This window comes from Nocardioides sp. YJ-D4 (genome assembly GCF_054031495.1).
This window is the reverse complement of record NZ_CM132932.1, coordinates 617290-671986: the sequence shown is the minus strand read 5'-3', so window position 1 is coordinate 671986 and position 54697 is coordinate 617290. Positions and strand designations below refer to the sequence as shown.

Below are 54697 nucleotides of genomic sequence, written 5' to 3'. Positions count from 1 at the left end.
GGCTTCTTCGGTGACCCTGTCCGCGAGGCGACGGTCGCCCTCGGCATCCTCGTCCTGCTGGTCCCGTGGCCGCCCCTGCTGCCCTGGCCGCTGGCCCGGCTGGCCGCCGTGCTCGCCGCGTCGTCGCTGTGGATCTACCTCGTCCACTGGCAGATCTACCCCGGCCTCGAGGCCGCCGGGCTCGGCTGGCTGGGCGTCCTCGCCTCCGTCGCGGCCGGTGTGGTCGCCGCCCTCGGCCCGGCGGCCTGGGCGGCCCGAGCCCGGGTGGCTAGATTGACGGCGTGAGAATCACGGTCGTACGCGGGGACATCACCGACCAGCCTGTTGACGCGGTCGTAAACGCCGCCAACTCCTCGCTGCTGGGCGGGGGAGGGGTGGACGGGGCGATCCACCGGCGCGGCGGCCCGGCGATCCTCGAGGAGTGCCGGGCGCTGCGGGCCGGACGTCTCGACGGCGGTCTGCCGACCGGGCAGGCGGTCGCGACCACGGGCGGCGATCTTCCGGCGAGGTGGGTGATCCACACGGTCGGCCCGGTCTACACCGACGGCCAGGACAACGTCGCCCTGCTGACCTCGTGTTTCCGTGAGTCGCTCCGGGTGGCCGACGAGCTCGGGGCGCGCACGGTGGCGTTCCCGGCGATCTCGACCGGCGTCTACCGCTACCCGCTCGACGAGGCCGCGTACGTCTCCCTGTGGACCCTCGCCCGGACCCCGACCTCTGTCGAGGAGGTGCGTGTCGTGCTCTTCGACCAGAAGGCGTACGACACCTTCGACCGCGCCCGCGAGGCCCTCGATCCCTCCGATGCCCAGGTCGAGGCTGAGCTGCGGAGCGTCCCGGACGCGACGTGGCTCGAGGCCTTCTCGGCCGCTGATGCGCTGACGGCTGAGGACCGTGACGTCGCCTGGGGTGGCGGGCAGAAGACCGAGAGCGGCGCGATCCTGGCGCCGTATCCCGCCTACAGCCCTCGGGTCCGGCAGCTCTATCGCACGCTTCCGGGGGCGTCCATCGACTGGATGAAGTGGATGCGCGGCAATCCGCTCCTCTCCAACCCTTCGCTGCTTGCTACCGCGCCGGTCGCGGACGCTGCTCGGCTCGCCACGGTCTATAGCCGGGGTGAACGGTTCAACGACGGGGTCTTCGGGCGTGCGCTTCAGGATGGGTCCATCGACGCGATCGTCGCTCGGTTGCGTACGTGGTTCGAGAGCGAGCGCTGAGCAGCAATGATTCATGTCTCGGGACCGAAGGAAGCATTGTGAGCACTCGCACGGTCGTCATGGCGCTCGCGATCGTGCTGATGGCGTCGTCGTGTGCGGCCAACCGGGGCGACCAGCTGGCCGATGAGCTGAGCGAGCGGCTCGAGGGCGTCGATGGCATCGAGCGGGTGGAGGTCGGGGGCAACAACGTCCTGCCGTTTGCGGGTGACGCCAGCGGAACCATCGTCCTGGAGGACGGGATCAGCACGGCGCGGGCCGCTGAGATCACCGCGATCCTGGCGCCTTACGTGTCCGGGGAGAGTCCCGACTACGAGCTCACTCTCGAGATGGACCACGTCGATCTTCAGGTGAGCTCATCCGAGGAGAGCAACGCGAGCGGGTTGCGATTGCTCGACGAAGTGCGGCAGCGCACCGATCTGGACAGCGCGACGATCGCCTACGGTGCCGGGTCACAGGCCTGTGTCGTCGAGGCGGAGGCGAGCGCGGATCCGTTGGCGGCCTATGACGGCTTGGTCGCGCTCCGGGCCGCGACGCCGGGATGTGAGCGCGCCGGTGTGCTGGTGACCTACGGAGAAGATCAGAGCGTCACCGATGCGGCCGACCACTGGGAGCACGTCGACACGTTGCCTGAAGCGGTTCCGATGACCGAGCCGATCGCCGGCCTCCGCGAGATCCGGGATCGGCTCGAGGTCGTGGGGTATGCGATCAGGCCGGGCGCGCTGACGCTGGAGATGAGTCGCGGCGAGGACGTGGTTGCGGCCGCCGAGCTCGCGCGTAAGACGCCCGGTCAACAGGTCAGCGTCAGCGGCGGCAAGATCAGTGCCTGGAACCAGGACGTCCCCGCTGCTCAGCTCGTCCTCGATCTCGCTGCGCTCTCATCGGTCGGGTCGGTCAGCAGCGATGATCGCGGCCTCCAGATCAGTGGCGTCGACGTGAACGATGTCGTCGCCGTCTATCGGGAGGTCGAACAGGAGCCCGAGGCCGCCGGTCTCAGGCGGATGTCGATCTCCGGCACCGTCGCCGGGGATGAGAGATACCAGGTTGCCGGGCCGCCGGATGTGGTCGCTGAGCGAGTTGCTGCGGCACCGCGGCTGGCTGCGTATGCGCCGTTCACGTTCACCGATGACGACCTCTCGGTGCACGTGACCATCGACGAGGTTTCGGACATGGTGGAAGTGATCAAGCCTCTCGCTGGGTTCGGGAGGGTGGTCACTGTCCGTGACGACCAGGGGCGGGTCGTCACTTTTCGCAGTGCGGGGGACGAGATCGAGGTGTCCGAATCCGGGCGGCGCGAGGAGGTTCGGGCTTTGCTTGACGCGATCTGGAGGGCGTGGCAGGGGTGACCGTTCTTCGGGGTTGGGGTGGGCCGCCGACCCGTTCTTGGAGGGTCTTCTCGATCTGGTCCGGCGTCAAGGACGCCCTTCGGGCGCCGGCTTCGCCGGCCGCCTTCGGCGGTCCTGGACTCCGGACCAGATCGAGAAAAAGATTTGGCTGGCTATCGGGGCGGCGGCCCGGGTGTGGCGCAGCGGAATCTTGCTTGAGACAGGTGAGGTTGATGGGGCGCAAGGGTGGCCCTTCGGGCCACTTACCATCCACAGATTCTAGGTCGTTCGCTCACCGCGAAAACAGCGGTTGAACTGGGAAAATAGATAGTCAGAACGGCGTGTGAAGCGTAGAATCAGACCCATCACAGCACACCTCCGAGGAGAGGACAGCGATGAGTCTCGGCCGCTCGATCGACCACTGGGGCACCAACCCCGGCGATGCGATCGACGCTGCCCTGGCCGCCATCGAGACCGCCCTCCAAGAGTTGCTGACCACCGACCCGGCCTACTGGCGCACCGGGCAGAAGAAGGACCTGCTGGAACGGCTGGAGAAACTCCAAGCCCAACAAGCCGCACTGAAGCTGCGGGTGCTCGCCACGGCCGGTGACATCGCCGAGGAGACCGGCGCGAAGGACGCCTCCGGATGGATGCGGACCGACCTGCTCGTCGACAAAGCCGTGGCTCGCTCCCAGGTGAAGCTCGCAGCCGCGGTCACCAAGTACGGCCTCGTTGCTGATGGCCTCGCTGAGGGTGTGGTGTCCCAGGACAAGGCACGGGTGATCACCCACGCCCTCGACAAGATCGAGACGGACCCCGTCGCCAGCGGCGAGGATCTGGTCCTGGCGGAGAAGCTTCTCGTTGACTACGCCGGCCGGTTGACCGCGAACGAGCTCCGCATCGTCGGACGACGGATCCTGGCCGAGATCGACCCGGCCCGGTTCGAGGACGCCGAAGCCAAAGCATTGTTGGCTGAAGAGGAGCGTGCTCAGCAGAAGACCGCGCTACGGGTCTGGGATAACCACGACGGCACCATCGGGTTCGACGGGGTCCTGCCGACCTCGATGGGGATGCGGTTCAAGCGGCTGGTGGAGGCCTGGGCCCAGCCCCGCAAACAACAGCTCGTCGCCAAGGGTGCTCCGTTGCCGCCGTGGGAACGACTCATGGGTCAGGGCTTCACCCGGCTCCTCGAGACCGTCGACCCGGCCGCGCTACCTAGGCATGGCGGGGATGCGACCACCATCAACGTGGTGATCTCCCTGGAGGAGCTCCGCAAGGACCTCGGCATCGCCACGTTGGGCTATGACGAGACCAACGGGGCCACCATCTCCGCGGCGGAGGCCCGCCGGATGGCGTGCAACGCCACCATCATCCCCTGGGTCCTCGGTGGTGACAGCGAGGTCCTCGACGTCGGCCGGGGCAGCAGGTTCTTCCAACCGATCCAACGCAAGGCGATGCGGTTGCAGCACAAGTGTTGCCAGGCCGAAGGCTGCGACATGCCACCGGAATGGTGCGATGCCCACCATCTAGAACCCTGGGCCGCCGGCGGCAAGACAGATCTCAAGGACGGGGCGCTGCTCTGTCCCCACCATCACCGCCTCGCCCACAACGCGGCGTACGTTCATGAGCGACTACCCGACGGCACGATCCGGTTCACCCGTCGTCCGTGACTGCGCCGTCGGATACCCGCCGGAAGTCGACGGTGAGGCGCCCTAGTTTCGAGGCATGGGTACGCATGTCGACATCGATCCGGCCATCCTCTACTTCGGCACGCCGGTGGTGTTGCTCGCTACGGTCAACGAGGACGGCACCACGAACCTGATGCCGATGTCGTCGGTCTTCTGGCTGGGACGTACGGCGGTTCTCGGGATCGGTGCTTCGTCGCAGACGGCGCGGAATCTGAGGGAGCGGCCGGAGATCGTGCTCAACCTTCCCAGCGTCGACCTCGTGACCCAGGTCGATCGGCTGGCGCTGACCACGGGCAACGCGGCGATGTCGGCGGCGAAGGCCGAGCGTGGGTATGTGTATGTGTCCGACAAGTACGCGCATGCCGGGCTGACGGCGTACGGATCGGACACGGTGCTGCCGACGTCGGTCGCGGAGTGCCCGGTGCACATCGAGGGGACGGTCGCGGCGCTCCACGAGCTCGGTGAACCGAAACTGCTCGCCGTCGAGGTCGCGGTGACTGCGGTGCGGGTCGCACCGGAGCTGCGTCTGGATGGTCACGACCACCGGATCGATCCTGATCGCTGGCGGCCGCTGGTGATGAGCTTCCAGCAGTTCTACGGGCTGGGGGAGCGGGTCCATCCGTCGCGGCTGGCGAGCATCGACGAGGAGCTCTACCGGTGAGCGGCGCCGGATCGACACGTCCGGGCATCGGATTGTGGTCCGCGGCGACATAGACCTGTGGCGGGCGTCACATCTACGGTCGGTCTGCCTGCCGGGTGGCGGCGGGCGCTCTTGCTCAGGAGGATCGGTCATGGGTCTCGGGTCTCGAATCTCGTCCAGGCTTCGGCGGCAACGGATCGGCGCCGCGCTCGCGGGCCTCGGCCTGGTGATGGCCGGGGGAGCAGCGGTCGCGGTCCTACCCGCCGAGACGTCCACGGCTGCCGCGGGTACGTGGTCGGCGAGGACGGCGGGCGGGATGACCACCCAGCTGTACGTCCCCAGCACCGCTCCGACGCTCGGCACCGGGCGTGCCCTCATGGTCAACCTGCACGGCTGCGTCCAGACCTCGGCCGCCCTGCGCGACGGCGGCAACTGGACCGCGACGGCGGATGCGCGCGGGATGGTCGTGGCGATCCCGGCGGCCCCGAACGGCGGCGTGCTCCTCGGCTGCTGGGACTACTACGACAGCAATCACTCCCGGACCTCGCTGGGGCGCCACGACGACAACCTCCTCCAGCTGGTCAGCGACCTGCTCGCCGATCCGGCCCTGGACATCGACCCCGACCAGGTCTATCTGTCCGGGCTGTCATCGGGCGGCGGCGAGACGATGGTGATGGGCTGCCTCGCGCCCGACGTCTTCGCCGGGATCGGGATCAACGCCGGTCCTTCGGTCGGGACGACCTCGGGGCAGATCGGGTCGGTGGCGGTGACCCAGTCGCAGGTCACCAACACCTGCCGTACGTTCGCGGGCTCCGCCGCGTCGGGGTTCGGCAGCCAGCTCACCTCGGTGATCTACGGTTCCAACGACACCACTGTCGCGCCCGGATACAACACCCTGAACGCGCAGGTCATGGCCGGGATCTATGGTGCCGGGTCGCAGTCGTCGTTCTCCCTGGCGGGCCTCGCCGGCAACAACACCGCGGGCTCCGGCACGCTGTGGTCGGACGGCACCGGCCCGCGCGTGTCCCTGATCCAGAACACCGGCATGGGACACAACTGGCCGGCCGGCGGTGGCCCCGGTGGCTCGTACGTCACGACGAACTCGATCGACTACCCGGCGTACGTTACGGACTTCTTCTTCGACAACAACCGCCGGGTCGAGCGGGGCGCCGAGCCGACCGACCCGCCGACGGAGGAGCCCACCGACCCGCCGACCGAGCCCGGCCTCTACTGCGGCGCTGCGACCAACGCCCAGCACGAGGCCGCCGGGCGCGCGCACTCCTACGGCACCAACCCCTACAACCCGTTCTACGCGAACGTCTCGGAGGACTACCTGGGGCAGGGCGACGCCACCGTGACGACCCTGCAGGAGTCGGCGGGCGGCCGCTTCGACGTGGTGACGACCTGCTGACGTAGACCTCGTCCCCGGGTATGCATGCCGTCGACGGATACGAGTCAGAGGGCGAGCGTCGACGCGATAGCTGCACTACCCGCGGCGTCGGAGCGAGCGGTCGGTGATCTCGATGTCGACCCAATCTCGGACGGGCCCGGCGTTCAGTGATCGGGGTAGGACTCTCCGAACGACTGGGCGACGGGTCGTGCTCCTTAACTTTCAGGGCGACTGGGTTTATGCTGCCTAGAGAATCAGTGCGGTAAGTCGCGTCCTCGACGCAACCATCCGAGCGCGGCTGCCGCGGTGCCAGACGACTGTTGTCGTCAGGTCGCTCGAAGGCCTGGAGGTGCTCCGCGCGATCCGGCTGCTGCGGTCCCAACTGAAACCAGGTCCCCGATCGGGCGGTAGTACTGGACGTTCGCCAGTTCGGACTCAGAGAGCAGAGCAAGATGCTCCAGCCAACCAACCGGGGTCGTCGCGACGGACGCTAAGGAGGGCGGCACACGTGCGGCGCCAGAACACTCCGGGCGAGGACTCACGGGTCAGGCACACCCCACCGCGGGGAACGCTCACCCCAGGCGGATGCCAAGTCGATGCTCCCGGTGAGGTTTGCATCTCCACCCAGATCGGGCGCTCAGAGAACACGACGTCAGCTGCCGCGGCGCGCGCGGCAGCCATGGCGACCGCGCTGGTGGTCATGGTCGTTGCGACACTCCTGGGAACACTCGGCTGGGGAGCGTGGAGCCCGGCTGCGGCGGCTCCAGATGTGTGCAGCCCGCTGACCTCGGGCAAGGTCGACACGACCGGTGATCCACAGTCGGTGACCGTGACCGCACCCGCCGGGTACAAGATCCGCCAGTACTGCGTGAAGGCCGGCGCGGCCCCGGCTGGCGGCGGGCCGGTGTATGTCACCGTCGACCCACCCCGGCAGTCCGTGACCATTACGCACCCGACGGGCAAGGCGGTCAGCCACTGGTCGATCGAGTATGCGTCCTGCACGACCACCCCCGTCGAGCCAGCTGAAAGCCCCGAGCCGGAGCCGACGGAGACCGGTCCGACAGAGACCGGTCCGACAGAGACCGGTCCGACAGAGACCGATCCGACTCCGGACGCATCACCCGACACCCCCGACGAGACAGGCGATACCGACGACCCGGAGAGCCCCGGCGAAACCGGCACTGGGGGCATGGAGAGCCCCGGCGGCGCCGGCGGCGGCGGCGGTACAGGGGACCCGGGCGCCAGTGACCGCCAGGCGACGGCTCCCGACGCCGAGGGTGCGGAGTCGGCGGGACCTGGTGGGGTACCGGTCCCAGCTCCGGAGGTGTCCCCGCCGAGCGCCGCCACCGATCTGCCGGCGCGGACGCTGTGCCGCGTCGACGCCGGCCTGGTGGAGGCGGCCTCGCTGGGAGGTTCGCGCCCCGATGGCGCAGGGTGGGTCCTCGGAAGCGCCGGCATGCTCGCGGGTGCACTGCTCCTCGGCGCCGTTCTGGTCGGGTTTGCGGTGCGCCGTCCGAGTCGCGTCGGCTCCGCTCCCGAGTCGCCGGAGACGAGGCACGCCCCCCGGCTGCCGCGACGACCACCACGAGGCAAGACAGTCGCATCGCTGGTGATGTTGACCATCCTGCTGGCCGCCGCTGGCGCGGACTCGCTGGCCTGGAGACTGACCGAGGGCGCCACGTCAGATGGCGGGGCGCGCGAGGGGGGACTGGCGTCAGCCGAGGAGCCCTTCGGTGGAAGCGTGCGGACACACGCCGCGGCGAACGCGCGGGGCCAGGCGGGGGCGAACACCGATGCTCGACCGGGCCGCCGGCAGCAAGGTGCAATTCCGTTGCAGGTCATGGCACCTTCGATCGGGATGGACGCCCCGGTGGTTCCGGTGGGTCTGGTCGAGAACACCCTGACCCCGCCGTCCGAGGCGTCGGCGGTCGGCTGGTGGAGCGGAGGGGCCCGCCCGGGCGCAGCGCACGGAGCGATGGTGCTGGTCGGGCACACCGTGCTCGACGGAATGGGTGTCTTCGACGACCTGCCCGAGCTGACAGAGGGCGCGACGCTGATCGTGTCGACGCAGGACCGCGCCGTGAGGTACACGGTGACCACCGTGCGAACCCTCTCCCGCGCAGCATTCGCTCGCTGGGCGCCGGCGCTGTCAGATAGCGGTGGCGCGGCGCGGCTGGTCTTGGTGACATGCACCGATTGGGACGGGTCGCGCTACCTCTCGAACGCCGTGGTCGTCGCTCGCCCGAGCCGGGATCCCTCGGTGGGGTGAGCCCGGTGTCGAAGGAACGCGTCGTCGGTGGTCGCCAGCCCTCCTTGATCGATCCGCTCCTGCCGTTGGCGGCCCTGGCGCTCCTGATCGGCGGAGCCCTTACGCTGTTCGGCCTCGACGCCCTTGACGGGCCAATCCAGGTGGCGCTGCTGCTCTGTTGCGCGATGGCCGCGTTGATCGCGATGAAGAACGGACACGACTTCGCCGCCGTCCAGGAGACCGGCCGAGGCGCACTGGCCTCGGTGACCAGCGCGATCTTCATCCTGCTGGCGGTGGGCGCCCTGATCGGTGTGTGGAACCTCAGCGGCACCATCCCGACGCTGGTCTACTACGGGATCCAGATCCTCTCCCCGGGCTGGTACTACGTCGCCACCGCCGTCATCTGCGGGGTGGTGGCGCTGAGCATCGGCAGCTCGTGGACCACCGCGGCCACGATCGGCGTCGGACTGGTCGGCATTGCCGGCCTGATCGGAGTGTTCCCGGAGATCGCCGCCGGCGCGGTGATCTCCGGCGCCTACCTCGGCGACAAGACCTCACCGCTCTCGGAGACGACGATCCTGACCGCGCAGATCGCGGGTGTCGACGTGTACGAGCACATCCGCCGCCAGGTCTGGACGTCGGTGCCGGCATTCCTCCTCGCGCTCGTCGTGTTCGCGGTTCTCGGTGTCACCGGATCAGACACGGTCAGCCAGGCCGAGACCGACTCCGACCTGTCCCGCCTCGACGAGGTCTTCTGGATCACGCCGCTCGCGCTGCTGCCGCTGGTGCTGCTGGGGTATCTGTCGATCCGGAAGGTACCGGCCTCGATGGCCCTGCTCGTGTCCACCCTGTTCGCCGGAGTGCTCGGCGCCTTCCTCCAGCCCGACGTGTACGCCGACTTCGTTGCCGGCGCCGGGAACGTTGTCGTGGAGTCGGTCAAGGCGGTCTGGCTGGCGATGGCAAACGGCTTTTCGATCGCCACCGGCATTCCCGACGTCGACCGGCTGCTCTCGCGCGGCGGCATGGACAGCATGCTGCTGACGATCTGGCTGATTCTCGGGGCGGTCACGTTCGGGGCGTTGCTGGAGGAGTTCGGACTGATCGACCGACTGGTGCAGCCCATGATCCGGGCCGCGCGGTCGACCGGGCGCCTGTTCCTCACCGTGTTCGCCTGCGCCTTCGGGCTGAACGTGGTCGCCGGTGACCAGTACATCGCGCTGGTGTTGCCCAGCCGGATCTTCCGTGCCGAGTTCGCCCGCCGTGGGCTCGCGCCGACGAACCTGTCCCGGCTCGCCGCGGACAGCGGCACCGTCACCTCTCCACTCGTCCCGTGGAACTCCTGCGGCGCATTCATGGGCGCAACTCTCGGCGTCTCCACGTTGCTGTACCTCCCTTACGCCGTCTTCTGTTACGCCAGCCCCGCGCTGAGCGTGCTGTACGGCGTTACCGGCTTCCGCGTCGAGAAGACCGAGCCGACAAGACTCGAGGAGAAGGAATGAGCACGCAGACTGAGACGGCGCCGACGGCCGTCGCGAAGATGAGCCTGCCCACGCTGACCGCGATGGTGGTGGGGTCGATGGTCGGCGCCGGGGTGTTCTCGCTGCCGGCCCGGTTCGGAGTCGCCACGGGAATCCTCGGTTCCCTGATCGCCTGGGCGATCGCCGGCGCGGGGATGCTGATGCTGGCGTTCGTCTTCCAGAACCTGGCGATCCGCAAGCCCGAGCTCGACTCGGGTGTGTTCATCTACGCCAAGGCCGGGTTCGGCGACTACGCCGGCTTCAACTCCGCGATCGGGTTCTGGGCCAGCGCGGTGGCAGGCAACACCTTCTATTGGGTCTTCATCACCGCGACCCTGGGCGGGTTCTTCGGGGCCTTCGGCGACGGAGACACCGTCTTGGCGGCCGCAGTGTCGACGGTTGCCATCTGGCTGTTTCACTATCTGATCGCCCGAGGGATCCGTGACGCGGCGATCATCAACCGGATCGTGACGGTCTTCAAGATCCTGCCGATCATGGTGTTCATCGTGGTGCTGTTCGTCTTCTTCGACGCAGGGGTGTTCGCTGACAACTGGACCGCCTACGGGTACGGCCTGGGCAACATGGACGAGCAGGTCCGCAACACGATGCTGATCACGACGTTCGTCTTCCTCGGGATCGAGGGGGCCAGCGTCTACTCGCGCTACGCCAAGAAGCGCTCGGACGTCGGCAAGGCCACCGTGCTCGGGTTCCTGAGCGTGCTGGCGATCTTCTCGCTGGTCACCCTGTCCAGCTACTCGGTCATGCCGCAACCGGAGCTTGCCGACACCCGTCAACCGTCGATGATCGGAGTGTTCGAGTCTGTGGTCGGGGACTGGGGCGAGGTCTTCATCAGCGTGGCCGTGATCGTCTCGGTGCTGGGCGCCTACCTGGCGTGGACCTTGATGGCGGCCGAGGTCATGTACATCCCCGCCCGCAACGACGACTTCCCAGAGTTCCTCGGGCGTGAGAACGCCCAGGGGACGCCGATCACCGCGCTGGTCGTGTCCTCGCTCGCCGTCCAGGCACTGCTCGCGCTCACCCTGGTGGTCACCGACGCGCTGAACTTCATGCTCGACCTGTGCACGAGCCTGGCGCTGCTGCCGTACTTCCTCGCGGCGGCGTACGCACTCAAGCTCGGCCTGACCGGGGAGGCCTATGACGACGTGGCGCCGCGAACGCGTCTCATGGAGACGATCGTCGCGGGGATCGCCACGGCGTACACGCTGTTCCTATTCGACGCCGCGGGACTGAAGTTCATTCTTCTGATGACGGTCATCCTTGCCCCGGCGACCCTCCTCTACGTCAAGGCCCGCAGCGAGCACGGCCGACGACTGTTCAGCCCGACCGAGCTCGGGCTGTTCGTGCTGATCGCGATCGGCGGTGTCAGTGGCGCCATCGGTCTGTGGACCGGCCGCATCACCCTCTGAGGTCGCGGACCGGACCCGAACCATCCGAAGACAAAGGAACCGAAATGACCGAGCAAACCACAGGGTCTTCCACCCCGACGTACGGCGTCCACTCCGAGGTCGGGGTGCTCCGGAAGGTGCTCGTGTGTCGGCCGGGGTTGGCGCATCGCCGGCTCACGCCCAGCAACAGTGACGAACTGCTGTTCGACGATGTGATGTGGGTCGAGGCCGCCCAGCGCGATCACGCCGACTTCGTGAACAAGCTGACCCAGCGGGGGGTGGAGGTGGTCGAGCTCCACGACCTGCTGGCGCAGACGATGGACGTGCCCGGGGCGCGGGACTGGCTGCTGGACCGCAAGATCGTCCCGAACCGGGTCGGCCTCGGGCTCGTCGACGTCACCCGCGCCGTCCTCGACTCCCTGCCCGGGCAGCAACTTGCAGAGTTCCTCATCGGCGGGCTCGCCACCCAGGACCTGCCTGACGGGCACGGTATCGGCTATATCGCCCTCGCCCGCGAGTCGACGGGCGCCCGGGAGTACCTCCTGCCGCCACTCCCGAACACCCTCTACACGCGGGACACCACCTGCTGGCTGTACGGCGGACTGACCATGAATCCGCTCTACTGGCCGGCCCGCAAGGAGGAGACGCTCCTCTACAAGGCCATCTACCAGTTCCACCCGGACTTCGTCGGCTCCCCAGTCTGGTGGGGCGACCCCGAGCAGGACTGGGGCCAAGCCACGTTCGAGGGCGGCGACATCATGCCGGTCGGCAACGGCGTGGTCCTGATGGGGATGAGCGAGCGGACCTCGCGGCAGGCGATCACCCAGGTCGCGGCGTCACTGTTCGCGAAGGGTGCGGCCGAAAAGGTCATCGTCGCGGGCATGCCGAAGCTGCGTGCCGCGATGCACCTCGACACCGTGTTCACCTTCGCCGACCGCGACATCGTCACGCTGTACCCGCAGATCGTCGACGGCGTGCACGCGTTCACTCTGCTGCCCTCCGATACCGCGCCCGGCGTCGACGTCGTCGACGAAGGCTCGACCCCGTTCGTCGACGTGGTCGCCAAAGCCCTGAGCCTGGACTCGCTGCGGGTGATCGAGACCGGGGGCGACGTGTACCAGTCCGAGCGGCAGCAGTGGGACAGCGGCAACAACGCGGTCGCCCTCGAACCCGGAGTGGTGTTCACCTATGACCGCAACACGCTGACCAATACTCTGCTGCGCAAAGCCGGGGTCGAGGTGATCACCATCGTCGGGGCCGAGCTCGGCCGGGGCCGCGGTGGGGGACACTGCATGACCTGCCCGATCGTCCGCGACCCGGTGACGTTCTGATGGCCGGCCAGCGGAGCATCGATGCCCTGGCGCTCGGGGCCGTCCTCGTCCTCGTCCTCGGCGTGCTCACCGGCTGCGGGGGCTCCGATGACACGTCGGTCGACGAGCCGACCACGACCGCGGGCGAGTCGCCGGCGGCCGTGGACGCAGCGGCACTCGAGGGGGCGACATACGAGTCCACTTCGGTAGAGGGCCACGACTTGGTCGAAGGGTCGACCATCCACCTGGCGTTCGAGGACGACACGATGTCGGTTTCGGCCGGGTGCAACACCCTGTTCGGCCCGTACGCCGTGACCGACGAGACGCTGGCCTGGACCGAGGCACCGGCCAGCTCGATGATGGCCTGTTCACCGGAGCTTGACGAGCAGGATCGGTGGCTGACCGACCTGTTCACCAACGGTATGCAGGGCACGGGCGACGGGCCCACCCTGACCCTGACCGACGGAACCGTCACGATCCAGCTCGCCAGCACCTCCGCCCCATCTCTCGACACCCTGCTCGGCAGGGTCTGGACGGTCGTCGGCACGATCGCCGACGGTGCCACCGCGCGGCTCCCGGTGAACACGCGCCGCCCGTGGCTGACCGTCGGTCAGGATGGGCTCTCCCGCCTCTTCACCGGCTGCAACAGCGGACGCACGACCGTACGGGTCGTGGACGACCAGATCGCCTTCGGCCCCGCCACCGTGACACGCGGCAGGTGCCAAGGGGCCGCGCGCCTCAACGAGGAGGCTGTCCTCGCGATCGTCGACGACCAGACCACCGACCACGTCGAGTTCATCGGGGAGGTGCTGATCGTGACCGTCGGCGACAAGGGACTCGTCTTCCAGCTCCGCTGACGCGGCGGGCCGGAGCCCATGAACAACCCGACGTACGGAGGCACGACCCCTGACAACCCGTTCTACGCGAACGTCTCGGAGGACTACTTGGGACAGGGAGCCGCCACCATGACGATCGTCCAGGAGTCGGCTGGCGGCCGCTTCGACGTGGTCACCTCCTGCTGATCGGGTCACGATTCGCGGAGCCTGAGGCGGCCGAAGATGCGGTTCAGCCAGGGCGGCAGGTACCAGTTGGCGCTGCCGCCCAGCCGCATGGCTGCCGGGACGAGGACACCACGGATGATCGTGGCGTCGAGGAGGATGGCGATGGCCGTTCCGATGCCGATCATCTTCAGATACATGACTTCGCCGGAGGCGTAGACGGCGAAGGAGGCCGCGAGGGTGACGGCGGCTGCCGTGATCAGCGGCGCGGAGCGTTGCAGGCCGACGAGCACGGCTTGCCGATTGTCGCCGGTTCGGTCGTACTCCTCGCGGATGCGGGAGACCATGAATACCTCGTAGTCCATCGACAGCCCGTAGACGACGCAGAACATGAGTATCGGGAACGCGGGGTCGAGGGTGCCGATGGGGGTGAAGCCGAGGAGGTCGGCGAACATCCCGTTCTGGAAGACGACGGTGAGCACCGCGAACATCACGGCGATGCTCACCATGTTCAGGAGCACCGCCTTCAGCGGGATCAGCAGGCTGCCGCTGAACAGGAAGAGCAGCACGAAGGTGACCATCAGGATCAGGGCGCCGACCAGCGGGAGCCGCTCCATCAGTGCGTCGCGGAAGTCGACCAGCTCCGCCGGGTCACCCCCGACCACCTGTTTGCTGAAGGGGCTGTCCAGGGAACGCACCTGGTGGACGAGCTCGGTCGGGACGCCGGCGTCGAGCGCAGCGCGTGACGGGACCGCCTCGAGGCGTTGCCCGTCGGCTCGGTCGAGGCGGTCGGGTGCCGGGGCGATGCGGGTGCCGTCGGCGAAGACCCCGGTGGGGGAGTTGACCTGCACGATCCCGTCCACGGTGGAGAGGTCGGTCGCGTACTCGGCAATGTCCTGGGGAGCCACGGCGGGGCCGGTGTTGACGACCTGAAGGGCGTCGTTGGGCTCGGCCGAGAAGCCTGTGCGCAGCTCGTCGTAGGTGTCGCGCACGGAATGTCCTGGAGGAAGTACGCGGTCGTCGGGGACTCCGATCTGAACGCCGGCCGCGGGCGCGGCGAGAGCGATCAGGCTGATCAGCGTGATCCCGCCCCAGGCGAGCGGACGATCCATCACCCGTCGCCCCAGCCGGTACCAGCGCCCGGTCTCGATCGGCTTCGAGGCCGGGAGAGTGCGACCGCGCCGGGTCATTCGTGCGCCGATGACGGCGAGTGCGGCCGGAAGAACGACGATGGCGCCGATGCCCGCCGCGAGGACCGTGAGGACGCCGGCCCATGCGAAGGAGCGCAGGAAGTCGTATGGCAGGAGGAACAGCATCGACATCGCCGCCGCGACCGTCAGACCACTGAAGATCACCGTACGTCCGGCCGTGTCCAGGGTCTCGGCCAGCGCGTCCGGCACCGATCGACCTGCACCGAGGGCCTCACGGAATCGGGAGATCACGAACAGGCTGTAGTCGACGCCCAGGCCGATGCCCATCACCAGGGTGATGTTCGCGGCGAACGAGGCTATCTCGGTCACACCGGTCAGGACGCGCAGTCCGGCCAGCGTGCTGACCACCGCGAAGACACCGACGCCGAGGGTCAGCAGAGCGAAGCTGAGCCGCCGGTAGATGATCAGCAGCAGCACGAACATCAGCGGAAGGATGATCAGCTCGGCGCGCACGAAGTCGAGCGCTGCCTGCTCGCTGATCTGAGTCGAGGCCGCCTCTCCGCCGGCCACGCGTACCTCGATCGCCTCGCCGTGGATCGTGTAAGCAGGAATCAGGCCCGCGATCACCTCACGCGCACTCGTGGCATCACCGGCGACGTGGGCGAGAACAACCGCGGAGCCGGCGTCGTCGCTGCGCATGGAAGGGTCCCGACCGGTCGACCAGTAGGACCAGACCTCCGCCACCCGCGCCTCATCGTCGAGGTCGGCGGAGACTGCCATGGCCTCCCGCTCGACAGAGGGGTCATCGACCGATCCGCCGGTCGCCTCGACGAGCAGGATGACGTTCGCGGTGCCGGTGCCGAAACGCTCGGTGAGCTCGTCCTGTGCTGCCACCGACTCGGTGCCCGGCACCTCCCAGCGAGACAGTACGAACGATGACATCGCCCCGGAGGCGACGAACCCGAGAACGAGCAACGCGCTGATCGCGATGCCGAGGATCCATCCGGGACGACGGGCGACGAGACGGGCCAGCTTCGCCAGCCAGGTCGAGCGGAAGGCCGGAGCGGTGGCGGTGGTGGGGGCGGTGTTGGGGGCGGAGGTGGGGGTCAGTTCGCGGATCGGCTCGACCATGGTCGCGCTCTCCCTGCTAGTTTTACGAGTAGATGCTCGCGATAAATATACGAGCATTTACTCGCATATTTCAAGGAAGGCCGACGATGACCGATCCTGCGACTCCGATCCGGCCGCGCCGCAAGCGGCAGGCGCGTGGGGAAGAGCGAATGCGCGAGATCGTGCGTGCGGCCGCGGTGGTCTTCGCCGAACGCGGACCGGATGCTGCGACGACCAACGCGATCGCGGCCGAGGCCGGGATCTCGCCGGGCTCGCTCTATCAGTTCTTCAGCAGCAAGGCCGACATCGCCCGCGCGCTCAGCGAGCACTATGCAGCTGAGCTTTCCGGTGTGCGCCGAACGATCATGGACGTCGGCCAGGAGGCGTCGATCGAGGCCTCGATCGACGCAGTGGTCGGTCCGCTGGTCGAGTTCAACCTCGCTCACCCCGGGTTCAAGGCTCTCTTCGCGCGATCTGACCTGCCGGCCGACATGCGCGATGCCGTCGCCCCGGTTCAGCAGGCCATGCACCAGACGGTCGCGACGTTGATCGGACGGTTCATGACCGGGTGCGAGCCGGCAGACGTCGATCGCGTCGCCACCGTCGCCATCCAGATCGTTCGCGGCATGATGCCGCTGATCACCGAGGCTCCCGACCCGGCAACCCGTGATGCACTCACGGCCGAGCTCCGCGCTGCGTTGGTCGGCTATCTCACTCGCGCTTGAACCTCGCGTCGCACTGACTCCGAGGCGAACTGTCCGGTGTGGCTGACGTAGGCTTCGTCTCCCGATCAGAACGAGGTGCAGCATGACAGCGAGCAGGTCCGCTCGTGAGCGGAAGGCAGCCTCGCAGGCCGGGCCCCTGGCCACGGTGAGGATCGACCTCGACGCGCAGGAGCAGTTCGTCTACAAGATCACCTGCACGGAGTGCGTCGTCAGGGACAGGATCAAGTGGGCGACCTACCGCGCTGGTGAGGACAACGGCTTCATGGCGGCGATGGACCGATGGATCTTCCACCTGACGCAGAAGCATCCCGAGTCGGACGCACCGTGCCTGAAGTTCCTGCCCGAGGCACAGCAGCGGCTCGAGGAGCGGCGGCAGGGGCGACCCGTCGACTGACCGCCTCAGCCGCGCATGGCGGCGGCCTTGATCTCCTCGAACTGCTCGCCCATCCGGGCGGCGAGGGCCTCGGCGGCGCGCAGGGGCCGGACCATCACCTTGAAGTCGACGATCCGGCCGTCGGCGTCGTAGGTGAGGAAGTCGCAGCCGTTGAGATCGAGGCCGTCGACCGTGGCGGTGAACTCGTATGCGTGGTGGACGCCGTCGTGGATCTCGCGCACGTAGGTGAAGTCCTCGAACACCTTCACCACGGCGCGCAGGATCGCGGCGGTGATCGCCCGGCCGGGGTAGGGCTTGAACGCGACCGGGCTGGTGAACACGACGTCCTCGGCGAGCATCGCCTCCACGGCGTCCATGTCCTTGGCCTCGATCGCCTCGCGGAAGGTGGTCATCTTGGCTCCTCTGGGTCGACTGCTGGGAGGTCGGTTGCTGGGGAGAGCCTAGAGGGACGGGTGGTGCGGCGTGCTCCGCGCGATCCTCCGGCCGCCGTTGAGGGCGTAGCCGATGCCGATCCCGACCGCCGCGGGAGCGAGGACGAGGCCGGCGAGGAACGGGGTCAGGTTCCACAAGTCGCTCCACAGCACGTCGACGTCGCGACCCTCCTCGAACCAGATCCGGACCGGGCCGCTGAGTCCGACCACGCCGGCGATCAGCGCCCAGCGTACGAAGACGGGCGGAAGGGCATCCGCATGGCGGCCGTCCCACAGCCCCCAGATCCCCGAGACGGTGAGCAGCAGCGCGAAGTAGATCAGGCCGGCGCCGATGTTCGCGTCCTCGGTCGGGAAGAGGTTGGTCATCACGGTCGAGAACAGGAGGCTGCCGCCGAGGATCACGGCGAGGCGTACGAGAAGCTTCATGTCTCCAGCCTCGCTGATCGGGCTACGGCGCGCATGAGTGTGAGTACTCAGACTTGTGGGAACGACTCGGTCCTTGACACGGATCAGCTGCGCCTCGATCGTGTTCGACAACGATGTCGAAGGAGTCTGCCATGACTGTCTGGAGCACGAGCAGCGACTGGCAGGCCAGCCCGGACCCGGGGTTCGTGCCGGGAGGCGCGGTCAGTCCGACCTCGACGCCGCTCGCCGCCGCCAGGGGCACGGGCAAAGTTGCCGCTCTCACCTTCGACGACGGCCCGAACCCCGGCGAGACGGATCGCTTGCTGGAGATCCTGGCCGCTCACGAGATCACCGCGGTGTTCTGTGTCATCGGCCAGAACATCACCGCGCCCGGCGGCAGCGAGATCCTGGGACGCATCGTCGCCGCGGGCCACACGCTGTGCAACCACTCCACGTCCTACGCCGACATGGGCAGCTGGTCGCACGCCCAGGTCGAGCGGGATCTCAAGGCCAACCTGGCCACGATCCGCGAGGTGCTGGGAGACCCGGCTCAGCAGGTGCCGTACTTCCGGGCTCCCAACGGCAGCTGGGGCAACACCGCAGAGGTCGCCGCATCCCTCGGCATGCAGCCGCTCGGGCTGGGCAACGTCATCTTCGACTGGGACGGCAACGACCTGTCCGCGGAGACGCTGGCGAGCAACCTCAGGGCGGCGATCCGCCCCGGCGCGGTGGCCCTCGCCCACGACGGCGGTGGCAACCGCGAGAACACCGTCGACGCGGTCGAGACGGTGCTCCCGGAGAAGGTGGCCGAGGGATACACCTTCACCCTGCCGCAGGGCGGCATCCCGGGCGCGGACTGGACGCCCAGGGCGTGACCGCCTCGACCGACGGGTGCGAGAGCAGGGTGGTCGTGACGTACGAGCTCGTCGGCCCGGGCCGAGGTCGACGTCGGCTAGATTGCGCGTCGTGAGTGGATCGACGAGCAGCCGGAGTGCCCTGGTGGTCGGCGCGGGGATCGGAGGGCTCACGACGGCGCTCGCGCTGTCCCGGGTGGGCTGGCAGGTGACCGTGCTGGAGCGCGCGCCGGAGCTGGGCGAGGTCGGGGCCGGCCTCTCGATCTGGCCGCGGGCGTGGAAGATCCTTGCCGATCTCGGGGTTGCGGATCGGCTCGTGGACGGGACCCGGCCGGCGATCCAGGCGGGGTTGCGGCGGCCCGACGGGCGCTGGCTGGCGAAGGTGGGCGCCGACGCCGCCGAGCGGACCCCGGTGATGGTGCACCGGGCCCGGTTGCACGAGGCGCTGGTGAGCGAGCTGGAGACGCGCGACGGGATCGACGTACGCACCGGAGTGACTGTCACCAGCCTGGCTGAGCTCGACGACGCCGACGTGGTGGTCGCCGCCGACGGGATCCGCAGCACGATCCGGAAGGAGCTGCACCAGCGTGAGGACGTACGTTATGCCGGCTACACCGCCTACCGCGGTGTCACCGCGGAGCCGGTGCCGGGTGACGCGTCGACCACGGGAGGCGAGACCTGGGGGACCGGGGTGCGCGTCGGCTACGCCCCGCTGGTGGATGGCCGGACGTACTGGTTCGTGACCGCCAACCGGCCGGCGGGGGAGACCGGCGGGGACCACCATGCCGACGTCACCGCGCTGGTCGGCGACTGGCACGACCCGATCCCGCAGCTGCTGGCGGCGACGCCTCCGAGCGCTGTCCTCCGCGGAGACATCTGTGATCTGCGGCTGCCGCTGAAGCGGTTCGACCACGGGCGGGTCGTCCTCCTCGGCGACGCCGCGCACGCGACGACCCCCAACCTCGGGCAGGGTGCCTGCGCCGCTATCGAGGACGCCGCCGTCCTGGCCGCGCAGCTCGCCGGTCACGCCCGCGTCGAGAGTGCGCTGGTGGCCTACGACCGCACCCGGCGGCCGGCTACATCTCGGCTGATTCGGGCTTCTCGGCTGGTCGGGGTGATCGGCCAGGTCGACAACGCCCCTGTGGTGGCGGTCCGTGACGCCAGCCTCGCGGGGCTCGGCGCGATCGCGGGGCTGCTGAGCAGGTAGATCCGCGTCACAGCCTCACGGCCGCTGGTGTCTGGATGACCATGACGGCTACCTATCTCACCCTGACGCTCATCGCCTCGATCGCCGCGCTCGGCGCGGCAGTGCTCAACCTGACCGGTCATCGGATACCGGTGACCGAGGCCCAACGGCTCTCGGTGCCGCTGGAATGGCTGAGGTTCCCGATCGGGGCGTCCTACGCGCTGGGCTTCCTGGGCCTGCTGGTCGGTCTGGCGGTCCCGGCTGTCGGGATCGTCGCAGCCGCCGGGTTCGTGGCCTTCTTCGTGCTCGCGATCGGGGCGCACCTGCGGGTGGGGGATCAGAGCCTGGGCCGTGCCGGGGTCGGCCTCGTGCTGTCGCTGGCCACGCTCGTCGTCACCGGGATGTACGCGGCGGCACAGGAGGATCTCGGTGGGGTCGTCGCGGCGTACGTCAATGAGCGTCCGGACCCGTGGTGGCCGGTCGTGGTGCTCGCGGTGATCCAGATCGGCGATGCGGCGATGTGCTTCAAGCCGGTCGGCTTCATTGCCCAGTGCTTCACCGACGTCGGGCTGCCGCGGGCGCTGTGGCCGGTGATGCCGTGGGTCAAGGTCGCCGCCACGGCCGGCCTCGTCGCCGGGTTGTGGGTGCCGTACGTCGGGGCGCTGACCAGCGCGGCGCTGGTGGTCTACTTCGTGTGTGCCGTCTCGGCACACATCCGGGCCCGCGATTTCGGCCGCAACCTCGCCCTCAACGCCACGCTGTCGCTGGTCCTGTGCGTGGCCGTCTTCGTCTTCTGCTTCCTGCACTGAGCCGGTCTACGCCGCGCCGAACAGGGGCAGGCACGGCTCCAGGCCGCCGACCTCGATCTCGCTGCGGTCGTTGCGCTCCCACCGTTCCCGGCCGAGCCGGAGGCGGTGGGAGACGAGCACCTCACCGTCGCGTACGTCGCGGGAGATGCCGTCGGGCTCGTAGCCGAGCTTCGTCGAGACCCCCACGGAGGCGGCGTTGTCGGGGAACGCCTCGGAGGTGGCGTAGGCGCCGCCGAGGTGGTCGAAGACCAGGGTGAGGGCGCCGAGGCGGGCCTCGGTGCCCAAGCCGCGGCGGTGGTGTCGCAGGCCGAGCCAGGACGCGGTGCTGACCTCGCGTCGGGTGGCGAACTCGCTCGCCGAGACCCACACGACCCCGATGGGATCGCCGTCGAGGAAAGCGGCCAGCCCCAGGCTCCAGTCCTCGGGCTTCCAGTCGCCCCGGCTGGACCAGGCGCCGCGCATCACGTGGCGGGCTCGCTCCAGCGGCGGCCGCTCCGCCCACGGGGTCAGGAACGGCCGCTGGGCCGGCTCGTGCACGCCGTCGGCCGCCACCTGCGCCAAGCGCGCGAGCTCGACGTCGGTCGGGAGCCGCAGCTCCAGGCGCGGGGTCCGGATCACCAGGCCGAACAGCGGCCACACCTCGGTCGGAGTCATCCGGCCATCATTCGAGAACGCGTACGCCGTGGGCAACCGGATATCACCCCGCGGAGTGACTCCGCACGTGGTCGAGCAGGTCGGCTGCGGCCGAGGTGTAGCGGTCGACCTCCTCGCCGCTGTCACAGGTGCACAGCACGATGGTCACCTCACCGTCGCGCGGCCAGATCGCCTCCCAGGTCGCGCCGGCCTCCTCCCAGCGGAGCAGTCGCTCGAGATCGTCTGTCATCGTGCGGTGACCGGGCGCTCAGCCGAGGACGGCGTCGACGGACTGGGCCCAGAGGCCGGCGGCCTCGTCGATGGCCGCGGAGTCGACGACGAGGGCCGGGATGAACCGCACGACCTGTCCCCAGGCGCCGCAGGTGAGCAGCAGCAGACCGCGCCGGGCAGCCTCCTGCTGGGCCGCGGCGGCGGTGGCGCCGTCGGGCTCGCCGTCCGGGGTGCGGAACTCGTTGCCGAGCATGAGCCCGAGGCCGCGTACGTCGGTGATCGCCTCGTGCTTGCTCGCGACCTGCTCCAGGGCGGAGCGGAGCTCGGCGCCGCGCTCGGCGGCGTTCTTCACCAGGCCCTCCTCCTCGATGACGTCGAGGGTCGCCAGGGCCGCGGCGCAGGCGACGGCGTTGGCGCCGTAGGTGCCGCCCTGCGAGCCGGGCCAGGCCTTCGACATCAGTGCCTCGCTGGCCGCGATCGCGGACAGCGGGAACCCCGAGGCCAGGCCCTTGGCGGTCATGATGATGTCGGGACGCGAGCCGAAGTGGTCGTGGCCCCAGAACTCGCCGGTGCGGCCGAAGCCGGTCTGGACCTCGTCGATGATGAGCAGGATGCCGTGCCGGTCGGCGCGCTCGCGCAGGCCGTCGAGGAAGGCCCGATCGGCAGGCACGTAGCCGCCCTCGCCGAGGACCGGTTCGACGAGGAATGCGGCCGTGTCGGCCGGCGCGCTCTGGGTCTGCAGCGTGTAGTCGAGCTGGCGCAGCGCGAACTCGGTCGCCTGCTCCTGCGGCCAGCCGAAGTGAGGTGCGTCGGGGAAGGGGGAGACCACGACGCCCGCCATCAGCGGGCTGAAGCCGGCACGGAACTTGGTGCCCGAGGTGGTCATCGAGGCGGCCGCGACGGTCCGCCCGTGGAAGCCACCGTGGAAGACGACGATGTTGGGGCGGCCGGTCGCCTGACGGGCCAGCCGGATCGCCGCCTCCGCGGCCTCCGAGCCGGAGTTGGCGAAGAAGAGACTGTCGAGGCCGGCGGGGAGGACGGGGCCGAGGCGGTCGACCAGGTCGAGGAGCGGGCGGTGCCTGACCGTCGTGTACTGCCCGTGGACCAGGTTGGCGATCTGGCGCTGGGTGGCCTCGACGACCTTGGGGTGGCTGTGTCCGGTGCTGGTCACGCCGATGCCGGCGGTGAAGTCGAGATAGCGGCGATCGTCTTCGTCGAAGAGCTGAACGCCTTCGCCGCGAGCCGCTACGACCGGGGTTGCCTGCTTGAGGATGGGGGAGAGCTTGGCCACCATGAACTCCTGTCGATTGTTGACAATCCGACCCGCTACTACACTAGGCCAGCGTTGGCCGGCTGTCAGCCGGACGGCCGGATGCTGACCTTGGAGGCAGATGCGTGATGGGCGGAGAACCGAACGAGGCACGGGTCGTGGCAGAGGTCCCGAAGGGGCTTCTTGTCGCAGGTCAGTGGGTGGATGCCGGCGACGGAGCGACTTTCGACGTGCTCGACCCGTCGACGGCGGAGGTGCTCTGTGCGGTCGCCGACGCGACCCCCGAGGACGGTAGCCGTGCGCTCGACGCCGCCGCGGGCGCGCAGAAGGAGTTCGCCGCGACGGCTCCCCGCGCCCGCGCCGACATGCTGATGGCCGCCTTCGACCTCCTGCACGAGCGGATCGACGACCTCGCGCTGCTGATGACGCTCGAGATGGGCAAGCCGCTGGCCGAGGCGCGAGGCGAGATCGCGTACGCCGCGGAGTTCTTCCGTCACTTCGCCGAGGAGGCGGTGCGGATCGAGGGTGGTTACCAGACCGCGCCGGCCGGCGGCTCCCGGTTCCTCATCACGAAGCAGCCGGTCGGGCCGGCGCTGCTGATCACGCCGTGGAACTTCCCGATGGCGATGGGGACCCGCAAGCTCGGGCCGGCGATCGCGGCCGGCTGCACCAGCATCGTCAAGCCCGCCCAGCAGACGCCGCTCTCGATGCTGGCGCTGGGGGAGATCCTGCGCGAGGCCGGGGTTCCCGACGGGGTTGTCAACATTCTGCCGACGACTCGGCCAGGTGAGCTGACCGAGCCGCTGCTGCGCTCCGGCGTGATCCGCAAGCTCTCGTTCACCGGATCCACGGCCGTCGGTCGGGTGCTGCTCGCCCAGAGCGCGGAGCAGGTGCTGCGTACGTCCATGGAGCTCGGCGGCAACGCCGGCTTCGTCGTCTTCGAGGACGCCGACATCGACGAGGCGGTCGCCGGTGCGATGGCCGCCAAGATGCGCAACACGGGGGAGGCGTGCACGGCCGCCAACCGGATCTACGTGCAGCGCTCGGTCATCGAGGAGTTCGGCGACCGGCTCGCCAAGGCCATGTCCGAGCTGCCTGTCGGCCGTGGCGTCGAGGAGGGCGTACGCGTCGGGCCGCTCATCGACGAAGCGGCCCGGGAGAAGGTGCAGACCCTCGTCGACGATGCGGTCGCCGGAGGTGCCCGCGTGCTGACCGGCGGCACCGCCCCCGATGGCCCCGGCTACTTCTACCCGCCGACCGTGCTCACCGGCGTCCCCGCCTCCGCGAAGATGGGCAGCGAGGAGATCTTCGGGCCGGTCGCGCCGCTGACGCCGTTCGACACCGAGGACGAGGTGGTCGAGGCCGTCAACGACACCGAGTACGGCCTGGTCAACTACGTCTTCACCAACGACCTGCGCCGTGGCCTGCGGGTCGCCGAGGCGCTCGAGTCCGGGATGGTCGGGCTGAACCAGGGCGTGGTCTCCAACCCCGCCGCGCCCTTCGGTGGCGTCAAGGCCTCGGGACTGGGGCGGGAGGGCGGGCGTACCGGGATCGAGGAGTTCCTCGAGACCAAGTACGTCGGGATCGCGATGTGATCCCACGACCTGCGCCGTGCCTGCGCCCCCGGGACTGGGGGCGCAGGCACGGCCTCGTCAGAGCAGGATCGCCTTCAGCTCGGTGAACTCCTCGATCCCTGCCTTGCCCATCTCTCGGCCGGTCCCGGACTGCTTGCGCCCGCCGAAAGGCGCCAGCGGCGTGAACGCCCCACCGTTGACGTGGACCTGGCCGACCTCGAGCCGCCGCGCGACCGAGAGGGCTCGGTCGGGACTCCCGAACACGGCCGCGGTGAGGCCGTACGGCGTGCCGTTCGCGATCCGCACCGCATCGTCGTCGTCGGTGTAGGCGATAACGCTGAGCACCGGCCCGAAGATCTCCTCCTGGGCGATCGTCGAGTCCGGGTCGACGTTCGCGAAGATCGTCGGGCGGATGAACGCGCCGCCCTCGAGGCCGGGCACCCGTCCGGGTCCGCCGACGACCAGCTCGGCTCCCTCCGCGAGTCCCTTCTCGATGTAGCCGTTCACCCGTTGCCACTGCGCCTCGGAGGCGACCGGTCCGAGCCGGGTCGTCTCATCGGCAGGATCGCCCACCGTGTACTCGCCGGCGGCCTCGCGCAGCTTCGCCACGATCTCGTCGTGTCGTGCGGCGGGGACGAGCAGCCGTGTCCAGGCGCCGCAGGCCTGACCGCTGTTGCTCCAGGCGTACTGCAGGGTCTCCGCGACCACCTCGTCGAGGTCGGCGTCGTCGAGCGCGATGCTGGCGCTCTTGCCACCGAGCTCGAGCCCCACCCGCTTGACCGTGTCGGCCGCGACCGCTGCGACACGCCTGCCAGCGGCCGTCGAGCCCGTGAACGACACCATGTCGATGCCCGGGTGCGCCGCGATGGCCTCGCCCACGACGCTTCCGGTGCCGTAGACGATGTTCAGCACGCCGGCCGGGATCCCGGCGGCCGCTGCCGCCTCGGCCAGGATCGGTCCGGTCAGCGGAGCGGTCTCGGCAGGCTTGAGGATCACCGTGTTGCCGGCCAGCAGCGCCGGGACGACCTTCGTCACGACCTGCTGGAGCGGGAAGTTCCAGGGGGTGATGGCACCGACGACCCCGACGGGTTCACGCACGAGGATGGCGTTGCCGGCCCGCTCCTCCCACGAGACCTCGGCGGCCAGGTCGGCGACCGCGGTGGTCACCAACGGTGGGAACGCCGCCTGCGCGAGCCGGGAGAACCCGATCGGCACGCCGATCTCGGTCGAGATGGTCTGAGCGATCCGTTCGCCGCGAGCCGTCAGCTCGGCCGCGAGGGCTCGCAGCACATCGGCTCGGGCGGCGGGGCCGATGCCGGCCCAACCCGGAAGTGCCGTACGAGCGGCCTCGACCGCCCGGTCGACGTCGGCGGCGGTGCCGAGCGGAGCGGTGGCGACCACTCGCCCGTCAACGGGGCTGACGATCTCCATCGTGGTGGTCGCGGGGACGACGCTGCCGGCCACCCAATGGCCGGGGACGTCATGGGTCAGGTCGATGCTTGTCATGCCACTAAGGTGCTTCGCCCGACGGACCCCATCCATGCCCGGTCATGACAAGGCTGGAGGGGAGTAAGAGATCGCCTGCCGTTGTTGGGAAGACGTGAATCGCGTACGACTCGCAGAGTTTCTGCGCACGCGCCGCGAGGCGCTCCAACCGGAGGACGTCGGACTTCCCAGGGGAAGTCACCGCCGGACGCCGGGACTCCGGCGCGACGAGGTCGCAGAGCTCAGTGGCATCTCCACGCACTACTACACCCGCATCGAACAACCGCGTGGCCCGGTGCCGTCAGCACAGGTGCTCGCGGCCATCGCCCGTGGGCTGCGGCTCAGCTCCGACGAGCTCGATCACCTTCTGCGCCTGGCGGGCCATCCAGCCGTACGTCCGGCCGACCCGCGACACGGGATCAGCCCGGGCCTGCGGCGGATCTTCGACCGGCTCCAGGACGAGACGGCCCTCATCGTCGACGAGGTCGGTGAGACCCTCCTGCAGACCCCCGCGGCGGTCGCTCTGCTCGGGGACGAGACCCGGTACTCCGGGATGATGCGCAGCCGCATCTATCGGTGGTTCACCGACCCGACGTCGCGCCGGCGCACGCCCACCGAGGATCACCCCGCGCACAGCCGTGCGCTGGTCGCCCAGCTCGCGCACGCGGCCGCGTCCACCAGGAATCCCCGCGCCGACGCGATGATCGCCGCGCTGCGGCGCTCGAGCCCCGAGTTCGAGGAGCTGTGGAGCCGACACCCGGTGGCTGGGCCCTACTGCGACGCGAAACGCCTGATCCACGACGAGGTCGGCGAGATCGAGCTGCACGGCCAGACTCTCCACGACCCCGAGCGACCACAGGCTCTGACGGTGTTCACGGCAGAGCCCGGCAGTGAGAGCGAGCGTCGACTCAGGATGCTGTCTCGCGTCTAGACGTAGCCCTCGTCGTTGTCCTCGGCGTGGATGAGGCGCCGTAGCGCCTCGTCCATGTGCAGCTCGACGCGTTTCAGGGTCAGCTTCACGTCGCCCGCCTCGATGGCGTCGACGATCTGGATGTGCTCCTCGACCAGCTCGAGCGGCTGTTGGTAGGTGCCCTCCAGCGCGGTCAGGCACATCCGCGTCTCGACGATCAGGGTCTGGTGCATGCGGGCCAGGCGCCGGCTCCCGGAGCACTGCACGAGCACGTCGTGGAAGCGGAAGTCGGCATCGCTCAGCTTCGCCGGGTCGCCGAGCTCGAGCGACTTGGTCATCGCGTCGCAGGCGGCGCGGAGCTCGCGCAGCGCCGCCGGGACCCGTGCCTTGGCGATCATCGTCGCGGCGGCGCCCTCGACGGCTGCCCTGGCCACGTAGATGTCTCGGATGTCGGCCTCGTCGAGCTCGATCACGAAGAGCCCGCGGTTGGGCTCGCTGCGGAGCAGGCCCTCCTGGACCAGGCGCTGCATCGCCTCGCGCAGCGGGCCGCGGCTGACGCCGAACTGGGCCGAGAGCGCGGTCTCGCTCAGCTGTGCACCGGGCTGCAGGGTGCGCTCCATGATCGCCGTACGCAGCTGGCGAGCGATGACCGAGGCCGTCGACTCCCTGTGCACGGGTTCGAAGCTCGATGTCACTGTCAACGTGGTCTCCGATGGACTACCGAGAAGAGTTTGATTGTTGACAATCATTGCATGTGGCCGGTCCGGCGGTGAGCGGATCGACCGAGCGTGCCGGGTACGCGGATCGCACCCGGCACGCTCGTTCGCAGACGTCGGTCAGACCGTCTTGTCGAGACTGTCGAGCTCGGCGAGCTCCGCCTCGGACTCCGGCGTACCCGGGATCTCAGTGCCTCGGATCGACTTGCCGGCCGTCTCGACGACGAAGAACAGCGCGATCAGGCCGACCACGGATCCGGCGATCATGTAGTACGCCGGCATCAGCACGTCACCGGTGGCGCCGATCAGTGCGTTGTTGACGTACAGCGCCGTGCCGCCGAAGGCGGCGGTGGAGATGTTGTAGCCGATCGCCATGCCGCCGTAGCGCACCTGCGAGGGGAACATCGCCGGGAAGGTCGCCGAGATCGTCGCGAGCTGGGCGACGTAGACGATGCCCAGCACGGTGAACCCGAGGACCGCCGGCCAGAAGCCCTGACCGATCAGCAGGAACATCGGGACCGACAGCACGATCAGCCCGATGAACGAGCCGCCCCACATCGGCTTGCGGCCGACCTTGTCCGAGAGCGATCCGGCGATCGGCAGGAAGACCAGCATCGCGACCTGTCCGAAGATGACCAGCAGGTCGGCGTCGGAGCTGCTGAAGCCGGCCTCCTCCTGCAGGTAGGTCGCCATGTAGGCCAGCAGGGTGTAGTTGGCGATGTTGAGCGCAGCGACGAGGCCGATCAGGGTGAGGATCGGCTTCCAGAACAGCGCGAAGAGATCCTTCAGCGCGGCCCCGGCGCCGCCCTCGACGGCATCCTGCGTCTCGAGCTCCTGGAAGACCGGCGTCTCCTCGAGCTTGGTCCGGATGTAGAGGCCGATGAGGCCGATCGGGCCACCGATGAGGAACGGGATACGCCAGCCCCACTCGGTCATCGCCGCGTCACCGATGATCGACTCGGTGGTGAACACGACGGCGATGGCGGCGGTGAAGCCGACGATGGTGCCGAACTCCAGGAAGCTGCCGTAGAACCCACGCTTCTTGTCGGGTGCGCACTCGGCCATGTACGTCGCGGCGCCGCCGTACTCACCGCCGGTCGAGAATCCCTGGATCACCCGGAGCAGCACGAGCAGGACCACGGCCCAGATGCCGACCGAGTCGTACGTCGGCAGGCAGCCGACCAGGAAGGTCGCGCCGGCCATCAGGATGATCGTCATCGCGAGGACGCGCTGGCGCCCGATGCGGTCACCGAGAGGTCCCCAGAAGAGGCCGCCGAGCGGTCGCAGGATGAACGAGATCGCAAAGGTCAGAGCTGTGCCGGCGAAGCCCATCTCCGGGAAGAAGTTGGCAGTGATCTCGGTCGCGACGTAGGCGAAGGCACCGTAGTCGAACCACTCTGTCGCATTGCCGACCGCTGAGCCGGTGATGGCTCTTCGGAGCTTCGATTTGTCGGGTTGTGCCTCGGCGGAGGGGATGGTTGGGGTTCCTGACATTTCTTCTCACCTGCTCGGTGTGATTGATGGCTGGGGACCGCTTTTGACCCGCAGTGCTGACTGTAGGTTTGTCAACAATCTGCGCCACGTTAGCGCTGTCTGTGCGCCTTGGCTAGGGCGCGCTGAAGGTGGCGCGGGGTGGGACGGGAGGTTTATGTAAAGCCGCGACGCTACCTGAAGAGGGTGCCGAGCCGAGGCAGGGGGCGGGGCGTCCCGGCGAGTCGCAGGCCCTCCCAGACGGTCACCTGGTTGGCCGTCAACACGGGTTTCCCGAGGGCCTTCTCCAACGTATCGATGCAGGTCAGCGTGTGCAGCGCGGTGTCGGGAACGAGGACGGCCTCGGCCTCGGGAACATCCACCGACAGGGTCATCTCGAGGACCGCATCCGGACGGAGACGGCCGGCGTCGACGGCGGTGAAGATCCCGCTGGCGCCGAAGGAGACCACCTCGACCCCGCCCGCCTCGAGGAAGGTGCTGAAGTGTGCGGCCAGCTCCTCGGGATAGGAGGCGGCGACGGCGACCTTCTCGAGCCCGAGCGACCGGGCCGCCTCGACGAAGGCGATCGAGGTCGACGAGGCGGGGACGCCGAGCCGCTCGCTGATCGCGGCCGCCTGGGCAGCGGCGCCGTCCCGGCCGTAGACGAAGCTGCCCGACGTGCACGCCCACATCACCGCGTCGGGGGAGTGGGCCGCGATCGCGTCGGCCCCCTGCGCGAGCCGGGCCGCGGAGCCGGTGTCGAGGAGAGCCTCGACCGTGTGCTCGTCGCGGCCCATGGAGGTGTGGACCAGCGGCAGCCAGATCGCGCCGCCGAGCGCATTCTCGAGCGCCGGGAAGTCGTCCTCGGCCGCGTAGCCGGGATAGAGCAGCCCGACGACCGGTGGCCGGGTCATGAGGCATGCCCCAGCAGATCCTCGGCGGCCGGTGGGGTGCGCCCGACCATCCGGAGCGCGGCTTCCATGGTCGCCCGGTTCGCGGAGATCACCGGCTTTCCGAGCTCGGCCTCGAGGCGGCCGATGATGTCGTACGTCGCCAGGTTCGTGCACGAGACGACGACCGCCTCGGCGGCGTCGGTGTCGGCGGCTCGCACCAGGTCGAGCGTGGTCTCGTACGGAACCTCCCAGATGTGGTGGCCCAGCCCGAGGTCGCCGGTGCTCACGACGGTGATCCCGGCTTCGGCCAGGAAGCGGCCGAACCGGCCGGCGAGCGCGACGTCGTAGGGGGTCGCGACCGCGACCCGGGAGACGCCGAGAGCGGAGAGCGACTCCAGCACCGCGCCGGAGGTGGTGATCGCGGGTGCGCCGCCGGTCCGGCTCATCGCGGCGGCCAGCCTCCGCTCGCCGTGCCGGCCATGGACGAAGCTGCCGGAGGTGCAGGCGTAGACGTAGAGGTGGGGTTCGGCGGCCGCGAGGTCGCGTACGGCCTGCTCGACGACCGCGGTCTCGCTGATCTCCTCGGCCATCTCGAGGGTGACCGCACGGTCGGTGAAGGGCGTCCGGTTGAAGAGCAGGCTGGTGTCGGGCGGGGCCCACCGCCACAGCTCGTGGTCGAGCACCATGTCATGGGGAACGACCACGGCGATGCGTACCGTCGGGGACATCGCACCTCGCTAGGATTGTTGACAATCTTCAATCTGCCCTCCTAGCGTAGTCTCGGATTGTTGCCGAGGTGTGTCGAGTGCGACGGAGGATTTCTTGGAGACGTCCCGGCGCCCCGCGATCACGATCCTCTGTCCGCCCGACGGCGGCAGACCCGCCGGCATGGAGCGCCTCGAGGCGGATGCCGAGCTCACCTACACCGATGCCGCGGGCCTGGCCGACGCGCTGCGCGGCGCCGAGGCGCTGCTGCTGTGGGACTACTTCTCCGAGGCCGTCCGCGACGCCTGGCCGAGCGCCGGCTCGCTGCGCTGGCTCCACGTCGCGGCGGCCGGGGTCGACAAGCTGCTCTTCCCGGAGCTGGTCGCCTCCGAGGTGGTCGTCACCAACGCCCGCGGGATCTTCGACCGGGCGATGGCGGAGTTCGTGCTCGGCTCGATCCTGGCCGTGGCCAAGGACATCCACCTCAGCCATGACCTGCAGTCGGCCCGGAAGTGGCTGCGCCGCGAGACTCGGCTGATCAGCGCCGAGAACGCGCTCATCGTCGGCACCGGCGCGATCGGTCGCGAGACGGCCCGGCTGCTGCGCGCGGCCGGGATGGACGTACGCGGCGCCGGCCGCACCGCCCGCAGTGGCGATCCCGACTTCGGTGAGGTCGTCGCCAGCGCCGACCTCACCACACACGTCGGCTGGGCCGACCACGTCGTCGTCACGGCCCCGCTGACCGACGACACCCGTGGCCTGATCAGCGAAGACGTGCTCGCGGCGATGAAGCCGGGCAGCCATCTGGTCAACGTCGGCCGCGGGCAGATCGTCGACGAGGCCGCGCTCGTCTCCGCGCTCCGCGACGGCCCGGTCGAGGCGGCGTCGCTGGACGTCTTCGAGGTCGAGCCGCTGCCGGCGGAGAGCCCGTTGTGGACCATGCCGGGGGTGGCGGTCTCGGCACACATGTCCGGCGACTACGAGGGCTGGCGAGAGGCGCTGGCGGACCAGTTCGTCGACAACGCCCGGCGCTGGCTGAGCGGCGATCGGCTGCTGAACGTCGTCGACAAGCAGCGCGGCTTCGTCGTCGCGGAGCAGGGGGAGAGGCCATGACCGACCCAATGACCGCGGCCGGGTCCGAGCTCAGCGCCTTGACCGCCGCCGAGCTCGTGGCCGGCTACCGCGCGGGCGCCTTCACGCCGCTCGACGCGACGCGGTCGGTACTCGACACGATCGACGAGTGTGACCCCGCGGTGAACGCGTTCGTCCGGGTCGATCCCGACGGTGCGCTGGCGCAGGCGACCGCGTCCACCGAGAGATGGCGGGCAGGGCTTCCGCTCGGCAGCGCCGACGGCGTACCGACCTCGGTCAAGGACATCCTGTGGACCGCCGGATTGCCGACAATCCGCGGCACCTGGCTCATCGACGAGGCGGGCCCGTGGCCCGAGGACGCTCCCACGGTCGCGCGGCTGCGCGAGGCCGGTGCCGTGATCACCGGGAAGACGACGACTCCCGAGTTCGCCTGGAAGGGCGTCACCGACTCGCTCCGCCACGGCTCCACCGGCAACCCCTGGGACCCGGGCCTGACCTCGGGCGGATCCAGCGGCGGTGCCGCGGCGGCGGTCGGTCTCGGTATGGGCCCGTGGGCGCTCGGCACCGACGGCGGCGGCTCGGTCCGGATCCCCGCGTCCTTCACCGGCACGGTGACGATGAAGCCGACCTACGGACTGATTCCGCTCTATCCCGCCAGCCCCTTCGGCACCCTCTCGCACGCCGGCCCGATGACCAGGACCGTGACCGACGCCGCGGCGCTGCTCGACGTGATCGCCGGCTTCGACTCCCGCGACTGGTCGGCGATGCCCACGCCGGGATCCTCGTTCCTGGCCGGCCTGGACGACGGCGTCGAAGGGCTGAGGATCGGGTTCTCGCCCACGCTCGGGTACGTCGAGAACGACCCGGAGGTCGAGCGGCTGGTCCGCGAGGCGGTCGCCGTGCTCGTGTCCGAGGGAGCCCAGGTCGAGGAGGTCGATCCCGGTTTCACCGACCCGGTCGAGGCGTTCGAGGTGCTCTGGTTCTGCGGAGCGGCGAAGGTGCTCGACGCCTACCCGCCCGGCGCGATCGACAAGATCGACCCGCTGCTGCGCGAGGGCATCGAGACCAAGGGGCGGGGCTCCGCGGCCGACTACCTGGACGCCACCGCGGTCCGGATGGACCTCGGCCGGCTGATGGGGCGGTTCCACGAGACGTACGACCTGCTGGTCATCCCGACCATGCCGATCACCGCCTTCGAGCGAGGGTTGCAGGCACCCAAGGGCTGGCACTCGCAGTGGTGGTCGAGCTGGACGCCCTACACCTACCCGTTCAACATGACCCAGCAGCCGGCGGCGAGCGTGCCCTGCGGCACCACCGGCGCGGGGCTGCCCGTCGGCCTCCAGATCGTCGGCGCCCGCCACGACGACGCCCGGGTGCTGCGCGCGGCGCGAGCGTACGAGCGGGCCAGCGGTGAGCTGTTCGTCCGACCTGTCGACAATCCTCGAGGAGCCCGATGAGCCGCTACATCACCGTCACCTTGGAGCGCCGCGGCGTCTCCTGCCTCGCCCGCCTGCTCGATGAGGAGGCGCCACGCACCGCCGGCGCCGTGTGGGACGCACTGCCGCTCAGCGGCCAGGTCTTCCACGGCAAGTACGCCCGCAACGAGATCTACAACCTGGTGCCCGCCTTCGCCGCCAAGGAGCCCGGCAAGGAGAACACCACGGTCACCCCGATCCCCGGCGACCTGTGCTACTTCGCCTTCTCCTCCGACGACCTCGGCAACCCGTCCTACGGCTACCCGGAGGACCGCGGACCGGGGGAGATGACCGAGATCGTCGACCTCGCCCTCTTCTACGGCCGCAACAACCTGCTCATCAACGGCGACCAGGGCTGGGTGCCGGGCAACGTCTTCGGCACGGTCGTCGACGGCCTCGAGGAGATGGCGCAGGCCTGCCAGGACGTCTGGATGAACGGCGCCACCGACGAGGTCCTCACCTTCGCGCGCTCGCACGACGACGCGCAGTAGCCGACGCGCGACACCGGACCCGGGCGAGGACCACAGGTGCCCGAGCTCGGCCGACGACAGCCGCCTACTCCTGCGGGGGCAGACCGAGGACGGCACTCATCGCGGTCAGCGCCCAGGTGCTGACCGGCGCGCCCACCTCCATCTGGAGGGAGGGCGTGATGCCCGACGCGATGGCCTTGATCGCGAACGCCGCTTGGTCGGGATCGAGACTCTGGGGGAGGTCGCCGGCGTCGATCGCGGTGGCGATCTCGCGACGTAGCGTCTTGCGCCACCGGGCGGAGCCGCTGGCGAGGAGGTCGTGCACGGGGCCGTCGCGGCCGTCGAAGTCGAAGGTCATCTGTTCCACCGCGCATCCGCCGGGATAGGGCGGGTTGACGGCGTAGTCGACCCAGGAGCGGCACAGCGCACGGAGGCGTACTAGCCCGGGTTCGTGGTGTGCAACCGGTGCCCAGACGAGCTCGACGAAGCGCTGTTGGGTGTACTCGACCGCGGCCAGCTGGAGGTTCTCCTTGCTGCCGAACTGGCCGATCACGCCCGATTTGCTCATCCCCAGCCGGGTGGCGAGGCGGCCGATCGAGATCGTGTCCAGACCCTCGATCGAGGCCAGGTCGGCGGCCTCCTTGAGGATCGATTGCCGCGTATCGAGGGCTGCCTGAGCTGATGCGCGTCCCGCCATGCCGACGACTATAGCGCACGGTCGTATTCCATTGACGTACGAACGATCGTACTCTAAAACGGAATCATGACGACCTTTGCTCAGCTCTACCCCGCCGAGGCCGCGGACCGCGACTGCCTCGATCCGGGCCTCGCGCAAGCCGTGCTCGACAACGGGCGCTGGCACCGGCTGGTGATCCTCGGCGACAGCGTCGCCGCCGGCGTACGTGATCCTCTGGAGGGCTACCGGGACCTCTCGGCGGGGGAGCGGCTCGTGGAGGCGCTGGCCGCGACGCGGCCGGAGTTCAGGCACCGTACGCTCGCGCAGCCGTTCCTGCGGACCGCCGAGATCCGGGAGAAGTTCCTCTCCGATGCGCTGGCTTTCGAGCCGGACCTGGTCGTGGTCAGTGCTGGCGGGAACGACGCCTTCTCGCGTGGTTTCGACGCGGAGCGGTTCACCGCGGAGCTCGACGCGCTGTTGCGGCCGCTGGCTTCGACGGGCGCTACCGTCGCGACGATCGGGCTCTACGACTGGGCTCACTCGGGGCTGCTTCCCGCCGAGACGGCGACCGAGACCGCGCTCAGGCTCGACGAGGTCGACAGCGTGCAGCGTCACGTCGTCGAAGGTGTCGGCGGGATCCATCTGGGGGCCCGGCGGATCGCGGCCGGGCGGGATCCGGCGATCTACTCGGCGGACAGGATCCACGCGAACGCTCGCGGGCAGGCGATCGCCTTCGCGAACGTCGTACGTCATCTCTCGGCCTATCGCGCCGTGCCCGACTGGCTTCGCTGAACCGACGGGCGCGACCGCCCGGCCCACCGCGGAGACGTCAGGTGACCGTGGTCGCCTCGTCGATGGATGCTGTTCGAAGCCGGCCCGTAGGGTTTGGGTATGTCTTGGTTGGAGCGCAACACCCATCACTGGGACGACTGGTCCCTGGCCGATCTGGTCGCAGCCAAGCAGGGGCAGCGGGTCAGTCTCGTGGTCCCGGCGCGCAACGAGGCCGCGACCGTCGGCGGCCTGGTCGACAGGCTGCGGACCAGCCTGATGGAGACCTCGGATCTGGTCGACGAGCTCGTCGTCATCGACTCCGACTCCTCCGACGACACCGCGCGGATCGCCGCCGACGCCGGGGCCGACGTCTACGCCTCGGCCGCGATCCGGCCCGAGCTCGGCTCCTACCCCGGCAAGGGCGAGGCGATGTGGAAGTCGCAGTTCGTGACCACCGGCGAGCTGATCGTCTTCATGGACGCCGACCTGACCGACTGGGATACCCATTTCGTACGCGGCCTGGTCGGCCCGCTTGTCAACAATCCGACGATCGATCTGGTCAAGGGCTTCTACCGGCGCCCGGGGGAGCACGGTCTCGACGGCGGCCGGGTCACCGAGCTGGTCGCCCGCCCGCTGCTCGCCCTCCATCGCAGGCCGCTGCGCGATCTGATCCAGCCGCTGGCGGGGGAGTGGTCGATCCGGCGCTCGCTGTTCGAGCGGCTGCGGGTCCCGACCGGCTACGGCGTGGAGCTCGCGGCCCTCGTCGACACCCTGGACACGCGGGGGATGGATGCGATCGCCCAGGTCGATCTCGGCCAGCGCGACCACAGTCACCAGGATCTCTTCGATCTCGGACTGATGGCGACCCAGATCGTCGGCATGATGTCGCGCCGCCTCGGCACCGGTCCGGCGGGCGACGACGTCGAGATGCGGCAGTACATCCCGATCGACGGCTCGACCAAGGTCGTCGACCGCTCCGTGAGCCTGCTGGAGCGGCCGCCGGTGCGCGACGGCTCGGGCGGTATGGTCGCCTGATGCTGCGCCTGGGACGACATGCCTTCGGTGATGACGAGGCGCTGATGATGGCGATCGTCAACCGCACCCCGGACTCGTTCTTCGACAAGGGAGCGACCTGGGCCGAGGACGCGGCCTTCGAGCGCGTACGCCTGGTGGCCTCCCAAGGCGCGGAGATCGTCGACATCGGCGGGATCAAAGCGGCCCCAGGGGCCGAGATCGGCGCCGCGGAGGAGAAGGCCCGCGTGGTCGACTTCGTCGCCCGGGTGCGCGAGGAGTTCCCGGCGCTGGTGATCTCGGTGGACACCTGGCGAGCCGAGGTGGGTGACGCGGTGTGCGCGGCCGGCGCCGACCTCATCAACGACGCCTGGGGCGGGGCCGATCCGGAGCTCGTCGACGTCGCCGCCGCCCACGGCGCCGCGATCGTGTGCACTCACACCGGCGGCGTGACGCCACGGACGCGGCCCTACCGGATCGAGTACGACGACGTGGTCCGCGACGCGATCGACTCGACCCTCGGCTACGCCCAGCGAGCCCTGGACGCGGGCGTCGCGAAGGACTCGATCGTGATCGACCCCGCCCACGACTTCGGGAAGAACACCTTCCACTCCCTCGAGATCACCCGCCGGCTCGGTGAGATGGTCGCGACCGGCTGGCCGGTGCTGGTCTCCCTCTCCAACAAGGACTTCGTGGGTGAGACGCTCGACCTGCCGGTCGGCGAGCGCCTCCTCGGCACCCTGGCCGCGACCTCGGTCTGCGCGCTGGCCGGTGCCCGCATCTACCGCGTCCACCAGGTCCCGGAGACCCGGCAGACCGTCGACATGGTCTGGACGATCGCCGGCCGGCGACGTCCGAAGCGAGCGATCAGGGGACTGCAGTGACTCGAGTGGCGCTGGTTCCGGGATGCCTGGCCCTGCTGCCGGAGTACGCCTCGCTCGACGACCCGGTCGACGAGCTCCGCTCCGCCTGCCTGGCCGCGGTGGCCTGGCTGGGCGAGGACGTACGCGTGATCGCCGGTGCGCAGGGTGCCCGGGTGGCCTCCTCGCTGCTGGCCGAGGTCGGTGCGGCTCCGGTGACCAGCGGCGAGGCGGCGTACCTCATCGTCGGCAACGGCTCGGCCTGCCGCAGCGAGAAGGCTCCGGGCCACCTCGACCCGCGGGCCGTCGGGTTCGACGAGGCGCTCGGCAAGGCGCTGGTCACGCCCGACCCCGAGGCGCTCGGCGCGCTCGATCTCGGGCTGGCCGATGAGCTCTGGGCCGACGTCGGACCGATCGTAGAGGCGGCCGACCTGCTGCGCAGCGTCGCGACGGTGGCGGTCGACTACGACGGAGACCCCTACGGGGTGCGTTACTGGGTCGCTCGCTGGGAGTAGCCGAGCAGGTCGGTGAGCCCCGCCGCGTAGATCTTCGGGGTGACGTCGCCCAGCATGAGCCGCTGCAGGATGAAGCCGGGCAGCAGGCCGGTGAGGACCATCGCGATCCGTTCGGGATCGGCGTCCGGGTGGAACCGGCCGGCTTCGATGGCGCCTTCGGCGTAGGTGCGCCAGGCGGCCCGGATGCGGCGGGCCTCGGGTGCCATCAGCTCGCGAACCTCCGGGTCACGGGCGGCCTCGGCCCAGGTCTGCAGTGCGATCCGGGGGAGGTCGACGCCGAGCTCGGCGGAGAGCTCGAGGAGGTGCTGCGTCGCGGCCTCGATCGCGCGCTCGGGCGGGGGAGCGACCTCACCGGAGCTCGGGTCAGGGGTGAAGCTGGTGATGGCCTCGGCGATGGTCGTCAGGCCCGACTCGGCGATCACGCGGATGATGTCGCTCTTCCCGCGGAAGTACGTGTAGACCGAGCCGGCGGACAGGCCGGACTCCTTGACCACCGCGGCCATCGTCGTCTTGTGGAAGCCATCGCGCTCCACGCAGCGCAGCGTCGCCGCGATGATCTGCTGGCGCTTCTCGGCGCGATGCTCCTCGCTGATCTTCGGCATGCCGGAAGCATACCTCAAAAGAAAACGAACATTCATTCTTGATAAATCCGACGAGACGGAGGAGAGTGTCGTTCAAAGAGAATGAACATTCGTTTTTTTGGGGAAGGAACCCACCATGTCCCAGTCGGTGAAAGCCGTGATCGGGGTCAGCCTCGGTCTGGTCGCCCTGCTCACGTTGCTCATCTCCGCGTTCGCCTGGCCCACCAGCGAGCTGGAGCCCAGATCGCTGCCACTGGTTGTCGCCGGCCCCGAGGCCGCGGTCACCCAGATCGAGACCCAGCTCGCCGCCAACGCGGGGGAGGACGCCTTCGAGATCACCGCCGTCGCGGACCGCGAGGAGGCGGTCGAGGCGATCGAGGACCGGGAGGCGTACGGCGCGATCGTCGTCGGCCCCCAGGGCCTGGAGTTCCTGGTCGCCTCCGCGGCCAGCGCCAACGTCGCTCAGCAGCTCACTCAGATGGCCACCGCCATGGGTGCCGAGACGGGCTCACAGCCCCAGGTGACCGACGTCGTCGCGAGCGCGGAGGACGACCCGCGCGGCGTCGTCTTCGGCGCGTCCGCGCTACCGCTGGTGATCGGCGGCATCATGGCCGGCGCCATCACCTCCCTGGTGCTGACCCGCACCCGTGACCGGGTCGTGGCCGCCTTCCTGATCGCGATCGGCGGTGGTCTCGCGATGACCGGCGTCGTCCAGGGCTGGCTCGGCGCCCTGGAGGGCAGCTACCTGGCCAACGCCGGAGTCGTCGCCCTCGGCATCCTCGCGGTCGCGCTCCCGATCATCGGCCTGCGCCACCTCATCGGCCCGGCAGGCGTCGGCATCGTCGCGCTGCTGATCCTGCTCGTCGGCAACCCGCTCTCCGGAATCACCTCCGCCCCGGAGATGGTGCCGTTCGGCTGGCTCGGCCAGCTGATGCCCCCGGGTGCGGCGGGGTCGGCGCTGCGCGGGTTCTCGTTCTTCGACGGCGCCGGGACCACCGTGCCGCTGATCGTCCTCGCCTGCTGGGCCGGGGTCGGCCTGCTCCTCACCGTGCTTCCGCACCGCGAGAAGGGTGGTGCCGAGGAGGCAGGAGCCGGACGAACCGAGCGTGACCTGGACGCCGTGGCACGGTAGAACAGTACGGATGAGTCATCCACACGAGCCGGTCGGCGAGTGGTGGCGCGACCAGGTGGCCGCGCTCCACCGCTGGGGCCGGCTCGTGCTGCGTGACGAGGAGGACTCGGTCCACCAGATGCGGGTGACCGTACGCAGGCTACGCAGCGTCCTGGCGACCTACCGCCCGCTTCTCGACACGGAGTGGAGCGAGCCGCTCCGGGCGGAGCTGAAGTGGCTCGCCGCCCTCCTCGGAGACGTACGAGACGCGGAGGTGCTCCGCAGACGCCTGCGGCGCTGGGCGGCCGAGCACGGTCCGGGACCGACCGGTGTCGACGCGCTGCGGGCGGCGCTGGCCGAGCGCCAGGCCCAGGGGCGAGCCCGGCTGCTGCCGGAGCTGGACGACGACCGCTACCGCGAACTGATCGCCGGCCTCGCCGATGGTCTGCGCTGGTCAGAGGCGGACCCGCGCAAGAAGGCACTGCGCAAGCGGCTCCGCCGGAGCTGGCGACGGCTGGTGGTCGCGGCCGACGCGGTCGGGGAGACCGACGACACCGAAGAGCGTCGTCGGCGGCTCCATGAGGTGCGCAAGAAGGCCAAGCGGGTCCGCTACACGGCCGAGTCGCTGGGCAGGGTCTTCGGTAAGGACGCCGAGCGCCTCGCCAAGGCCGCCAAGTCGGTCCAGTCGACCCTCGGCGACCTCAACGACGCCACCGTCATGATCATGACGATCGAACTGGTTCCCGAGCCGGACGACGCGGTCCGCGAGCTGTTCCAGGTCGAGGAGGCCGCCGCCGAAGACGCCGAGGAGCGGTTCTCCTCCGTGTGGAAGAAGGCGAACCGCTCGAAGGTCCATGGCTGGCTGGATCCCTGAGCCGGTCGATCGGGCTCTATCCGACAGGGCTCTATTCGACAGGAAAGTCGAAGTACGTGTCGGGGTAGGGCTCCTCGATCAGCGAGTAGTGCCACCACTCGTTCTCGTAGCGGCTGAACCCGCACGACTCCATCACCGAGCACAGGTGCGACCGGTTGCGCGCCGCGACCTCGGAGACCCCGGCAGCGCCGTGGTGGGAGATCTCGTCCATCAGGTCGTGATCGCCACCCATGTCCAGCAGCGCCCCCGTGGCCAGGGAGAAGAGGGTCAGGTCGACGGTGCTGCCGCGGCTGTGGCCGGACTTCGTGGCGACGTACCCCTTCTCGAACATCTCCGGTCGGGTGATCGAGGGGTAGTGCACGCGCTTGCGCTCGTCATCGTCCGGCGCGGGCTCCTCGGCCCAGCGCAGGAACGCGTCGACGGCGCGCTGGGGGCGGTAGCCGTCCCACAGCAGGATCCCGAACCCGAGGGCGGCGGCCTCGTCCCGCGCTTGGGCGAGCGCGGCGCAGAGCTCGTGGGTCCCGACGATGCGGTTGACCAGGTAGCCGTCGACCGGCTTGCCGGTGAAGTTGTCCCAGGTGGCGTACTTGCTGTCCCAGCGGATGCCCGGCGTCAGCTCGTCGACGAAGCCGAAGCCCTCCCTCATCGCACCGTCTCGTCCAGCGCGAGGGAGACCGCGCGGTCGAGGAACTCGGTCATCGAGATCCCTGCCGCGGCCATCATCCGCGGGTAGCGGCTGTACGAGGTGAGCCCGGGCAGGGTGTTGACCTCGTTGAGCACCACGGTGCCGTCCGCCTTGAGGAACATGTCGACCCGCGCCAGCCCGCGGCAGCCCAGCGCCCGGTAGACCCGCTTCGCCTCGGCCTTGACCAGCTCCTGCGCCTCGGCCGGGATGTCGGCGGGCACGATGAAGGTGGCGTTCTCCGAGCCGGTCTCGGGTGCGTCCTCCTGGTGGATCTTGAAGAATCCGTGCGAGAGCGCGACGTGGTCGACCTCTCCGGTGACCAGCTCGGCACCGTTGCCGAGGATCGCGCAGCCGATCTCCTCGGCGACGACCCCCTCCTCGACGAGCACCTTCTCGTCGTACTGCCGCGCGGTCGCCACCGCGTCGGCCAGCTCCTCGGCCGAGGTCACCTTGCTGACCCCGAACGAGGACCCGGAGCGGGCCGGCTTCACGAAGACCGGATAGGGGAGTACGCCGGGGTCGCCAATGGTCTGCACAGTGTCGCCGGGGAACAGGGTCCAGAAGTTCGGCGTCGGGATGCCGGCCTCGGCGACGACCGTGTAGGCCAGCGACTTGTCCATGCACAGCGCCGAGCTCTGCACGTCGCAGCCGACGTACGGGATCCCGGAGAGCTCGAAGAGTCCTTGGATCGCCCCGTCCTCGCCGAGCTTGCCGTGCAGGACCGGGAGCACGACGTCGAGGCGGATCGTCTCGTAGCTGCCCTCGTCGAGGACGAGCAGCCCGTGGACGCTGCGGTCGGGGGAGAGCACGACGGGGCGGTGTGCGCCGTCCTCCCAGCTCGCCTCCGGACCGTCGCACAGGCGCCAGTCACCGCTCTTGGTGATGCCGATCCAGTAGGTCTCGTACCTGTCGGCATCGAGGTTCTTGGCAACCTCCTGCGCCGACTTCACCGAGACGGGGTGCTCCTCGAAGACGCCACCGAAGATGATGCCGACCTTGAGCTTAGACATGCGGAAACCTGCTTTCGAATTCACGACAGTTCACGATGGAGTTCTCGACCGTGTCCATGAGGGCATGGTCGGTGAAGTAGGCGATATGGGGGCTGACCAGCACATTCGGCATCTCCTGGAGCCGTGCCAGCCAGCCGTTGGGGACGTCCCGCCCCCGGAGATCGGCGTAGAAGATGCCTTCCTCGCCCTCGATGACGTCCAGGGCCGCACCGCCCAGCCGGCCCTCCTCGAGCGCGGTGATGAGCGCCGGCGTCTCGACGAGCGCGCCGCGACCGGTGTTGATGACGTACGCACCGGGGCGCATCCGGTCGATGCGGCGGCGGTCGAGGAGATGGTGCGACTCCGCGCTGAGCGGCGCATGCAGGGTGACGATGTCGCTGCGCTCGACCAGCGTGTCCAGATCGACGTGCTCCACCCCCTCGGCAGCCGGCCGGGGCCGGATGTCATAGGCGAGTACGTCGCAGCCGAAGCCCCGCAGCCGGTCGATGACCGCCGCGCCGATCCGCCCGGTCCCGACCACGCCGACGGTCAGGTCGCGCAGCTCGCGGCCGCGCGTGGCCGTCGCGCGGTAGTCGTGGGCGTCGGTGCGCCGGATCGTCGACTTCGCCTGGCGCACCGACATGAGCATCAGCATCAACGTGTAGTCGGCCACGGAGTCGGGTGAATAGGAGACGTTTCCGACCGTTATCCCGATGCTCGCCGCGAAGTCGACATCGATGTGGTTGAAACCGACGCTTCGCGTCGAGATATACCGCACGCCGCTCTTGTGCAGAGCGAGAAGTGTCTCGTTCGATATCGGCGACTTATGGCTGACGCTGATGCACCGGTCTCCGATCGCGAGGGCGGCATTCTCCTCGGTGACGGGCTCGGTCGTGGTCCTCAGCGAGACTCCGAGCGTGGGCGCCAAGGAGTCGAAAAGAAGGCTCTCATCAGGGGCGCAGCCGTAGACCGTGATCCCGACGGTCGGCGAGATCACGGTCTGCTCCATCGGCTCGGTCGGCGCCGTCAGGGTCGGCTCGTGGTAGATCATTGACGCCAGCAAACTGCAGGAGCGGTTGCGACCCCGTATGGAATTTCCGATATGCCGACGATAGGTCGGCGTGGAGTTATCGTCCGCATATCGATTAGCGCATACGCGGCCACTACGGGTGATATCGAAGACTGATGGGATGATTCCCCTCAGCTTGGACGAAATCGCCTCGTTGGTCGGCGGGAAGGTCGTCGGCGACGGCTCGGTGACCGTGAACGCGCCGGCAGTGATCGACGGCCGCGAGGCAGACCCGGGCGGCCTCTTCGTCGCGTTCGCGGGTGAGCACACCGACGGCCACGAGTACGCACCACAGGCCGCCGAGGCCGGCGCAGCCGCCGTGCTCGGCTCCCGCCCGACGGCGCTCCCGACGGTCGTCGTCGACGACGCGCAGGCCGCGCTGCAGCGCCTGGCCGCCCACGTCGTCGCGCTGCTGCGCGACGGCATGACCGTCGTCGCGGTCACCGGCTCCCAGGGCAAGACCAGCACGAAGGACATGATCGAGGCGGTGCTGGCGAGCGCGGCCCCGACCGTCGCGACCTCCGGCTCGTTCAACAACGAGCTCGGCGTACCGCTCACCATGCTGCGCGCCGATGCCACGACGAGGTTCCTCGTCCTCGAGATGGGGGCCCGGCACATCGGCGACATCGCCGAGCTGACCGGCCTGGTCGCGCCGGACATCGCCGTCGTGACCAACGTCGGCCAGGCCCACCTGGGCGAGTTCGGGTCGCGCGAGGCGATCGCTGTGGCCAAGAGCGAGCTGGTGCGGGGGCTGGTGACCGGCGGCACGGCGGTGCTCCATGCCGACGACCCGCGGGTGCTCGCGATGGGCGAGCTCACCGACGGTCCGGTGCTGGCCTTCGGCGCCGGCGAGCGGGCGAGCGTCCGCGTGCGCGACCTCGTCCTGGACCGGCTCGGCCGGCCCACCTTCACCCTTCAGCATGCGGGCGCCGAGGCCGTCGTCAGGCTTCCGTTCGTCGGTGCCCATTGGACGCTCAACGCCGCGGCCGCCGCTGCGGCCGGGCTGGCCGCCGGCGTCCCGCTCGAGCAGGCCGCGACCGCGCTGAACACCGCTTCGATCTCGAAGTGGCGCATGGAGCTGCGCGCCCTCGCCAGCGGTGCGACCCTCCTCAACGACTCCTACAACGCCAACCCCGAGTCCACCCGTGCCGGGCTGGACGCGCTCGCCTCGATCGATGCCAAGCGCCGTATCGCCGTGCTCGGAGAGATGCTCGAGCTCGGCGAGACGAGCCGCGACGCGCACCACGAGATCGGGACGTACGCCGCCACTCGGGCGGACCTGGTCCTCACCGTCGGCGAGGCGGCCGCCGTGATCGCGGAGGGAGCGGGGCAGCGGGCGGTGGCGCTGTCCGACATCGCCGCCGCGATCGACTGGCTGCGCAGCCGCCTCGCGCCCGGCGACGTCGTTCTGGTCAAGGCCTCACGCGGAGCCCGCCTCGACCAGGTCGCCGCGGCGCTGGTCTGAGGTCGGCGGAACGGTTCGCCGGCGGCGCCACCACGGCCACGACAGGATCGCGGCGGCGGTGGCGCCGCCCGCGTTGAGGATGACGTCGTCGACGGAGGAGACCCGGCCGAGCGGCAGCAGGTGCTGCAGGGCCTCGATCGACACCGAGGCCGCGCCCGCCAGGATCAGGACGCGCCACACCGAGCGGAGCGCCGGGAAGCGGATGGGGCCGAAGAAGCCGAGCGCGGCGAAGATCAGCAGGTTGCCGATCAGCCCGATGGGGCCCATGGTCGACATGTCCTCGAAGGGCACCAGGCTCACGTTGCCCGCCAGGATGCCGTTGCTGCCGGGCAACAGGGTCAGCAGCACACCCGGCACCGTGCCGTAGACGATGGCGACCTCCGCCAGCGAGTGACGCCATGCCCGTGGCCAGGCCACCCCGAAGACCCGGCGCAGCACCGCCAGCACCGGCACCGCCAGCACGGCCACCGGAAACGCCAGCATGGTCAGCACCACGACGCCGGTCTCCGTCAGCGAGCCTGATTCGTTCACGATCATCCCAGGTTCCCTTCCTTGATCTTCCTGACCGACCCCTTCATCGCCCCCGCCGCCTCATGTAGAGGTCGAAGGCCCGGTAGACGATCGGCCGCAGCGGCAGGTCCCACTCGCCGACGTACCTCACCGCCTGCCCGCCGGTGCCGACCTTGAACTGGATCAGGCCGACGTGGGCGTCGTCGGCGGACAGCGTGGGAGTGATCCCGCGCAGGTCGTAGACGTCGCAGCCGGCGGCCAGCGAGTCGCGGATCATCGCCCACTGGCAGGCGTTGGAGCCGCGTACGTCCCGCTTCTCCGTGGACGAGGCGCCGTAGACGTACCAGGCGTGGGCGCCGACGCGGACGTAGATCGTCGCGGCGACCAGGTCGCCGTCGTGACGGGCCAGGTAGAGCTTGATGCGCTCCGGGTCCTCGGCGGCGAGCGCCGCGAACATCTTCTCGAAGTAGGCCAGCGGTCGTGGCGTGAATCCGTCACGCTCGGCGGTGTGGACGTACAGGTCGTGGAACGCCTTGAGGTCCTCGCCGCCGGCGGAGGTGGTGACCTCCACGCCGGCCTTGGCGGCCTTCTTGATGTTGCGTCGCCAGAGCTGGTTCATCCCGGCGAGCACCTCGTCCTCGGACTGGGCGGTCCCGTCGGGGTGGCGCAGCGGGATCTCGTACGTGAACTGCGGCTGCCCCGCCCCGAACCCGTCCTCGGGGTTCTGCGGGATCCAGCCCGAGTCGCGCAGATAGCGGGTCACCTCGGCGCCGACCGGGTCAGACCGGCCGGGGACGTCGGTGAGCCGTCCCACCTCGGGGTCGGCGATGCCCTCCTTGACCTGCGCGGCGCTCCAGGTGTCGGTGGGCACCGGGGGAGCGACCCGGATCGCGAACGCGCCCTGCGAGCGTAGGTAGGAGACCAGCGGCGGGAACCAGACGGTCAGCCCGCCGGCCCAGTCGATGTCGGGGCCCCATGGCAGGTACGCCAGCGTGTAGCCCAGCCGCGGCACCGGCCGGTGCAGCACCAGCCCGGTCCCGGCGAGCCGGTCGCCGGCGTACCAACCCAGCGACTCGCTGCGCCACTCGGTCTTCACGTCGGCCCAGGCGGGGGTCTGCAGGAAGCTGACCGACCGCCGCGACCGGACATGGTCGAGGTGCTCGGCGGGGCTGATCGGTCGGACAGTGAAGGTCACCGTGCCAGTCAACCCGCGAGGATGTCGTCAGGGCGTATGGCATTTCGGATACGTCGGCGATATGTCATCGACCTAGGATCAGGGCATGCGGGTGCTGGTGGTCGAGGACGAGCCGTTGATGGCTGGAGCGATCCGGGACGGGTTGCGGCTGGAGGCGATCGCCGCCGACATCGCCGGTGACGGCGACACGGCGCTGGAGCTGTTGAGCATCAACGCCTACGACATCGCCGTGCTCGACCGCGACATCCCCGGGCCCTCGGGGGACGAGGTCGCCAAGCGCATCGTCGCCTCCGGCACCGGGATGCCGATCCTGATGCTCACCGCGGCCGACCGCCTCGACGACAAGGCCTCCGGCTTCGAGCTCGGCGCCGACGACTACCTGACCAAGCCGTTCGAGCTGCGTGAGCTGGTGCTGCGGCTGCGGGCGCTCGACCGGCGCCGGGCCTACAACCGGCCGCCGGTGCGGGAGATCGCCGGCCTGCGGGTCGACCCGTTCCGACGCGAGGTCTACCGCGACGGCCGCTACGTGGCGCTGACCCGCAAGCAGTTCGCGGTGCTCGAGGTCCTCGCCGCCGCGGAGGGCGGCGTGGTCAGCGCCGAGGAGCTGCTCGAGCGGGCCTGGGACGAGAACGCCGACCCGTTCACCAATGCCGTACGCATCACCGTCTCCGCGCTGCGCAAGCGGCTCGGCGAGCCGGCGATCATCGCGACCGTGCCGGGTGTCGGATACCGGATCGATGTCGATTCCTAGACGTCCGGGGATGAGCGTCAGGCTCAAGCTGACGCTCAGCTACGCCGGGGTCATCGTGGTCACCGGTGTGCTGATGCTCGCGGTGGTGTGGGTCTTCCTGCTGCGCTACGTCCCTGACGGCGTGTGGCTGGAGTGGCCGCAGGAGCCGGGGAGACCGAGTGCGCCCTTCGTCCCGAACCGCTCGGACCTGGAGCGTGCCTTCGCCCCGCGGGCGGCCACGATGATGGGCTTCCTGGTCGTCTTCGGGCTGGTCGGAGGCTGGATCCTGGCGGGTCGGATGCTGGCGCCGCTGCGGAAGATCACCGAGGCCACGCGTACGGCCGCGGGCGGCTCGCTCTCGCACCGGATCGAGCTCGAGGGCCCCGGAGACGAGTTCCGTGAGCTCGCCGACGGCTTCGACGACATGCTCGCGAAGCTCGAGTCGCAGGTCGCCGAGCAGCAGCGGTTCGCGGCCAACGCCTCCCACGAGCTGCGCACGCCGCTCGCGATCACCCAGACGCTCCTCGACGTGGCGAGCAAGGACCCGAACCGCGACGTCGACGAGCTCCTCGGCCGGCTGCGCCTGATCAACTCCCGCGCGATCGACCTCACCGAGGCCCTGCTCGTGCTCAGCCGCGCCGACCAGCGCTCCTTCGTCCGGGAGCCGGTCGACCTGTCGCTGGTCGCGGAGGAGGCGGTCGAGACGCTGCTGCCCCTGGCCGAGCAGCGAAGCGTGCGGATCGAGACCTCCGGGGACCAGGCGTCGGTCATCGGCTCGCCGGCGCTGCTGCTGCAGGTCGCGACCAACCTGATCCACAACGCGATCGTGCACAACCTGCCCGAGGACGGGTCGGTGTCGGTCACCATCGCCGCCAACGAGCGGAGCGTGGTCCTCACCGTCGCCAACACCGGCGAGGAGCTCTCCCGCGAGCTCGTCGCCACGCTCACCGAGCCGTTCCAGCGAGGCACCCAGCGCATCCACGGCGACCACGCCGGCGTCGGCCTGGGCCTGGCGATCGTCAAGAGCATCACCCGGGCCCACGACGGCAACCTCGCCGTCCTGGCCCGTTCCGGCGGTGGGCTCCGGGTCTCGGTCGAGCTGCCCAGGGCTTCCTGAGCCACCGGTCAGCGCGATGTGGCTCCCGTGCGCAGCAGATCGAGGGTGCGCGGCTCGATCAGGGTGGAGAGGGTGACCACGCTGGTCGACCGGACGACGGCGTGGGACTGGTCGATGCGGACGAGCACCTCCTGGAGCTTTGCGTGCGACCCGGTCGCCACCTTGCAGAAGACGTCGAAGGAGCCCGTGGTGACGTACGCCTCCAGCACCTCGGGGATCTCGGCGAGGTCGCGACGTACGTCCTCGAGGGCTCCCTGGGAGATCTCCAGGGTGACGAACGCCTGCACCGTGTGGCCGGCGGCGGACGGGTCGATCGTCGGTGCCCAGTCGCGGATCACGCCGGCCTCGGTCATCTTGCGCAGCCGGCTCTGCACGGTGGCGCGGGCGACGCCGGCGACCCGGGAGAGCTCGAGGTCGCCGACTCGCGGGTGCGCGTGCAGGGTCTCCAGCAGGGTGACGTCGAGGTCATCGAGGTTCATGGCTCGATGGTAGTCAGATTGCCTAGTAAAGTGTGGTTGAGGCTGGTCCGATCTGACAGATTGACCAGTGCTCGGTGGTCAACTTGTTTGGTGTGACTCGGCCCACTTGACTTGCCCGCATGACGCTTGCAGACACCCTGACCAACCAAGAGAAGCTCGCCGGACTCGGGCTGGCCGAGCTGGAGCAGCTCGTCGGCCTGGTGGCCTACGACGACACCTCCGACCCCTTCCCGGTCACCGGCTGGGACGCGGTCGTGTGGGCTGTCGGCAACGCCACCCAGACCGCCCACTTCTTCCAGAGCGCCTTCGGCATGGAGCTGGTCGCCTACTCCGGTCCCGAGACCGGCAACCGCGACCACCACTCCTACGTGCTGCGCAGCGGGGGAGTGCGGTTCGTGATCAAGGGCGGCGTCGCGCCCGGGAGCGAGATCATCGCCCACCACGCCCGCCACGGTGACGGCGTCATCGACATCGCCCTCGAGGTGCCCGACGTCGACCGCTGCATCGAGCACGCCCGCAAGCAGGGCGCCCGCGTCCTGGAGGAGCCCCACGACGTGAGCGACGAGCACGGCACCGTACGCGTCGCCGCCATCGCCACCTACGGCGAGACCCGCCACACGCTGGTCGACCGGTCCGGTTACGACGGCCCCTACCTGCCCGGCTACGTCACCCGCACCTCGACGCTGAAGAAGCCCGAGGGCGCCCCCAAGCGCCTCTTCCAGGCCCTCGACCACGTCGTCGGCAACGTCGAGCTCGGCAAGATGGACGAGTGGGTCGACTTCTACGGTCGCGTCATGGGCTTCACCAACATGGCCGAGTTCATCGGCGACGACATCGCCACCGACTACTCCGCGCTGATGTCGAAGGTCGTGGCCAACGGCAACCACCGGGTGAAGTTCCCGCTCAACGAGCCGGCCATCGCCAAGAAGAAGTCGCAGATCGACGAGTACCTGGAGTTCTACCAGGGCCCCGGCGCCCAGCACCTCGCGCTGGCCACCGGCGACATCCTGGCCACCGTCGACGCGCTGCGCGACGCCGGGATCGAGTTCCTCAACACCCCCGACTCCTACTACGAGGACCCCGAGCTGCGCGCCCGGATCGGTGAGGTACGCGTGCCGATCGAGGAGCTGCAGAAGCGCGGCATCCTGGTCGACCGCGACGAGGACGGCTACCTGCTGCAGATCTTCACCAAGCCGATCGGCGACCGCCCCACGGTCTTCTTCGAGCTGATCGAGCGCCACGGCTCCCTCGGCTTCGGCAAGGGCAACTTCAAGGCCCTCTTCGAGGCCATCGAGCGCGAGCAGGAGCGCCGCGGCAACTTCTGACGGGAGTCCCGCCGAGTCGGCTCATCCTGACCGGTTTCCACGCCGAGTCGGCGCGTCTTGACGCGCCGACTCGGCGGCTTTTCTGGTCAGGACGAGCCGACTCGACCGACGGTGCTGCTGGTCAGCCGGCCTGGCTGGCGAGGCGGACCGGGGCGTTGCCGGCGCCGTAGCCGTCGTAGCGATCCCGCCGCTCGACGAGCTCGAAGAAGACCTCGCCGACGGTCTCGGTGTAGCAGTGCAGGTACTCGCCGTCGGCGTCGCGGTCGTAGAGGAGATCGAGGTCGCGCAGGGTGGCCACGAGGTCGTCGGGCAGGCCGAAGCGGGCGACGAGGTCGTCGTAGTAGTTGCCCGGCACCTTCAGCGGCCGCAGCCCGCGCTCGCGGGCGGCCGCGACGACGCCGATGATGTCGGGGCAGGCGAGCGCGATGTGCTGTGCCTGGCCCTGCTGCCCGGTCGGGAGCAGGTTGAGCGGAAGGCGTACGCCCCCGGCCGGTGAGCTCATCACCTGGCTGCGGACGAGACCGGACGGACCAGCGACCTCCTGGGTCGGCTGAGGCGTCAGTGACAGGACGCTGGTGTAGAAGAGGACCGCCTCGTCGAAGCTGTGCCAGGGCTGGACCAGGTTGACGTGGTCGATCCGGGCGCCGCGGCCGGACCTCGACACGCCGCCGTCGAACTCGCCGATCCAGTCCTCCGCGTGCGAGAGGAAGACCTCGGTGCCGTCGGGGGAGGTGAACGCCCGCAGGGCCTGCTCGCCGGCGTACGTCCGGCGGTGGACCGGCGGCGCCATCAGCCGGGCGGCGCGCTCGGCGGCCGGGTCCGAGTCGGCGACGTCGAAGCCGACGGCCGCGATGCGCGGCTCGGGGGAGGCGCTGGGCACGTCGTTGCACACGACGCGCGCCGCGCCCCAGGTCCACAGGCGCACCTGCTTGCTGCGGTGGCGGCCGCCGAAGTCGAAGCCGAGCTGCTCGAGGAGCACCTCGACGCCGGAGGTGTCCGGTGCCTTGATCTCGACGAAGTCGAAGGCCTCGGGCGCGGCCACCTGGGGCAGGCGGGGGAGCGGGCGCACGTCGCCGCCGGCCTCGTCGCCGAGCAGGTCGGCGGTGCGGTCGGCGAGCCAGCGCAGCGAGCGCTGGGCCTGGCGGGCGGTGCGTACCGGATCGGTCTGGCGGAAGGTGTCGTTGAAGACCTCCAGCGACAGCGGGCCGTCATAGCCAGCGCGCAGCACGTGACCGAGGAAGGCCGGCAGGTCGAAGCTGCCCTCGCTGGGGAAGAGCCGGTGGTGACGGCTCCAGGAGAGCACGTCCATGCTGAGCGCCGGAGCGTCGGCGAGCTGCAGGAAGAAGATCTTCTCGGCCGGGATCTCCTCGATCTGCTTGGGGTCGTGGCCGCGGGAGAGGATGTGGAAGCTGTCCAGGCAGATCCCGACGTTGGGGTGGTCGGCGAGCTCGACGATGCGCCACGAGCGCCGGTAGTCGTCGACGAACCGCCCCCAGGCGAGCGCCTCGTAGGCGAGTCGGATGTCGTACGTCGCAGCCAGATCACCCAGTCGCCGCAGCTGTCCCGCGGAGACCTCGTCGTCGTCGACGGTCGCGGTGCCGACGTTGCTGCAGACCAGCATCAGGTCGATGCCGAGCCGGTTCATCAGCCGGAACTTCGCCTCGGCGCGGTGCAGCACGTCGCCGAAGGTGGTCTCGTCGACTCCCTCGGCGTCGCGGAATGGCTGGTAGAGGTCGAGGGTGAGCCCGAGCCGGTCGGCGAGCGCCCGGATCTCCTCGGGGGACTGGGGTGCGGCGATGAGGTCGGGCTCGAAGATCTCGATCGCGTCGAAGCCGGCTTCGGCCGCGGCGTACATCTTCTGGACCAGTCCGCCGCTGAGGCAGACCGTGGCGATCGAGGTGCGCATGGTTCTCCGTTCGTCGCTAATGTACGAAACGGTACATACATTGTTCCGCGTTGGGAAGCCGGTCGTGCTCTAGGCTCGGGGCATGGTTCAGTCGCGTGATGCCGAACGCACCCGGTCCGAGCTGCTCGACGTCGCGACCGAGATCTTCTCGGAGCAGGGCTACTCGGGGGCCCGGGTCGACGAGATCGCCGAGCGCACCCGCACCACGAAGCGGATGATCTACTACTACTTCGGTGGTAAGGAGGGGCTCTTCCTGGCTGTGCTCGAGGCCGCCTATCGCCGGATCCGAGAGCTCGAGCAGAGCCTGCACGCCGGTGATCTCGAGCCGGTCGATGCGATCCGTCGTATCGCCGAGCTCACCTTCGACCACCACGTCAACCATCCCGACTTCATCCGCCTCGTGTCCGTCGAGAACATCCACCGTGGCCGGCACCTGGAGAAGGTCGAGTCGCTGCGCGAGCTCGGCGCCCCGGCCGCCACCGTCCTCGACGAGGTCCTCGCCCGCGGTCGCGCCTCCGGTGAGCTGCGCGCCGACGTCGACGCCATCGACGTGCACATGATGATCAGCTCCTACTGCGTCTTCCAGGTCGCCAACAGCGCAACCTTCGGCTACCTCTTCGGCCGCGACATGCTCGCTCCCGACGTGCGGGAGCGCCATCGCCGCATCCTGGGCGACATCGTCGTCGGCTGGCTCACCGCTCGCTGACGCACACCCCTCAAGAGCCCGTCCCCGCGCCGCGGCGACGGGCTCTTTGCTGTGCGGGGGTTGACGACGCGGGGCCGGATGTGATCCCCTTCACTCTTGTAACGTACTAGTTCGTACATTAAGGATCGCCTAGATGAAGTCTTCGTTTCTTGTCGGCCTGATCGGCGCGGGCGTCGGACCCTCGCTGAGTCCGGCGCTGCACATGCGCGAAGGGTTCGAGCACGGGTTGTCGTACGTCTACAAGACGCTCGACATCACCGAGCTGGGGATCCCGGCCGAAGGCGTGGGCGACCTGGTGAGGGAGGCGCGGCGACTCGGGTTCGACGCGCTCAACATCACCCACCCGTGCAAGGAGCTCGTCATCGAGCACCTCGACCGGCTCGACGAGACCGCGGCCCGGCTCGGTGCGGTCAACACCGTCGTCTTCACCGACGAGGGCGCGGTCGGCTACAACACCGACACGACTGGCTTCGGCCACGCGCTGCGTACCGAGATGCCGGGCGCCCCGCTCGGCACCGTCGTGCAGCTCGGCGCGGGAGGGGCGGGCTCGGCCGTCGCTCACGCACTCGTGAGCCAGGGCGTCGACAACCTGGTCATCGCCGACATGGACCTCGACCGGGCCCAGGCGCGGGTCGAGGAGATCCGGCGTCACCACCCGGAGAGCACCGTCGAGGCGAGCCACGTCGACAAGCTGCCGGCGCTCCTGCCCGACGCCGACGGACTGGTCAACTGCACCCCGGTCGGCATGGCCGACCACCCCGGTACGCCGCTGGAGACGAGCCTCCTGCGTCCCGAGCTGTGGGTGGCGGACATCGTCTACCGGCCTCTGGACACCGCGCTGCTGCAGGCGGCGCGTGAGGCCGGCTGCCGGACGCTGCACGGAGGCCACATGGCGGTCTACCAGGCCGTCGACGCCTTCCGGCTGATCACCGGCATCGAACCCGATGCCGAGCGGATGCTCGCCCACCTGCGCGAGCTGGCCGCGGCCGGCTGACCCCCAGAGATTCGAAGAGCCAGAAAACACCACCCCCCACCCGTCCGCGGTCAGGAACCGCGGGCCTACCCGAGGAGGACCCGATGGCGGGACCTGACACCGAGAACCAAGAAGGCAAGACCCCGGTACGGGCTGCGCTGGCCAGCTTCATGGGCAGCGCCGTCGAGTACTACGACTTCTTCGTCTTCGGCTCTGCTGCGGCGCTGATCTTTCCGCACGTCTTCTTCCCCAGCACCGGCGACGCCGCGCTGGTGATGTCGTTCGCGACGTTCGCCTTCGCGTACGTCGCCCGCCCGGTCGGCGCGGTCTTCGTCGGGCACTTCGGTGACCGGATCGGCCGCCGGAAGGTGCTGCTGTTCACCCTCCTGCTGATGGGTGGCGGCACGTTCCTGATCGGCTGTCTGCCGACGTACGACCAGGCCGGCTGGATCGCGCCCGCGCTGCTGGTCTTCTGCCGGCTGCTCCAGGGGCTCTCGGCCGCGGGCGAGCAGGCCGGCGCCAGCTCGCTCACGCTCGAGCACGCCCCCGACGACAAGCGCTCCTTCTACACGTCCTGGACGCTCACCGGCACCCAGGGCGGTCAGATCCTGGCCGCGCTCGTCTTCATCCCGGTCGTGGCGCTGCCCGACGACATCAAGTACGGCATCGGCTGGCGGATCCCGTTCTGGCTCTCCGCGATCGTGGTCGTGGTGGCCTTCTTCATCCGCAGCCGCCTCAACGAGACCCCGGAGTTCGAGGAGGCCAAGGCCAACAACGAGGTCGCGAAGCTGCCCCTCGCGGTGCTGCTGCGTGACCACTGGGTCGACGTGCTGCGCGTCATCTGCTGCGCCTTCATCGCGGCCGTCTCCACCGTCTTCGGTAACCTGGCCATCGCCTACGGTGTCGAGGTCGGCATGGTCGACTCGATCACGCTGTGGCTGGTCGTCGCGGCCAACGTCGTCGCGCTGTTCACCCAGCCGATGTTCGGCCGGCTCGCGGACCGGATCGGGCGCAAGCCCGTCTTCATCTACGGCGCCGTGGCCAGTGCGGTGATGATGCCCTTCTACCTGCTCTCGATGAGCCAGGGCAACGAGCTGCTCGTCTTCGCGCTCGCGATCGTCACCTTCTCCTTCGGCTATGCGGCCGCGAACGCGACCTGGCCGTCGTTCTACGGCGAGATGTTCTCGACCCCGGTGCGCTTCTCCGGCGTCGCGATCGGCACCCAGATCGGCTTCATGCTGGCCGGGTTCACCCCGTCGATCGTCACCGCTCTGGGTGGCGTGCAGGAGGGTGGCTGGGTCGTCACCGCGGGCTACACGGCGGTCGTCTGCCTCGTCGCGTCGGTCGCGGCCCTGACCGCCCGCGAGACCAAGGACGTACGCACCGCCGACCTCGGCCTGCGGCCGACCCGGTCACCGCAGGGCGCG

At 69.5% G+C, this 54697-nt stretch carries 55 protein-coding genes and 1 pseudogene (2 of these 56 running past the window's edge); 36 read left to right on the top strand and 20 right to left on the bottom strand.

Going from position 1 to position 54697, the window contains the following annotated elements:
* The 13 genes and pseudogenes from ACW14X_RS03275 to ACW14X_RS03215 all read left to right on the top strand — a co-directional run.
* On the top strand, positions 1-285 hold the final stretch of the coding sequence (locus tag ACW14X_RS03275; protein WP_457164698.1) for a non-ribosomal peptide synthetase. 2199 nt of this gene lie to the left of the window's left edge; the window shows 285 of its 2484 coding nt (coding positions 2200-2484); its start codon lies beyond the left edge, outside the window; its stop codon occupies positions 283-285.
* Positions 282-758, top strand: a pseudogene (locus ACW14X_RS03270) (O-acetyl-ADP-ribose deacetylase); the annotation flags it as partial. The gene ACW14X_RS03275 and the pseudogene ACW14X_RS03270, both read left to right, overlap by 4 nt.
* Entirely contained in the window at positions 738-1214 is a 477-nt protein-coding gene (locus ACW14X_RS03265) for a DUF6508 domain-containing protein (protein WP_457166040.1), read from the top strand. The pseudogene ACW14X_RS03270 and the gene ACW14X_RS03265, both read left to right, overlap by 21 nt.
* The gene (locus ACW14X_RS03260; protein WP_457164697.1) at positions 1193-2557 is read left to right on the top strand and encodes a hypothetical protein; all 1365 of its coding nucleotides are present in this window, start codon (positions 1193-1195) and stop codon (positions 2555-2557) included. The genes ACW14X_RS03265 and ACW14X_RS03260 overlap by 22 nt, the downstream gene beginning before the upstream one ends.
* Positions 2558-2931: 374 nt before the next feature.
* A complete protein-coding gene (locus ACW14X_RS03255; protein WP_457164696.1) occupies positions 2932-4206 on the top strand; it encodes an HNH endonuclease signature motif containing protein in 1275 nt (424 codons plus the stop codon).
* Positions 4207-4261: 55 nt separating this feature from the next.
* Positions 4262-4885, top strand: coding sequence for a flavin reductase family protein (locus tag ACW14X_RS03250; RefSeq protein ID WP_457164695.1), 624 nt, complete (start codon positions 4262-4264; stop codon positions 4883-4885).
* A gap of 130 nt (positions 4886-5015) precedes the next feature.
* Positions 5016-6275 (top strand): extracellular catalytic domain type 1 short-chain-length polyhydroxyalkanoate depolymerase, encoded by a 1260-nt coding sequence (locus ACW14X_RS03245; protein ID WP_457164694.1) that lies wholly within the window; start codon positions 5016-5018, stop codon positions 6273-6275.
* 658 nt (positions 6276-6933) lie between these two features.
* On the top strand, positions 6934-8523 hold the full coding sequence (locus tag ACW14X_RS03240) for a class F sortase (protein ID WP_457164693.1): 1590 nt from the start codon (positions 6934-6936) through the stop codon (positions 8521-8523).
* A 5-nt stretch (positions 8524-8528) separates the two neighbouring features.
* On the top strand, positions 8529-10001 hold the full coding sequence (gene nhaC, locus ACW14X_RS03235) for a Na+/H+ antiporter NhaC (RefSeq protein WP_457164692.1): 1473 nt from the start codon (positions 8529-8531) through the stop codon (positions 9999-10001).
* Positions 9998-11446 carry a basic amino acid/polyamine antiporter gene (locus ACW14X_RS03230; protein ID WP_457164691.1) on the top strand — a complete coding sequence of 483 codons (1449 nt, stop codon included), beginning with the start codon at positions 9998-10000 and terminating at the stop codon, positions 11444-11446. Before nhaC ends, ACW14X_RS03230 begins: the two co-directional genes overlap by 4 nt.
* Positions 11447-11490: 44 nt before the next feature.
* Positions 11491-12756, top strand: coding sequence for an arginine deiminase (locus ACW14X_RS03225; protein WP_457164690.1), 1266 nt, complete (start codon positions 11491-11493; stop codon positions 12754-12756).
* Positions 12756-13592: an META domain-containing protein gene (locus tag ACW14X_RS03220; protein ID WP_350836908.1), complete on the top strand. Its 837-nt coding sequence runs from the start codon at positions 12756-12758 to the stop codon at positions 13590-13592. Before ACW14X_RS03225 ends, ACW14X_RS03220 begins: the two co-directional genes overlap by 1 nt.
* Before the next feature lie 18 nt (positions 13593-13610).
* Positions 13611-13757: a hypothetical protein gene (locus ACW14X_RS03215; RefSeq protein WP_457164689.1), complete on the top strand. Its 147-nt coding sequence runs from the start codon at positions 13611-13613 to the stop codon at positions 13755-13757.
* Between the two features lie 5 nt (positions 13758-13762).
* Here the strand turns inward: ACW14X_RS03215 and ACW14X_RS03210 are convergent, their stop codons facing one another.
* Entirely contained in the window at positions 13763-16015 is a 2253-nt protein-coding gene (locus tag ACW14X_RS03210; protein ID WP_457164688.1) for an MMPL family transporter, read from the bottom strand.
* A gap of 86 nt (positions 16016-16101) precedes the next feature.
* Between ACW14X_RS03210 and ACW14X_RS03205 the strand changes: the two genes are divergently transcribed.
* Both ACW14X_RS03205 and ACW14X_RS03200 read left to right on the top strand, forming a co-directional pair.
* Entirely contained in the window at positions 16102-16719 is a 618-nt protein-coding gene (locus tag ACW14X_RS03205) for a TetR/AcrR family transcriptional regulator (protein WP_457164687.1), read from the top strand.
* An 82-nt stretch (positions 16720-16801) separates the two neighbouring features.
* Positions 16802-17113, top strand: coding sequence for a hypothetical protein (locus ACW14X_RS03200; protein ID WP_350720590.1), 312 nt, complete (start codon positions 16802-16804; stop codon positions 17111-17113).
* 5 nt (positions 17114-17118) lie between these two features.
* Here the strand turns inward: ACW14X_RS03200 and ACW14X_RS03195 are convergent, their stop codons facing one another.
* Complete coding sequence (locus ACW14X_RS03195; protein WP_457164686.1) at positions 17119-17505, bottom strand: nuclear transport factor 2 family protein; 387 nt, start codon at positions 17503-17505, stop codon at positions 17119-17121.
* Between the two features lie 48 nt (positions 17506-17553).
* A complete protein-coding gene (locus tag ACW14X_RS03190) occupies positions 17554-17970 on the bottom strand; it encodes a hypothetical protein (RefSeq protein ID WP_457164685.1) in 417 nt (138 codons plus the stop codon).
* A gap of 131 nt (positions 17971-18101) precedes the next feature.
* Between ACW14X_RS03190 and ACW14X_RS03185 the strand changes: the two genes are divergently transcribed.
* From ACW14X_RS03185 to ACW14X_RS03175, 3 genes are all read left to right on the top strand, one after another.
* Positions 18102-18824: a polysaccharide deacetylase family protein gene (locus tag ACW14X_RS03185; RefSeq protein WP_457164684.1), complete on the top strand. Its 723-nt coding sequence runs from the start codon at positions 18102-18104 to the stop codon at positions 18822-18824.
* Between the two features lie 91 nt (positions 18825-18915).
* Positions 18916-20010: an FAD-dependent oxidoreductase gene (locus ACW14X_RS03180; RefSeq protein WP_457164683.1), complete on the top strand. Its 1095-nt coding sequence runs from the start codon at positions 18916-18918 to the stop codon at positions 20008-20010.
* Positions 20011-20045: 35 nt separating this feature from the next.
* A complete protein-coding gene (locus ACW14X_RS03175; protein ID WP_457164682.1) occupies positions 20046-20798 on the top strand; it encodes a DoxX family protein in 753 nt (250 codons plus the stop codon).
* A gap of 6 nt (positions 20799-20804) precedes the next feature.
* Here ACW14X_RS03175 and ACW14X_RS03170 read toward each other — a convergent pair whose 3' ends face one another.
* The 3 genes from ACW14X_RS03170 to ACW14X_RS03160 are packed head-to-tail and all read right to left on the bottom strand — an operon-like array spanning position 20805 to position 22956.
* Positions 20805-21452 carry a GNAT family N-acetyltransferase gene (locus ACW14X_RS03170; protein WP_457164681.1) on the bottom strand — a complete coding sequence of 216 codons (648 nt, stop codon included), beginning with the start codon at positions 21450-21452 and terminating at the stop codon, positions 20805-20807.
* 43 nt (positions 21453-21495) lie between these two features.
* Positions 21496-21681, bottom strand: a complete 186-nt coding sequence (locus tag ACW14X_RS03165) for a hypothetical protein (protein WP_160024081.1) — start codon at positions 21679-21681, stop codon at positions 21496-21498.
* An 18-nt stretch (positions 21682-21699) separates the two neighbouring features.
* Entirely contained in the window at positions 21700-22956 is a 1257-nt protein-coding gene (locus tag ACW14X_RS03160) for an aspartate aminotransferase family protein (protein WP_457164680.1), read from the bottom strand.
* Between the two features lie 104 nt (positions 22957-23060).
* On the opposite strand from ACW14X_RS03160, the gene ACW14X_RS03155 reads away from it, so the two are divergent.
* Positions 23061-24527, top strand: a complete 1467-nt coding sequence (locus ACW14X_RS03155; RefSeq protein ID WP_457164679.1) for an NAD-dependent succinate-semialdehyde dehydrogenase — start codon at positions 23061-23063, stop codon at positions 24525-24527.
* 57 nt (positions 24528-24584) lie between these two features.
* Here the strand turns inward: ACW14X_RS03155 and ACW14X_RS03150 are convergent, their stop codons facing one another.
* Entirely contained in the window at positions 24585-26012 is a 1428-nt protein-coding gene (locus tag ACW14X_RS03150; protein WP_457164678.1) for an aldehyde dehydrogenase family protein, read from the bottom strand.
* A gap of 94 nt (positions 26013-26106) precedes the next feature.
* On the opposite strand from ACW14X_RS03150, the gene ACW14X_RS03145 reads away from it, so the two are divergent.
* Complete coding sequence (locus ACW14X_RS03145) at positions 26107-26922, top strand: helix-turn-helix transcriptional regulator (protein ID WP_457164677.1); 816 nt, start codon at positions 26107-26109, stop codon at positions 26920-26922.
* Here the strand turns inward: ACW14X_RS03145 and ACW14X_RS03140 are convergent.
* The 4 genes from ACW14X_RS03140 to ACW14X_RS03125 form a co-directional block, all read right to left on the bottom strand.
* Entirely contained in the window at positions 26919-27575 is a 657-nt protein-coding gene (locus tag ACW14X_RS03140; RefSeq protein WP_160024075.1) for a GntR family transcriptional regulator, read from the bottom strand. The genes ACW14X_RS03145 and ACW14X_RS03140 overlap by 4 nt on opposite strands.
* Positions 27576-27737: 162 nt before the next feature.
* Complete coding sequence (locus tag ACW14X_RS03135; RefSeq protein WP_457164676.1) at positions 27738-29111, bottom strand: MFS transporter; 1374 nt, start codon at positions 29109-29111, stop codon at positions 27738-27740.
* A 170-nt stretch (positions 29112-29281) separates the two neighbouring features.
* On the bottom strand, positions 29282-30001 hold the full coding sequence (locus ACW14X_RS03130) for a maleate cis-trans isomerase family protein (RefSeq protein WP_457164675.1): 720 nt from the start codon (positions 29999-30001) through the stop codon (positions 29282-29284).
* Entirely contained in the window at positions 29998-30708 is a 711-nt protein-coding gene (locus ACW14X_RS03125; protein ID WP_457164674.1) for a maleate cis-trans isomerase family protein, read from the bottom strand. Before ACW14X_RS03125 ends, ACW14X_RS03130 begins: the two co-directional genes overlap by 4 nt.
* A 94-nt stretch (positions 30709-30802) precedes the next feature.
* On the opposite strand from ACW14X_RS03125, the gene ACW14X_RS03120 reads away from it, so the two are divergent.
* The 3 genes from ACW14X_RS03120 to ACW14X_RS03110 are packed head-to-tail and all read left to right on the top strand — an operon-like array spanning position 30803 to position 33743.
* A complete protein-coding gene (locus ACW14X_RS03120; protein WP_457164673.1) occupies positions 30803-31798 on the top strand; it encodes a D-2-hydroxyacid dehydrogenase in 996 nt (331 codons plus the stop codon).
* Positions 31795-33234, top strand: coding sequence for an amidase (locus ACW14X_RS03115; protein ID WP_457164672.1), 1440 nt, complete (start codon positions 31795-31797; stop codon positions 33232-33234). Before ACW14X_RS03120 ends, ACW14X_RS03115 begins: the two co-directional genes overlap by 4 nt.
* Entirely contained in the window at positions 33231-33743 is a 513-nt protein-coding gene (locus ACW14X_RS03110) for a DUF3830 family protein (protein ID WP_160024071.1), read from the top strand. Before ACW14X_RS03115 ends, ACW14X_RS03110 begins: the two co-directional genes overlap by 4 nt.
* A gap of 64 nt (positions 33744-33807) precedes the next feature.
* Here the strand turns inward: ACW14X_RS03110 and ACW14X_RS03105 are convergent, their stop codons facing one another.
* Positions 33808-34419: a TetR/AcrR family transcriptional regulator gene (locus tag ACW14X_RS03105; RefSeq protein WP_160024070.1), complete on the bottom strand. Its 612-nt coding sequence runs from the start codon at positions 34417-34419 to the stop codon at positions 33808-33810.
* Positions 34420-34485: 66 nt separating this feature from the next.
* On the opposite strand from ACW14X_RS03105, the gene ACW14X_RS03100 reads away from it, so the two are divergent.
* The 4 genes from ACW14X_RS03100 (at position 34486) to ACW14X_RS03085 (ending at position 37555) form a co-directional block, all read left to right on the top strand.
* Positions 34486-35190 (top strand): SGNH/GDSL hydrolase family protein, encoded by a 705-nt coding sequence (locus tag ACW14X_RS03100; RefSeq protein ID WP_160024069.1) that lies wholly within the window; start codon positions 34486-34488, stop codon positions 35188-35190.
* Positions 35191-35289: 99 nt separating this feature from the next.
* Entirely contained in the window at positions 35290-36204 is a 915-nt protein-coding gene (locus tag ACW14X_RS03095) for a glucosyl-3-phosphoglycerate synthase (RefSeq protein ID WP_457164671.1), read from the top strand.
* A complete protein-coding gene (folP, locus tag ACW14X_RS03090) occupies positions 36204-37064 on the top strand; it encodes a dihydropteroate synthase (RefSeq protein ID WP_160024068.1) in 861 nt (286 codons plus the stop codon). The genes ACW14X_RS03095 and folP overlap by 1 nt, the downstream gene beginning before the upstream one ends.
* A complete protein-coding gene (locus ACW14X_RS03085; protein WP_457164670.1) occupies positions 37061-37555 on the top strand; it encodes a hypothetical protein in 495 nt (164 codons plus the stop codon). Before folP ends, ACW14X_RS03085 begins: the two co-directional genes overlap by 4 nt.
* Here ACW14X_RS03085 and ACW14X_RS03080 read toward each other — a convergent pair.
* A complete protein-coding gene (locus tag ACW14X_RS03080; RefSeq protein WP_457164669.1) occupies positions 37531-38157 on the bottom strand; it encodes a TetR/AcrR family transcriptional regulator in 627 nt (208 codons plus the stop codon). The genes ACW14X_RS03085 and ACW14X_RS03080 overlap by 25 nt on opposite strands.
* A 115-nt stretch (positions 38158-38272) precedes the next feature.
* On the opposite strand from ACW14X_RS03080, the gene ACW14X_RS03075 reads away from it, so the two are divergent.
* Together ACW14X_RS03075 and ACW14X_RS03070 are read left to right on the top strand one after the other, a co-directional pair.
* Complete coding sequence (locus tag ACW14X_RS03075) at positions 38273-39268, top strand: hypothetical protein (protein WP_457164668.1); 996 nt, start codon at positions 38273-38275, stop codon at positions 39266-39268.
* A 10-nt stretch (positions 39269-39278) separates the two neighbouring features.
* On the top strand, positions 39279-40121 hold the full coding sequence (locus ACW14X_RS03070; protein ID WP_457164667.1) for a CHAD domain-containing protein: 843 nt from the start codon (positions 39279-39281) through the stop codon (positions 40119-40121).
* A gap of 31 nt (positions 40122-40152) precedes the next feature.
* On the opposite strand, the gene vanX is transcribed toward ACW14X_RS03070, so the two are convergent.
* Genes vanX through ACW14X_RS03055 form a run of 3 tightly spaced genes read right to left on the bottom strand, consistent with a single transcriptional unit; the run spans position 40153 to position 42804 of the window.
* Entirely contained in the window at positions 40153-40767 is a 615-nt protein-coding gene (vanX, locus tag ACW14X_RS03065) for a D-Ala-D-Ala dipeptidase VanX (protein WP_457164666.1), read from the bottom strand.
* On the bottom strand, positions 40764-41816 hold the full coding sequence (gene vanA, locus ACW14X_RS03060) for a D-alanine--(R)-lactate ligase (RefSeq protein ID WP_457164665.1): 1053 nt from the start codon (positions 41814-41816) through the stop codon (positions 40764-40766). Before vanA ends, vanX begins: the two co-directional genes overlap by 4 nt.
* The gene (locus ACW14X_RS03055; RefSeq protein ID WP_457166039.1) at positions 41809-42804 is read right to left on the bottom strand and encodes a D-isomer specific 2-hydroxyacid dehydrogenase family protein; all 996 of its coding nucleotides are present in this window, start codon (positions 42802-42804) and stop codon (positions 41809-41811) included. The genes vanA and ACW14X_RS03055 overlap by 8 nt, the downstream gene beginning before the upstream one ends.
* A gap of 196 nt (positions 42805-43000) precedes the next feature.
* Between ACW14X_RS03055 and ACW14X_RS03050 the strand changes: the two genes are divergently transcribed.
* Entirely contained in the window at positions 43001-44329 is a 1329-nt protein-coding gene (locus ACW14X_RS03050; protein ID WP_457164664.1) for a UDP-N-acetylmuramoyl-tripeptide--D-alanyl-D-alanine ligase, read from the top strand.
* Here the strand turns inward: ACW14X_RS03050 and ACW14X_RS03045 are convergent.
* Together ACW14X_RS03045 and ACW14X_RS03040 are read right to left on the bottom strand one after the other, a co-directional pair.
* Positions 44285-44866: a VanZ family protein gene (locus ACW14X_RS03045; RefSeq protein ID WP_457164663.1), complete on the bottom strand. Its 582-nt coding sequence runs from the start codon at positions 44864-44866 to the stop codon at positions 44285-44287. The genes ACW14X_RS03050 and ACW14X_RS03045 overlap by 45 nt on opposite strands.
* A 37-nt stretch (positions 44867-44903) precedes the next feature.
* Positions 44904-46034 carry a lipid II:glycine glycyltransferase FemX gene (locus tag ACW14X_RS03040; RefSeq protein ID WP_457164662.1) on the bottom strand — a complete coding sequence of 377 codons (1131 nt, stop codon included), beginning with the start codon at positions 46032-46034 and terminating at the stop codon, positions 44904-44906.
* Between the two features lie 85 nt (positions 46035-46119).
* Between ACW14X_RS03040 and ACW14X_RS03035 the strand changes: the two genes are divergently transcribed.
* Positions 46120-46785, top strand: coding sequence for a response regulator transcription factor (locus tag ACW14X_RS03035; protein WP_160024057.1), 666 nt, complete (start codon positions 46120-46122; stop codon positions 46783-46785).
* A gap of 10 nt (positions 46786-46795) precedes the next feature.
* A complete protein-coding gene (locus ACW14X_RS03030) occupies positions 46796-47881 on the top strand; it encodes a sensor histidine kinase (protein WP_457164661.1) in 1086 nt (361 codons plus the stop codon).
* A gap of 8 nt (positions 47882-47889) precedes the next feature.
* Here ACW14X_RS03030 and ACW14X_RS03025 read toward each other — a convergent pair whose 3' ends face one another.
* Positions 47890-48360, bottom strand: coding sequence for an Lrp/AsnC family transcriptional regulator (locus ACW14X_RS03025; RefSeq protein WP_457164660.1), 471 nt, complete (start codon positions 48358-48360; stop codon positions 47890-47892).
* A gap of 119 nt (positions 48361-48479) precedes the next feature.
* On the opposite strand from ACW14X_RS03025, the gene hppD reads away from it, so the two are divergent.
* Positions 48480-49685, top strand: coding sequence for a 4-hydroxyphenylpyruvate dioxygenase (gene hppD, locus ACW14X_RS03020; protein WP_160024054.1), 1206 nt, complete (start codon positions 48480-48482; stop codon positions 49683-49685).
* 121 nt (positions 49686-49806) lie between these two features.
* Here hppD and ACW14X_RS03015 read toward each other — a convergent pair whose 3' ends face one another.
* Entirely contained in the window at positions 49807-51591 is a 1785-nt protein-coding gene (locus ACW14X_RS03015; RefSeq protein WP_457164659.1) for a bifunctional sugar phosphate isomerase/epimerase/4-hydroxyphenylpyruvate dioxygenase family protein, read from the bottom strand.
* A gap of 82 nt (positions 51592-51673) precedes the next feature.
* On the opposite strand from ACW14X_RS03015, the gene ACW14X_RS03010 reads away from it, so the two are divergent.
* The 3 genes from ACW14X_RS03010 to ACW14X_RS03000 all read left to right on the top strand — a co-directional run.
* Complete coding sequence (locus tag ACW14X_RS03010; protein ID WP_160024052.1) at positions 51674-52297, top strand: TetR/AcrR family transcriptional regulator; 624 nt, start codon at positions 51674-51676, stop codon at positions 52295-52297.
* Positions 52298-52430: 133 nt separating this feature from the next.
* On the top strand, positions 52431-53291 hold the full coding sequence (locus tag ACW14X_RS03005; RefSeq protein ID WP_160024051.1) for a shikimate dehydrogenase: 861 nt from the start codon (positions 52431-52433) through the stop codon (positions 53289-53291).
* Between the two features lie 83 nt (positions 53292-53374).
* A protein-coding gene (locus ACW14X_RS03000; protein WP_350720521.1) for an MFS transporter crosses the window boundary here: on the top strand, positions 53375-54697 show its 5' portion. 9 nt of this gene lie beyond the right edge of the window; the window shows 1323 of its 1332 coding nt (coding positions 1-1323); its start codon is at positions 53375-53377; its stop codon lies beyond the right edge, outside the window.

What these genes read in the sequence shown, in the direction of transcription:
- ACW14X_RS03255 (WP_457164696.1), top strand. Translation starts at nt 2,932, where the DNA reads ATGAGTCTCGGCCGCTCGATCGACCACTGGGGCACCAACCCCGGCGAT.
- ACW14X_RS03250 (WP_457164695.1), top strand. Translation starts at nt 4,262, where the DNA reads ATGGGTACGCATGTCGACATCGATCCGGCCATCCTCTACTTCGGCACG.
- ACW14X_RS03245 (WP_457164694.1), top strand. Translation starts at nt 5,016, where the DNA reads ATGGGTCTCGGGTCTCGAATCTCGTCCAGGCTTCGGCGGCAACGGATC.
- ACW14X_RS03240 (WP_457164693.1), top strand. Translation starts at nt 6,934, where the DNA reads ATGGCGACCGCGCTGGTGGTCATGGTCGTTGCGACACTCCTGGGAACA.
- ACW14X_RS03230 (WP_457164691.1), top strand. Translation starts at nt 9,998, where the DNA reads ATGAGCACGCAGACTGAGACGGCGCCGACGGCCGTCGCGAAGATGAGC.
- ACW14X_RS03225 (WP_457164690.1), top strand. Translation starts at nt 11,491, where the DNA reads ATGACCGAGCAAACCACAGGGTCTTCCACCCCGACGTACGGCGTCCAC.
- ACW14X_RS03220 (WP_350836908.1), top strand. Translation starts at nt 12,756, where the DNA reads ATGGCCGGCCAGCGGAGCATCGATGCCCTGGCGCTCGGGGCCGTCCTC.
- ACW14X_RS03215 (WP_457164689.1), top strand. Translation starts at nt 13,611, where the DNA reads ATGAACAACCCGACGTACGGAGGCACGACCCCTGACAACCCGTTCTAC.
- ACW14X_RS03210 (WP_457164688.1), bottom strand. Translation starts at nt 16,015, where the DNA reads ATGGTCGAGCCGATCCGCGAACTGACCCCCACCTCCGCCCCCAACACC.
- ACW14X_RS03205 (WP_457164687.1), top strand. Translation starts at nt 16,102, where the DNA reads ATGACCGATCCTGCGACTCCGATCCGGCCGCGCCGCAAGCGGCAGGCG.
- ACW14X_RS03200 (WP_350720590.1), top strand. Translation starts at nt 16,802, where the DNA reads ATGACAGCGAGCAGGTCCGCTCGTGAGCGGAAGGCAGCCTCGCAGGCC.
- ACW14X_RS03195 (WP_457164686.1), bottom strand. Translation starts at nt 17,505, where the DNA reads ATGACCACCTTCCGCGAGGCGATCGAGGCCAAGGACATGGACGCCGTG.
- ACW14X_RS03190 (WP_457164685.1), bottom strand. Translation starts at nt 17,970, where the DNA reads ATGAAGCTTCTCGTACGCCTCGCCGTGATCCTCGGCGGCAGCCTCCTG.
- ACW14X_RS03185 (WP_457164684.1), top strand. Translation starts at nt 18,102, where the DNA reads ATGACTGTCTGGAGCACGAGCAGCGACTGGCAGGCCAGCCCGGACCCG.
- ACW14X_RS03175 (WP_457164682.1), top strand. Translation starts at nt 20,046, where the DNA reads ATGACCATGACGGCTACCTATCTCACCCTGACGCTCATCGCCTCGATC.
- ACW14X_RS03170 (WP_457164681.1), bottom strand. Translation starts at nt 21,452, where the DNA reads ATGACTCCGACCGAGGTGTGGCCGCTGTTCGGCCTGGTGATCCGGACC.
- ACW14X_RS03165 (WP_160024081.1), bottom strand. Translation starts at nt 21,681, where the DNA reads ATGACAGACGATCTCGAGCGACTGCTCCGCTGGGAGGAGGCCGGCGCG.
- ACW14X_RS03160 (WP_457164680.1), bottom strand. Translation starts at nt 22,956, where the DNA reads ATGGTGGCCAAGCTCTCCCCCATCCTCAAGCAGGCAACCCCGGTCGTA.
- ACW14X_RS03155 (WP_457164679.1), top strand. Translation starts at nt 23,061, where the DNA reads ATGGGCGGAGAACCGAACGAGGCACGGGTCGTGGCAGAGGTCCCGAAG.
- ACW14X_RS03150 (WP_457164678.1), bottom strand. Translation starts at nt 26,012, where the DNA reads ATGACAAGCATCGACCTGACCCATGACGTCCCCGGCCATTGGGTGGCC.
- ACW14X_RS03135 (WP_457164676.1), bottom strand. Translation starts at nt 29,111, where the DNA reads ATGTCAGGAACCCCAACCATCCCCTCCGCCGAGGCACAACCCGACAAA.
- ACW14X_RS03130 (WP_457164675.1), bottom strand. Translation starts at nt 30,001, where the DNA reads ATGACCCGGCCACCGGTCGTCGGGCTGCTCTATCCCGGCTACGCGGCC.
- ACW14X_RS03125 (WP_457164674.1), bottom strand. Translation starts at nt 30,708, where the DNA reads ATGTCCCCGACGGTACGCATCGCCGTGGTCGTTCCCCATGACATGGTG.
- ACW14X_RS03115 (WP_457164672.1), top strand. Translation starts at nt 31,795, where the DNA reads ATGACCGACCCAATGACCGCGGCCGGGTCCGAGCTCAGCGCCTTGACC.
- ACW14X_RS03110 (WP_160024071.1), top strand. Translation starts at nt 33,231, where the DNA reads ATGAGCCGCTACATCACCGTCACCTTGGAGCGCCGCGGCGTCTCCTGC.
- ACW14X_RS03105 (WP_160024070.1), bottom strand. Translation starts at nt 34,419, where the DNA reads ATGGCGGGACGCGCATCAGCTCAGGCAGCCCTCGATACGCGGCAATCG.
- ACW14X_RS03100 (WP_160024069.1), top strand. Translation starts at nt 34,486, where the DNA reads ATGACGACCTTTGCTCAGCTCTACCCCGCCGAGGCCGCGGACCGCGAC.
- ACW14X_RS03095 (WP_457164671.1), top strand. Translation starts at nt 35,290, where the DNA reads ATGTCTTGGTTGGAGCGCAACACCCATCACTGGGACGACTGGTCCCTG.
- folP (WP_160024068.1), top strand. Translation starts at nt 36,204, where the DNA reads ATGCTGCGCCTGGGACGACATGCCTTCGGTGATGACGAGGCGCTGATG.
- ACW14X_RS03080 (WP_457164669.1), bottom strand. Translation starts at nt 38,157, where the DNA reads ATGCCGAAGATCAGCGAGGAGCATCGCGCCGAGAAGCGCCAGCAGATC.
- ACW14X_RS03075 (WP_457164668.1), top strand. Translation starts at nt 38,273, where the DNA reads ATGTCCCAGTCGGTGAAAGCCGTGATCGGGGTCAGCCTCGGTCTGGTC.
- ACW14X_RS03070 (WP_457164667.1), top strand. Translation starts at nt 39,279, where the DNA reads ATGAGTCATCCACACGAGCCGGTCGGCGAGTGGTGGCGCGACCAGGTG.
- vanX (WP_457164666.1), bottom strand. Translation starts at nt 40,767, where the DNA reads ATGAGGGAGGGCTTCGGCTTCGTCGACGAGCTGACGCCGGGCATCCGC.
- vanA (WP_457164665.1), bottom strand. Translation starts at nt 41,816, where the DNA reads ATGTCTAAGCTCAAGGTCGGCATCATCTTCGGTGGCGTCTTCGAGGAG.
- ACW14X_RS03055 (WP_457166039.1), bottom strand. Translation starts at nt 42,804, where the DNA reads ATGGAGCAGACCGTGATCTCGCCGACCGTCGGGATCACGGTCTACGGC.
- ACW14X_RS03045 (WP_457164663.1), bottom strand. Translation starts at nt 44,866, where the DNA reads ATGATCGTGAACGAATCAGGCTCGCTGACGGAGACCGGCGTCGTGGTG.
- ACW14X_RS03035 (WP_160024057.1), top strand. Translation starts at nt 46,120, where the DNA reads ATGCGGGTGCTGGTGGTCGAGGACGAGCCGTTGATGGCTGGAGCGATC.
- ACW14X_RS03030 (WP_457164661.1), top strand. Translation starts at nt 46,796, where the DNA reads ATGAGCGTCAGGCTCAAGCTGACGCTCAGCTACGCCGGGGTCATCGTG.
- ACW14X_RS03025 (WP_457164660.1), bottom strand. Translation starts at nt 48,360, where the DNA reads ATGAACCTCGATGACCTCGACGTCACCCTGCTGGAGACCCTGCACGCG.
- hppD (WP_160024054.1), top strand. Translation starts at nt 48,480, where the DNA reads ATGACGCTTGCAGACACCCTGACCAACCAAGAGAAGCTCGCCGGACTC.
- ACW14X_RS03015 (WP_457164659.1), bottom strand. Translation starts at nt 51,591, where the DNA reads ATGCGCACCTCGATCGCCACGGTCTGCCTCAGCGGCGGACTGGTCCAG.
- ACW14X_RS03010 (WP_160024052.1), top strand. Translation starts at nt 51,674, where the DNA reads ATGGTTCAGTCGCGTGATGCCGAACGCACCCGGTCCGAGCTGCTCGAC.
- ACW14X_RS03005 (WP_160024051.1), top strand. Translation starts at nt 52,431, where the DNA reads ATGAAGTCTTCGTTTCTTGTCGGCCTGATCGGCGCGGGCGTCGGACCC.